This is a genomic window from Nocardiopsis sp. M1B1, assembly GCF_052466615.1.
On record NZ_CP196194.1, the window covers coordinates 6,109,214 to 6,165,462 of the forward strand.

The 56,249-nt window shown below is 72.3% G+C and carries 54 protein-coding genes and 1 CRISPR repeat array (1 of these 55 cut by a window edge); of the genes, 16 read left to right on the plus strand and 38 right to left on the minus strand.

Annotation, left to right across the window (positions count from 1 at the left end; genetic code table 11):
- Positions 1–36 precede the first annotated feature (36 nt).
- The 6 genes from ACSTA4_RS26515 to ACSTA4_RS26540 form a co-directional block, all read right to left on the minus strand.
- Complete coding sequence (locus ACSTA4_RS26515; protein WP_444961458.1) at positions 37–633, minus strand: DUF6153 family protein; 597 nt, start codon at positions 631–633, stop codon at positions 37–39.
- A 222-nt stretch (positions 634–855) separates the two neighbouring features.
- Positions 856–1,329 carry an SRPBCC family protein gene (locus tag ACSTA4_RS26520; RefSeq protein WP_444961459.1) on the minus strand — a complete coding sequence of 158 codons (474 nt, stop codon included), beginning with the start codon at positions 1,327–1,329 and terminating at the stop codon, positions 856–858.
- Positions 1,330–1,333: 4 nt separating this feature from the next.
- On the minus strand, positions 1,334–1,594 hold the full coding sequence (locus ACSTA4_RS26525) for an acyl carrier protein (protein ID WP_274975003.1): 261 nt from the start codon (positions 1,592–1,594) through the stop codon (positions 1,334–1,336).
- 121 nt (positions 1,595–1,715) lie between these two features.
- Positions 1,716–2,927 carry a beta-ketoacyl synthase N-terminal-like domain-containing protein gene (locus ACSTA4_RS26530; protein ID WP_444961460.1) on the minus strand — a complete coding sequence of 404 codons (1,212 nt, stop codon included), beginning with the start codon at positions 2,925–2,927 and terminating at the stop codon, positions 1,716–1,718.
- Positions 2,924–4,192, minus strand: a complete 1,269-nt coding sequence (locus tag ACSTA4_RS26535; protein WP_444961461.1) for a beta-ketoacyl-[acyl-carrier-protein] synthase family protein — start codon at positions 4,190–4,192, stop codon at positions 2,924–2,926. The genes ACSTA4_RS26530 and ACSTA4_RS26535 overlap by 4 nt, the downstream gene beginning before the upstream one ends.
- A gap of 322 nt (positions 4,193–4,514) precedes the next feature.
- A complete protein-coding gene (locus tag ACSTA4_RS26540) occupies positions 4,515–5,174 on the minus strand; it encodes an HNH endonuclease family protein (RefSeq protein ID WP_444961462.1) in 660 nt (219 codons plus the stop codon).
- Positions 5,175–5,850: 676 nt separating this feature from the next.
- Here ACSTA4_RS26540 and ACSTA4_RS26545 point away from each other — a divergent pair.
- Genes ACSTA4_RS26545 through ACSTA4_RS26555 form a run of 3 tightly spaced genes read left to right on the plus strand, consistent with a single transcriptional unit; the run spans position 5,851 to position 8,695 of the window.
- Positions 5,851–6,891, plus strand: coding sequence for a FecCD family ABC transporter permease (locus ACSTA4_RS26545; protein ID WP_444964279.1), 1,041 nt, complete (start codon positions 5,851–5,853; stop codon positions 6,889–6,891).
- The gene (locus tag ACSTA4_RS26550) at positions 6,891–7,679 is read left to right on the plus strand and encodes an ABC transporter ATP-binding protein (RefSeq protein ID WP_444961463.1); all 789 of its coding nucleotides are present in this window, start codon (positions 6,891–6,893) and stop codon (positions 7,677–7,679) included. Before ACSTA4_RS26545 ends, ACSTA4_RS26550 begins: the two co-directional genes overlap by 1 nt.
- Positions 7,676–8,695, plus strand: coding sequence for an ABC transporter substrate-binding protein (locus ACSTA4_RS26555; protein WP_444961464.1), 1,020 nt, complete (start codon positions 7,676–7,678; stop codon positions 8,693–8,695). The genes ACSTA4_RS26550 and ACSTA4_RS26555 overlap by 4 nt, the downstream gene beginning before the upstream one ends.
- Before the next feature lie 59 nt (positions 8,696–8,754).
- On the opposite strand, the gene ACSTA4_RS26560 is transcribed toward ACSTA4_RS26555, so the two are convergent.
- Positions 8,755–10,965 (minus strand): discoidin domain-containing protein, encoded by a 2,211-nt coding sequence (locus ACSTA4_RS26560; protein ID WP_444961465.1) that lies wholly within the window; start codon positions 10,963–10,965, stop codon positions 8,755–8,757.
- A gap of 313 nt (positions 10,966–11,278) precedes the next feature.
- Positions 11,279–13,441, minus strand: a complete 2,163-nt coding sequence (betT, locus tag ACSTA4_RS26565) for a choline BCCT transporter BetT (RefSeq protein ID WP_444961466.1) — start codon at positions 13,439–13,441, stop codon at positions 11,279–11,281.
- Positions 13,442–14,212: 771 nt separating this feature from the next.
- Between betT and ACSTA4_RS26570 the strand changes: the two genes are divergently transcribed.
- Positions 14,213–14,764 (plus strand): lytic polysaccharide monooxygenase auxiliary activity family 9 protein, encoded by a 552-nt coding sequence (locus ACSTA4_RS26570; protein WP_378631815.1) that lies wholly within the window; start codon positions 14,213–14,215, stop codon positions 14,762–14,764.
- A 180-nt stretch (positions 14,765–14,944) separates the two neighbouring features.
- On the opposite strand, the gene ACSTA4_RS26575 is transcribed toward ACSTA4_RS26570, so the two are convergent.
- The 3 genes from ACSTA4_RS26575 to ACSTA4_RS26585 all read right to left on the minus strand — a co-directional run bounded on the left by ACSTA4_RS26575 (position 14,945) and on the right by ACSTA4_RS26585 (position 17,531).
- A complete protein-coding gene (locus ACSTA4_RS26575; RefSeq protein WP_444964280.1) occupies positions 14,945–15,859 on the minus strand; it encodes a MerR family transcriptional regulator in 915 nt (304 codons plus the stop codon).
- Between the two features lie 211 nt (positions 15,860–16,070).
- Positions 16,071–16,613, minus strand: coding sequence for a dihydrofolate reductase family protein (locus ACSTA4_RS26580; protein WP_444961467.1), 543 nt, complete (start codon positions 16,611–16,613; stop codon positions 16,071–16,073).
- A gap of 234 nt (positions 16,614–16,847) precedes the next feature.
- Positions 16,848–17,531 (minus strand): TetR/AcrR family transcriptional regulator C-terminal domain-containing protein, encoded by a 684-nt coding sequence (locus ACSTA4_RS26585; RefSeq protein ID WP_444961468.1) that lies wholly within the window; start codon positions 17,529–17,531, stop codon positions 16,848–16,850.
- 39 nt (positions 17,532–17,570) lie between these two features.
- Between ACSTA4_RS26585 and ACSTA4_RS26590 the strand changes: the two genes are divergently transcribed.
- Positions 17,571–18,464, plus strand: a complete 894-nt coding sequence (locus tag ACSTA4_RS26590) for a CPBP family intramembrane glutamic endopeptidase (RefSeq protein ID WP_444961469.1) — start codon at positions 17,571–17,573, stop codon at positions 18,462–18,464.
- A gap of 110 nt (positions 18,465–18,574) precedes the next feature.
- Positions 18,575–19,465: an aminoglycoside phosphotransferase family protein gene (locus ACSTA4_RS26595; RefSeq protein WP_444961470.1), complete on the plus strand. Its 891-nt coding sequence runs from the start codon at positions 18,575–18,577 to the stop codon at positions 19,463–19,465.
- Positions 19,466–19,727: 262 nt separating this feature from the next.
- Here the strand turns inward: ACSTA4_RS26595 and ACSTA4_RS26600 are convergent, their stop codons facing one another.
- A complete protein-coding gene (locus ACSTA4_RS26600; RefSeq protein ID WP_444961471.1) occupies positions 19,728–20,360 on the minus strand; it encodes an FMN-dependent NADH-azoreductase in 633 nt (210 codons plus the stop codon).
- A 141-nt stretch (positions 20,361–20,501) separates the two neighbouring features.
- On the opposite strand from ACSTA4_RS26600, the gene ACSTA4_RS26605 reads away from it, so the two are divergent.
- Positions 20,502–21,116: a TetR/AcrR family transcriptional regulator gene (locus ACSTA4_RS26605; protein ID WP_444961472.1), complete on the plus strand. Its 615-nt coding sequence runs from the start codon at positions 20,502–20,504 to the stop codon at positions 21,114–21,116.
- Positions 21,117–21,223: 107 nt separating this feature from the next.
- Positions 21,224–21,478 carry a hypothetical protein gene (locus ACSTA4_RS26610; protein ID WP_444961473.1) on the plus strand — a complete coding sequence of 85 codons (255 nt, stop codon included), beginning with the start codon at positions 21,224–21,226 and terminating at the stop codon, positions 21,476–21,478.
- 57 nt (positions 21,479–21,535) lie between these two features.
- On the opposite strand, the gene ACSTA4_RS26615 is transcribed toward ACSTA4_RS26610, so the two are convergent.
- From ACSTA4_RS26615 to ACSTA4_RS26625, 3 genes are all read right to left on the minus strand, one after another.
- Complete coding sequence (locus ACSTA4_RS26615) at positions 21,536–22,594, minus strand: CPBP family glutamic-type intramembrane protease (protein ID WP_444961474.1); 1,059 nt, start codon at positions 22,592–22,594, stop codon at positions 21,536–21,538.
- Positions 22,595–22,796: 202 nt separating this feature from the next.
- Entirely contained in the window at positions 22,797–24,650 is a 1,854-nt protein-coding gene (locus tag ACSTA4_RS26620; RefSeq protein WP_444961475.1) for a hypothetical protein, read from the minus strand.
- 155 nt (positions 24,651–24,805) lie between these two features.
- Positions 24,806–25,909 carry an alkene reductase gene (locus ACSTA4_RS26625; protein WP_444961476.1) on the minus strand — a complete coding sequence of 368 codons (1,104 nt, stop codon included), beginning with the start codon at positions 25,907–25,909 and terminating at the stop codon, positions 24,806–24,808.
- A gap of 61 nt (positions 25,910–25,970) precedes the next feature.
- On the opposite strand from ACSTA4_RS26625, the gene ACSTA4_RS26630 reads away from it, so the two are divergent.
- Positions 25,971–26,363 carry a MerR family transcriptional regulator gene (locus tag ACSTA4_RS26630; RefSeq protein ID WP_444961477.1) on the plus strand — a complete coding sequence of 131 codons (393 nt, stop codon included), beginning with the start codon at positions 25,971–25,973 and terminating at the stop codon, positions 26,361–26,363.
- 179 nt (positions 26,364–26,542) lie between these two features.
- Here ACSTA4_RS26630 and ACSTA4_RS26635 read toward each other — a convergent pair whose 3' ends face one another.
- Positions 26,543–27,430 carry a LysR family transcriptional regulator gene (locus ACSTA4_RS26635; protein WP_444961478.1) on the minus strand — a complete coding sequence of 296 codons (888 nt, stop codon included), beginning with the start codon at positions 27,428–27,430 and terminating at the stop codon, positions 26,543–26,545.
- Between the two features lie 98 nt (positions 27,431–27,528).
- Here ACSTA4_RS26635 and ACSTA4_RS26640 point away from each other — a divergent pair, with 98 nt between their 5' ends.
- Positions 27,529–27,993 carry a PACE efflux transporter gene (locus ACSTA4_RS26640; protein ID WP_444961479.1) on the plus strand — a complete coding sequence of 155 codons (465 nt, stop codon included), beginning with the start codon at positions 27,529–27,531 and terminating at the stop codon, positions 27,991–27,993.
- Positions 27,994–28,209: 216 nt separating this feature from the next.
- On the opposite strand, the gene ACSTA4_RS26645 is transcribed toward ACSTA4_RS26640, so the two are convergent.
- On the minus strand, positions 28,210–28,818 hold the full coding sequence (locus tag ACSTA4_RS26645) for a TetR/AcrR family transcriptional regulator (RefSeq protein ID WP_444961480.1): 609 nt from the start codon (positions 28,816–28,818) through the stop codon (positions 28,210–28,212).
- Positions 28,819–29,062: 244 nt separating this feature from the next.
- Between ACSTA4_RS26645 and ACSTA4_RS26650 the strand changes: the two genes are divergently transcribed.
- Positions 29,063–29,638 carry a hypothetical protein gene (locus tag ACSTA4_RS26650; RefSeq protein WP_444961481.1) on the plus strand — a complete coding sequence of 192 codons (576 nt, stop codon included), beginning with the start codon at positions 29,063–29,065 and terminating at the stop codon, positions 29,636–29,638.
- A gap of 387 nt (positions 29,639–30,025) precedes the next feature.
- Complete coding sequence (locus ACSTA4_RS26655; protein ID WP_444961482.1) at positions 30,026–30,730, plus strand: AAA family ATPase; 705 nt, start codon at positions 30,026–30,028, stop codon at positions 30,728–30,730.
- Positions 30,731–30,836: 106 nt separating this feature from the next.
- Here the strand turns inward: ACSTA4_RS26655 and ACSTA4_RS26660 are convergent, their stop codons facing one another.
- From ACSTA4_RS26660 to ACSTA4_RS26745, 18 genes are all read right to left on the minus strand, one after another.
- Entirely contained in the window at positions 30,837–33,119 is a 2,283-nt protein-coding gene (locus ACSTA4_RS26660; protein ID WP_444961483.1) for a DPP IV N-terminal domain-containing protein, read from the minus strand.
- Positions 33,120–33,469: 350 nt separating this feature from the next.
- Positions 33,470–34,168, minus strand: coding sequence for a hypothetical protein (locus ACSTA4_RS26665; protein WP_444961484.1), 699 nt, complete (start codon positions 34,166–34,168; stop codon positions 33,470–33,472).
- Positions 34,169–34,501: 333 nt separating this feature from the next.
- Positions 34,502–36,400: direct repeats of the CRISPR family, unit length 29 nt; unit sequence CGGTCCATCCCCGCGTGCGCGGGGCTCAC.
- A 142-nt stretch (positions 36,401–36,542) separates the two neighbouring features.
- A complete protein-coding gene (locus tag ACSTA4_RS26670; protein WP_444961485.1) occupies positions 36,543–39,107 on the minus strand; it encodes an OmpA family protein in 2,565 nt (854 codons plus the stop codon).
- A gap of 34 nt (positions 39,108–39,141) precedes the next feature.
- Positions 39,142–39,567, minus strand: a complete 426-nt coding sequence (locus ACSTA4_RS26675; RefSeq protein WP_444961486.1) for a pilus assembly protein TadG-related protein — start codon at positions 39,565–39,567, stop codon at positions 39,142–39,144.
- On the minus strand, positions 39,567–40,055 hold the full coding sequence (locus tag ACSTA4_RS26680; RefSeq protein WP_444961487.1) for a TadE/TadG family type IV pilus assembly protein: 489 nt from the start codon (positions 40,053–40,055) through the stop codon (positions 39,567–39,569). The genes ACSTA4_RS26675 and ACSTA4_RS26680 overlap by 1 nt, the downstream gene beginning before the upstream one ends.
- Positions 40,052–40,393 carry a TadE family protein gene (locus ACSTA4_RS26685; RefSeq protein ID WP_444964281.1) on the minus strand — a complete coding sequence of 114 codons (342 nt, stop codon included), beginning with the start codon at positions 40,391–40,393 and terminating at the stop codon, positions 40,052–40,054. Before ACSTA4_RS26685 ends, ACSTA4_RS26680 begins: the two co-directional genes overlap by 4 nt.
- 149 nt (positions 40,394–40,542) lie before the next feature.
- Positions 40,543–40,746: a hypothetical protein gene (locus ACSTA4_RS26690; RefSeq protein WP_019607794.1), complete on the minus strand. Its 204-nt coding sequence runs from the start codon at positions 40,744–40,746 to the stop codon at positions 40,543–40,545.
- 178 nt (positions 40,747–40,924) lie between these two features.
- The gene (locus ACSTA4_RS26695; protein ID WP_444961488.1) at positions 40,925–41,866 is read right to left on the minus strand and encodes a type II secretion system F family protein; all 942 of its coding nucleotides are present in this window, start codon (positions 41,864–41,866) and stop codon (positions 40,925–40,927) included.
- Positions 41,863–42,708, minus strand: a complete 846-nt coding sequence (locus ACSTA4_RS26700) for a type II secretion system F family protein (RefSeq protein WP_444961489.1) — start codon at positions 42,706–42,708, stop codon at positions 41,863–41,865. Before ACSTA4_RS26700 ends, ACSTA4_RS26695 begins: the two co-directional genes overlap by 4 nt.
- A complete protein-coding gene (locus tag ACSTA4_RS26705) occupies positions 42,705–44,030 on the minus strand; it encodes a CpaF family protein (protein WP_444961490.1) in 1,326 nt (441 codons plus the stop codon). Before ACSTA4_RS26705 ends, ACSTA4_RS26700 begins: the two co-directional genes overlap by 4 nt.
- Positions 44,027–44,857, minus strand: a complete 831-nt coding sequence (locus ACSTA4_RS26710; protein WP_444961491.1) for a hypothetical protein — start codon at positions 44,855–44,857, stop codon at positions 44,027–44,029. The genes ACSTA4_RS26705 and ACSTA4_RS26710 overlap by 4 nt, the downstream gene beginning before the upstream one ends.
- Before the next feature lie 31 nt (positions 44,858–44,888).
- Positions 44,889–45,506 carry an SAF domain-containing protein gene (locus tag ACSTA4_RS26715; RefSeq protein ID WP_444961492.1) on the minus strand — a complete coding sequence of 206 codons (618 nt, stop codon included), beginning with the start codon at positions 45,504–45,506 and terminating at the stop codon, positions 44,889–44,891.
- A 43-nt stretch (positions 45,507–45,549) separates the two neighbouring features.
- Positions 45,550–46,275, minus strand: coding sequence for a hypothetical protein (locus tag ACSTA4_RS26720; RefSeq protein ID WP_444961493.1), 726 nt, complete (start codon positions 46,273–46,275; stop codon positions 45,550–45,552).
- 56 nt (positions 46,276–46,331) lie between these two features.
- Positions 46,332–46,850 (minus strand): hypothetical protein, encoded by a 519-nt coding sequence (locus ACSTA4_RS26725; RefSeq protein WP_444961494.1) that lies wholly within the window; start codon positions 46,848–46,850, stop codon positions 46,332–46,334.
- A gap of 265 nt (positions 46,851–47,115) precedes the next feature.
- Positions 47,116–47,601, minus strand: a complete 486-nt coding sequence (locus ACSTA4_RS26730) for an ATP-binding protein (RefSeq protein WP_444964282.1) — start codon at positions 47,599–47,601, stop codon at positions 47,116–47,118.
- 44 nt (positions 47,602–47,645) lie between these two features.
- Positions 47,646–48,143, minus strand: coding sequence for a hypothetical protein (locus ACSTA4_RS26735; protein ID WP_444961495.1), 498 nt, complete (start codon positions 48,141–48,143; stop codon positions 47,646–47,648).
- Positions 48,144–48,271: 128 nt separating this feature from the next.
- On the minus strand, positions 48,272–48,496 hold the full coding sequence (locus tag ACSTA4_RS26740; RefSeq protein ID WP_444961496.1) for a hypothetical protein: 225 nt from the start codon (positions 48,494–48,496) through the stop codon (positions 48,272–48,274).
- 10 nt (positions 48,497–48,506) lie between these two features.
- The gene (locus tag ACSTA4_RS26745; protein WP_444961497.1) at positions 48,507–48,899 is read right to left on the minus strand and encodes an ATP-binding protein; all 393 of its coding nucleotides are present in this window, start codon (positions 48,897–48,899) and stop codon (positions 48,507–48,509) included.
- A 472-nt stretch (positions 48,900–49,371) separates the two neighbouring features.
- On the opposite strand from ACSTA4_RS26745, the gene ACSTA4_RS26750 reads away from it, so the two are divergent.
- Together ACSTA4_RS26750 and ACSTA4_RS26755 are read left to right on the plus strand one after the other, a co-directional pair.
- Positions 49,372–50,226 carry a helix-turn-helix domain-containing protein gene (locus tag ACSTA4_RS26750; RefSeq protein ID WP_444961498.1) on the plus strand — a complete coding sequence of 285 codons (855 nt, stop codon included), beginning with the start codon at positions 49,372–49,374 and terminating at the stop codon, positions 50,224–50,226.
- A gap of 41 nt (positions 50,227–50,267) precedes the next feature.
- The gene (locus tag ACSTA4_RS26755; protein ID WP_444964283.1) at positions 50,268–50,612 is read left to right on the plus strand and encodes a DUF397 domain-containing protein; all 345 of its coding nucleotides are present in this window, start codon (positions 50,268–50,270) and stop codon (positions 50,610–50,612) included.
- Positions 50,613–50,736: 124 nt separating this feature from the next.
- Here ACSTA4_RS26755 and fxlM read toward each other — a convergent pair whose 3' ends face one another.
- Positions 50,737–51,996: a methyltransferase, FxLD system gene (gene fxlM, locus ACSTA4_RS26760; RefSeq protein ID WP_444961499.1), complete on the minus strand. Its 1,260-nt coding sequence runs from the start codon at positions 51,994–51,996 to the stop codon at positions 50,737–50,739.
- Between the two features lie 346 nt (positions 51,997–52,342).
- Between fxlM and hisS the strand changes: the two genes are divergently transcribed.
- Together hisS and ACSTA4_RS26770 are read left to right on the plus strand one after the other, a co-directional pair.
- The gene (gene hisS, locus ACSTA4_RS26765) at positions 52,343–53,593 is read left to right on the plus strand and encodes a histidine--tRNA ligase (RefSeq protein WP_444961500.1); all 1,251 of its coding nucleotides are present in this window, start codon (positions 52,343–52,345) and stop codon (positions 53,591–53,593) included.
- On the plus strand, positions 53,590–54,525 hold the full coding sequence (locus ACSTA4_RS26770) for a phosphotransferase family protein (protein WP_444961501.1): 936 nt from the start codon (positions 53,590–53,592) through the stop codon (positions 54,523–54,525). Before hisS ends, ACSTA4_RS26770 begins: the two co-directional genes overlap by 4 nt.
- Position 54,526: 1 nt before the next feature.
- Here the strand turns inward: ACSTA4_RS26770 and ACSTA4_RS26775 are convergent, their stop codons facing one another.
- Both ACSTA4_RS26775 and ACSTA4_RS26780 read right to left on the minus strand, forming a co-directional pair.
- Positions 54,527–55,573 (minus strand): polyprenyl synthetase family protein, encoded by a 1,047-nt coding sequence (locus tag ACSTA4_RS26775; protein WP_444961502.1) that lies wholly within the window; start codon positions 55,571–55,573, stop codon positions 54,527–54,529.
- A protein-coding gene (locus tag ACSTA4_RS26780) for an ATP phosphoribosyltransferase regulatory subunit (RefSeq protein WP_444961503.1) crosses the window boundary here: on the minus strand, positions 55,567–56,249 show its 3' portion. It continues 655 nt past the right edge of the window; 683 of the gene's 1,338 nt are visible here — the last part of the coding sequence; its start codon lies beyond the right edge, outside the window; it ends in the stop codon at positions 55,567–55,569. The genes ACSTA4_RS26775 and ACSTA4_RS26780 overlap by 7 nt, the downstream gene beginning before the upstream one ends.

Consider the following 56,249-nt stretch of genomic DNA (forward strand, 5'->3'; position numbering starts at 1 on the left):
GGCGCGTGGGGCCACCGCACCACCCGGGAGGGGCATCTACACCCTCAGCACCTGCAACTTCGCCAGACACGGGGGTTCGGGCGGCGCGACGCGCAACGCCCGCCGGAGCGGCGAGGACGGCGGCCTCGGCAGCGGCCCCGGCCAGGGGAGGAAGACCACGGCGGCCAGCCCGACGAGGGCGGCCACCAGGGCGGCCACCGCCAGGCACATCGTCGTCGGGTCGGTGACGGGGGAGGCGTGCGCGTCCGGGTCGGAGTACCCGCCCGCGGCGTCATGCGTGTTCGGGACGGAGTACCCGCCCGCGACGGCGTGCGCCTCCGGAGCGGGCTCGGCGTGCGCACCGGCCGCGGACGCGGCGTGGGCCGCAGGGGCGGCGTGCGCCTCCGGAGCGGGATCGGCGTGCGCGACGACCGAGGCGGTGGAGACGGGAGAGGCGTGCTCCGCGTCCGTGGACGCGTGCCCCAGGGTGTGCATTCCCGCCACACCGAGCAGCACGGACACCAGGAGCAGCATCCGCACCCAGGCCAGGCCGGGGTGCGCGGAGCGCCCGCGCGCGGCCCTGCCCACGGCTCCCACCGTGGGCGCCGCGCCACGAGGAAGGAGCCGCGGGACAAGAGCGTACGTGCTCGTCACCAGCGTCTCCTCCCCTCTTCCTCCGCCGCGCACGGTGGGTTCCGTCCGGGGTCCGGAATCCCGTCCGGACCGACTCCACCAGGGTAGGGCCGCCCTCCGGAGGTCCCCGGCCGCCCCCGGCTTACCTCCTACCCCTATCGGGTAAAGGCGGCTGCGGCCGCCCCCGCGCGCGGAGCACGGGGACGGCCGCGGTCCCGGCGGGCACCGGTCAGCGGGCGCCGCTCAGGTGGCGACCTCCTCCATCCGGGCCCGCGCCGCCGCCTCGACGTTCTTCTTGATGTGCTCCATCTCGGTCGGGACGTTCTGGTTGTACTTGACGGTCATCTGCTCGTCGTCGAAGGGCGCGTCGGGCCTCATGGCGAACTGGTAGCTCCAGGTCAGCCGCACGCCCTCCGGCACCTGCTCGTAGTTCCAGTGGATCCGCACGTACTCGAAGCCCTCGGTCTGGACGCGGTGGGACCACGCCTCCCCGGCCTCGCGGTCCACGGTGCGCTCGGACACCCAGCTCCACACGCGCCCCTGCTTGTCGGGGTTCTTGGTGACGCGGAAGCGCGTGGTGTCGCCGTCCTGCTCCAAGACCTCCACCGAGGAGTGCCAGGTGAAGATCTGGGGCCAGGAGGCGACGTCGTTGGTCAGTTCCCAGACGAAGTCGTAGGGCGCGTCGATGACGACGCTGTGCTCGATGCTTCCGGGCACGGGATCACATTCCTTTCGCGGGGGCGGCGACGCCCCCGTTGACGAGGGTGGCCAGCGAGTCCGGGGAGGGCGCCGCCTCGGCGTCCGCTCCGAGCTTGCGGCCGACACGGCGCTCGATCTCGGCGACGATGCCCATGACGCCCAGGGAGTCGATCCCCAGTTCGTCGAAGGTGCTCGTGGAGGCGGTGGCGGCGTCGGTCCGGACACCGGCGCAGGCGGACATGAGTTCCACCAGCTCCTCCATCTCGATGTGTCTGTCGGACATGGGTCTCCTCAGGAATCTCGTGTGTCGGTTCGGGTTCCGGCGCGCGTGCCGCGTCGTGTGTCGGTCCGCGTGCCGGGTGCGGGTCTGTTCGTCGGCCTGGGTCGGGTCAGGCCGGGTCGGGTCAGGCCGGATCGGGGCGGGTCAGGACGACGGCGGAGTTGCCGCCGCCCAGGCCGCGCGACAGGACCAGCGCGGTGCGCAGGCGCGCGGCGCGCGGCACCCGAACGACCAGGTCCAGTCCGCTGGGCGCGTCGGGGACGTTGGGTGTGGGCGGCACGACCTGGTGTTCCAGGCTCAGGACCGCGGCGGCCACGTCCAGCGCGCCCGCCCCGGCGTAGGCGCGTCCGAAGCCGGTCTTGGGCGCGGTGACGGCCACCCCGCCGGGGAACAGCTCGCGCAGCACGGCGGCCTCGTCGGCGTCGGCCTTGGGCGTGCCCACCGCGTCGGCGAAGACCACGTCCACGTCCTCGGGGGCGACGGCGGCCCGGCGCATCGCCTCCCGCGCCGCGTGCAGGAGTCCGGCTCCGCCCGGGTCGAATGATCCGACCCCGCCGAAGGTGCTCGCGTGCCCCGCGACCTCGGCCCGGATCCTGGCGCCGCGCGCCCGCGCGGCGGCCCCGTCCTCCACCACGGCGACGGCCGCGCCCTCGGCCGGGACGTGGCCGGCCGCCCCCTCGGTGAAGGGGAGGTAGGCCGTGCGGGGGTCGTCGCCTCGGCTGAGTACCTCGGCGCCCGCGTGGCAGGCCAGCGCGAACGGGGAGCCGATCGGGGCCTCGCTGCCGCCGACCAGCATCGCGGAGGTCCCGCGCCGCAGAGCCCGTTCGCTCTGGCCCAGGGCGTCGAGCATGCCCGGCTCGTCGGTGACCAGCACCCCGCACATGCCCTTGAGGCCGTTGCTGATGGAGATCTGTCCGGTGCTCGCCGCGTAGAACCAGGCGATGGACTGGTAGGGGCCGACGTGGTCGGGCCCCTTGCTCCACAGGGCTTCGATCTCGCGCTGGCCGAACTCGACGCCGCCCGTGCAGCTGCAGATCAGCACGCCGACCGCGTAGGGGTCGGCGGCGGGGTCCAGCCCCGAGTCGCGCAGGGCCTCGTCGGCCGCGACCATCGCGAACCAGCTGAAGGCGTCGGTCTGGACGACGTAGCGGCCGTCGAGGTGGTCGTGCGGGTCGAAGCCGGGGATCTTCCCGCCCACGCGCACGTGGAAGCCGTCGGTGTCGAAGTCGGGGATCGGTGCGAGGAGCGAGCGCCCCTCCCGGACCGCCTCCCAGTACTCCGGGACGCCCACCCCGGCGGGCGAGACCGTGCCGAGTCCGGTGATGACCGTGCTCATACGCGCACCTCGCTGCCCCGGTCCAGGACGACCGCGGACTGGAAGCCGCCGAAGCCGCTGCCCACGGAGAGCACGACGTCGGTGCGCCGCTCGCGGGCGGTCACCGGCACGTAGTCCAGGTCGCACTCGGGGTCGGGCGTGCTCAGGTTGGCCGTCGGCGGCACGACGCCGGTGTCCATGGCCAGCACGCAGGCGGCCAGTTCGATGGAGCCGATCGCGCCCAGCGAGTGCCCCACCATCGACTTGATGGAGGACATGGTCACCCGTCGCGCGTGCTCTCCCAGGGAGCGCTTGACGGCGTCGGTCTCGTGGCGGTCGTTCTGCACGGTGCCCGATCCGTGGGCGTTGACGTAGTCCACGTCGGTGACGGGGCGCCGCGCCTGGTCCAGGGCGGTGGTGATGGCCCGCGCCATCTCCTGCCCCTCGCGGCGCAGGCCGGTCATGTGGAAGGCGTTGCCGTGGTTGGCGAAGCCCGCCACCCGGCAGCGGATGCGAGCGCCCCGGCGGCGGGCGATGGAGGCCTCCTCCAGGATGAGGACGGCCGCGCCCTCGCCCATGACGAAGCCGTTGCGCTCGCGGTCGAAGGGCCGGGAGGCCCGGGCGGGGTCGTCGTTGCTGTCCGAGGTCGCCCTGATGGCGTCGAAGCAGGCCATGGCGATGGGCGAGATCGGCGACTCGGCCGCTCCCGCGACGACCACGTCGGCGAGGTCGTCCTCGATGGCCTGGGCGGCGTAGCCGACGGCGTCCAGGCCGGACGTGCAGCCGGTGGAGACCGTGCGCACCGGTCCGCGCGCGCCGACCAGTTCGGCGATCTCCCCGGACAGGGCGCTGGGCGTCACCGCCCGGTACAGGTGGGGCGAGGCGGCCTCGGGGTCGACGACCCAGTCGGCGCCGCCCCGGCTCATCTCGACGTAGTCCCTCTCCAGGCGGGTGGTGCCGCCGACCGCCGTCCCCATGCTCACGCCCACGCGCCAGGGCGAGACCTCGGACAGGGGCGGGGCGCTGTCGGCCAGCGCCTCGGCGGTGGCGACGGCGGCGAACTGCACGTACCTGTCCATGCGTTCGGCCTGGCGCTCGTCCAGTCCGTGCGCGGTGGGGTCGAAGTCGACCTCGGCGGCGATACGTGAGCGGAAGTCGGACGCGTCGAACAGGGTGACGTGGCGGGTGGCCGTGCGTCCCGCGGTGAGCATCTCCCAGAACGCGGCCGCGCCGATCGCTCCGGGTGCCACCACGCCGATGCCGGTGACGACTGCCTCGCGTCTCACTGCGCCTCCCCGGGGAGGTCGCGGGCCCGGCTCGGGTCCGGGGCGGAGGCCGCTCGCGCGGCCGCCGCGGGGTCGTGACAGGGCAGGGTCATGCGGTGTTTCCTCCACATGGTCTGAGGGATGTAGAGAACGCAGCTTTCCTTTTCACGTTCGGTAGCGTGTGTATCACGCTGAGCCAACCCCCCCGGCGATGAACGCGCTTCCGGGCGCCACCTGGCCAGCCAGCTTCCGTCTCCCGGGCGCGTCCCCGGTACGGGCTTCGCTCCGCCGGACCCCGCGCGGGCCGCCCCCGCCCCGTGTGGAACCGTCCGCCCCGGGCGGGTCAGGCCGCCTCGGTCTCGACCACCGCGTCGGGGCACTCCGCGGCGAGGGCGACGAGCGCCTCGTGCTCGGCCGGGTCCACCGTCAGGGCCCAGCGGACCTTGACCGTGGTCCACTCGGTGACGTAGCGGCAGTGCGCCTCCGCCGAGGCGGGCAGCCACTGCGCGGGGTCCTTGTCGGCCTTGGAGCGGTTCTGCGCCGCGGTGACCGCCACCAGCGCGACCGGTTCGCCCATGTCGTTGGCGTAGTCGCGGCGGCGGTCGGTGGTCCACTCCGAGGCACCCGAGTCCCAGGCCTCGGCCAGGGGCACCATGTGGTCGATGTCCAGGGCGCGGGCCTCGGTGTGCGCGCGCCCGTCGTAGTAGGACTCCCACTGTCCGCCGCTCAGGCGGCACCGCTCACCGACCTCGGGCATGACGACAGCCTCCTCGATCAGGACCTCGGCACGGGTGTTGCAGCCGTCGCGGTCGGTGTCGGCCCAGTGCGGGAACAGGGAGCGGTCATATCCCTGCCGGTTCTCGTCGGTAACGGGCAGACCGGCGACGGCGACGGCGAGCGGGACCGCCTCGGCGGCGTGCGCGGCGGCGGGCGCCAGTGCGGTGACGGGCGCCAGCACGGCGGCGGACAGGACGGCGGCGGTGATGCCCACGGTGGCGCGCACGAGAGCCTCCTTCGGATATGACTACGGAACGTCGCTGATCGTTTCCGAAGGGTGCGCGCAAATAACCCCCGGGCGACCCGTCCCGCCGCGGACCGCGGAGCGCACCGGGGCGTTACGGGAGAGTCCGGCACATCGGAGCACCGGAATCGGCTCTGCCGTCCACGGCCTTCTGGTCAGGCGCTATCGACCGAATCCGTATCGGGGGTCATCACCGCCCGCTCCGACCGGAATCCGGCGGCGGGACGGCCCAGCCCGCCGGAGAGGACCACCGCCCCACAGGAGGCGACCACCGCGCACACCCCATCCACCGGCGCACCAGCGGCGGGACGGCCTCCGCCCACTCCGGGATCCCACGGCTCCACAGAGGAGTCCGCCGCGCGCACCCGTCCCGACGGTCGGTCCCGCGCGCACGCTCAAACTGCTTTCGGACAAAGGGGCCGCGTTGTGCACACATCCGCCTCCGGCCGTTCCGACGGAACGGACTTTGCCCTAATATGAAAACCATTATCGTTTTTGCTGACCCAGCGGGAGGAGAAACCAGGTGCGGCACGTGTCCCTCCCGCCCGGCGGTACGCGCCCGGCGCCCGACGGCGCGGCATCCGACGGCACGGCGTCCGACGGCACGGCGTCCGAGAGCGTTGCGCCGGGGCGGACCGGCCCGGCCGGAGTCAGATGGCTGGCCACACGGGCGGGCACGGCCACCGCCGCGGTCGTCCTCGGCGTCTTCCTTGCGGTCTCCGCGGTGCTGGCCATCGGCCTGGGCTCGGCGGTGGTCCCGCCGGCCGAGACGGTGCGCTACCTGTGGGCGGCCCTGAGCGGAGGCGTGATCCAGGCCGACGAGGTGGTCCGCTACCAGATCATCTGGCAGATCCGCACCCCCCGGGTCCTGCTCGCCGCCGTCGTCGGCGCCGGTCTGGGGGTCGTGGGCGTGGCCGTCCAGGCCATGGTCCGCAACGCCCTCGCCGACCCCTACATCCTGGGCGTCTCCTCCGGCGCCTCCGTCGGCGCGGTGCTGGTCAGCGTGCTGGGTGCGCTGTCCGCGCTCGGCATCCACGCGGTCTCCGCCGGGGCCTTCCTGGGCGCGCTGGGCGCGACGCTGCTCGTCCACCTCGTCGCCCGCTCCCCCACGGGGGTCACCCCCCTGCGCCTGGTGCTCACCGGGGTGGCGCTCTCCTTCGGCTTCCAGGCCGTGATGAGCGTGATCGTCTACCTGGCGCCGAGCAGCGAGGCCACCGCCACCGTGCTCTTCTGGACCATGGGGAGCTTCGGCGCGGCCACCTGGAGCTCCCTGCCCGTGGTGGCCGTCGTGGTGGTGCTGGGCATCCTCGTGCTGCGCGGTCTCGCGCGCCCGCTCGACGTGCTGGCCCTGGGCGACGAGACCTCGGCGAGCCTGGGCGTGGACGCGGCGCGGCAGCGCAAGGTCCTGTTCGCGGTGACCGCGGTCATGACCGGGGCCATGGTCGCCGTCAGCGGCGCGATCGGCTTCGTCGGCCTGGTCATCCCGCACATCGTGCGGATCGCGGTGGGCGCCGACCACCGGCGCGTGCTCACCGTCGCCCCGCTGCTGGGCGCGGTCCTCATGGTCTGGGTGGACCTCTTCTCCCGCGTGGTGGTGGCTCCGCGCGAACTCCCCCTGGGCGTCATCACCGCCCTGATCGGCGTACCGGTCTTCCTCGGCCTCATGCGCCGCCGCGGCTACCTGTTCGGAGGACGATGATGGACCTGCGCCTGGACGGGCTGTCCGTCGAACTCGGCGGCACCAAAATCGTGCAGGACCTCTCCCTGGACGTGCCCGAAGGTCAGGTCGTGGGGCTGGTGGGCCCCAACGGCTCGGGCAAGTCCACGGCCCTGCGCTGCGTCTACCGGGCGCTGCGCCCCAGCGGCGGAACGGTGTGGGTCGGGGACGAGGACCTGTCCTCCCTGAGCCTGCGCCAGAACGCGCAGCGGGTGGCCGCCCTGACCCAGGAGAGCGGCAGCGACCTCGACTTCACAGTGGAGGAGGTCGTCGCCCTGGGGCGCGCCCCGCACCTGCGCGGCAACCAGCCGCTCGACGCGCGCGAGCGCGAGCTGTGCCGCCGGGCCATGGAGCGCCTGGAGGTGGCCCACCTGGCCCACCGGGGCGTCATGGAGCTGTCCGGGGGCGAGCGCCAGCGGGTGCTGGTGGCCCGCGCCCTGGTCCAGGAGCCCAGCGTGCTGGTCCTGGACGAGCCCACCAACCACCTGGACATCCGCCACCAGATCGCGCTGCTGTCCCTGCTGCGGGACTCGGGGCTGACCGTCCTGGTGGTCCTGCACGACCTCAACCTGGCCGCGGCGGCCTGCGACCGGATCGGCGTGCTCCAGGAGGGCCGTCTGGTGGCCGCGGGCGCTCCCGACCAGGTCCTGACCCCCGCCCTGCTCCTGGAGGTCTTCGGTATCGAGGCCTCCGTCGTCCCCCATCCCCTGACCGGGGACCCCCAGCTGCTGTACCGGCTGCTCCCCGCCGTCGAGAAAGGCCTCCAGTGACACACCGGACACCCCTCGGGACCCGCGCGTCCCACCGCTCGCTGCTCCCCCTGACCGCCGTGGCGGTCCTGGTCGCCGGGTGCGGAGCCCAGGTCGAGGAAGGGCAGGAGGCCTCGGCCGCGGGCACTGTCACCGTGCAGCGCTGCGGCGAGGAGGTGGAGTACACCACCCCGCAGCGGGCCGTCGCCTACGAGGCCGGGAGCGCCGACAAGCTGTTCGCCCTCGGGCTCACCGACCACGTGCACGGGTATGTGATGCCCCCCGCCAACCCGCCGGTGGAGGAGTCGCCCTGGGCCGAGGAGTACGCCCAGGTGGAGTTCCTCAGCGACGACCTGCTCAACCGGGAGCTCGTCGTGGACGCCGGGGCCGACCTCGTCGTCGCCGGGTGGAACTCCGGGTTCAGCGAGGAGCGGGGCATCACCCCCGAGATCCTGGACGGGCTCGGCATCCAGAGCTTCATGCACACCGAGTCCTGCTTCAACTACCCGGGGCACCCCGAGGAGGCCACCCCCTTCGAGGGCCTGTACACCGACCTGGAGCGGCTGGGCCGGATCTTCGGGGTCGAGGACCGCGCCGAGGAGCTCGTCACCGACTACCGGGCGCGGGTGGCCGCCGTGGAGGAGCAGGCCCCCGCCGGCGACCCGGTCCCCGTGTTCCTCTACGACTCGGGCACCGACCAGCCCTTCACCGCGGGCAGCCAGGTCCCGCCCAACGACATCATCAGCCACGCGGGCGGGGAGAACATCTTCGCCGACCTCGACGAGCGCTGGACCCAGGTCGGCTGGGAGGCGGTGGTGGAGGCCGAGCCGGAGGTCATCATCATCCTCGACTACGGCGACCAGCCCGCGCAGGAGAAGATCGACTTCCTCAGCTCCTTCCCCGCGATGTCGGAGGTCCCGGCGGTGGTCGAGGAGAACTTCTTCGTCCTGGACTACAACGAGGGCATCTCCGGTCCGCGCAACATCGACGGCCTGGAGAAGTTCGCCGAGTACCTGCGCGAGCTGGAACAGGGCTGATCCGTGCCCGCCCGCGCCGCTCCCCCTGTCCCGGGACGGCGCGGGCGGGCACGGGTCGGTCAGCGCGCGTCGCTGCGGGCCGGGGCCCGGCCGGAGCCCCCGGACGCGGCGGGTCCGTCCGCGCTCTGGGTCCGGGGCGCGGCCTCCCCGGCGGCGGCCGGGAGGCCGCGCGGGGTGAACGCCGCCTCCCGGGCGCGGGCCGGGGTGACCACCCCGCGGAGCGCGGGGTCGGTGAGCAGGACCACCGGGGCGATCCGGTTCGGCTCCAGGGGGTACCACCCGGGCAGGGCCCCCTCGATGGCGGCCCAGGCCTCGTCGGTGGCGCCTCTGGCGGCCAACTCGCGGGCCGTGTCGAGGGCGCGCTCGAAGGCGGGCGGCTCCGGCAGCCGGCGGGAGGCCAGCCACTCCCGCCGTTCGGCCTCGCCGGAGGGAAGGTCGAGGCCGGGCACGGCCCCGGCCAGGGCGCGTTCGGCGTAGGCCGCGCCGCCGGGGGTGTCCAGGTCGGCGCTGCGCAGGTAGAGCGGCACCGCCTCGGCCTCGATGCGCCCGGTGCCGACCTCGGCGACCACGTGGGGGCGGTGCAGCAGGCCGCGCAGCCTGTGGTGCGTCCCCCGCATGTCGAGGAAGGCCGCGAGGACGACTTCGAGGTAGGCGGCGGCGCCCGACCCCTTCTCCTTGGCCCGGCGCAGGGCGTTCAGCGCCTCCTCCACCCGGCCCTCCAGCGCGGCGCGGCGGCCCCGGGCCAGGAGTTCGAGCGCTCCCTCCGGATGTACCGGGCGCCCCTCCGCACCGAGCAGCTCCTCGAACGAGGCGCGTTCGGCGGCCACGAGGTCGGCGAAGGAGCGGTGGCGATCCCCCGGGCCGGGGTACCAGCTCGACCAGGTGTAGGCGGCCCACTCACCGTCGGGGGAGACATCGCCCGCGTCCAGCACCCAGTCCTGGGCGTCCCCTTCGGCCGAGACCAGCAGCAGCGGTCCGACGGGCCCGTCCTCCCCCGTCGTGAGGGACTCGTCCGCACCGCACTCGTCCTCCAGGTCGGCCGCCCAGCCGACGGTGGCGGTGGAGCGCAGGCCGTACACGAACGTGCTCGCGGGCCCCCAGCCGTCGGAGGCCTCCAGGAAGGCGCGGTATCCGGGCGGCAGCCGCCTGCCGAGCCGCTCCTCCAGCTCCGCGATCCGCTCCTCGGATGCGCCGTCGCAGCCCAGCCAGGAGGCGGCGCGCTGCCGCGCGGTGGTCCCGGGGAGTTCGTCCTCGGTCAGGACCCGCAGCATGTCCGCGCTGTACCCGGACAGGTAGTCCCGCCACTGCTCGGCGGTGGCCGGGACGCGGGCCGACAGGTCGCGCACGATCCCCCCGTACGGGGAGGGCGTGCCGCCCGCCGTGTAGCGGTGTCCGTCGAACGCCTCGTAGGTGCGCCCCTCGGAGAAGAAGCGCACCCGGTTGAGCTGGATCTCGGAGCCGCCGCAGTTGCCGGTGATCTCCAGCCGCAGGTGCCGGTAGGGGGTGTCCGCCGCCGGGTCGGTGACGTGGAAGTCGCGGGCGTGGTGGCGGCCGGGGAAGAACTCGTCGGAGCGGGTGTCGAGCACGACCCAGGTCCGGCCGTCCGCCGAACCCTTGAGCGTCCAGTTCCGGGGGTCGCGGTCGGCGAAGTCGTTGGCCGAGACCAGGACGTAGTGCCGGACGCTGACGGGCTCGGCCATGGTGAACTCCAGCCAGTCGGCGTCGCGCCAGCTCAGCCACTTGGAGGAGGTGTCGTCGAGGAGGTTGGCGGCGACCTCGCCCGCACGCGCGTGCTCGTTGCCCGCCCGCACCTCGCGCACCCCGCCGGTGGCCTCCTGCCCGCTCCCGGCCTCCGCCAGGTCGATGGTGCGCAGGGCGACCGCACCGCCGCCGCCCTCGCGGTCGGCCCAGGTGATCCGTGCGGCCGGGGAGCCGCCGTCCTCGATGAGCAGCCGCAGCTCCTCCTCCCCGTCCGCGCCCTCGACGGCGAACCTGTGGACGGGGCGGTCGGTGAGCCGCTCCACCAGCCGTCCCCGCCAGGCGTGGGACGCGCCGTCCGCGGTGGTCCGCGTGCCGGTGAACGTGGTCATGCCGGGGTCGAACCCGGCTACCGCCTCCGCTCCGTCGAGGTCGCGCCAGCCGAGCTGGGCCAGCGGTACGGCCCCGCCGGGTTCGAAACCGACCACCAGCCGGTGGTCGGACGACCACTCCCCCGTCTCGGCCCGCTGCCTCTCGGTACGGAAGACGCGGACGGTCGGGTGCTCGTGCATGGAAGCTCCTACGGTGAGGGGGTTCGGGGAGGGCGGCCGGGGGCGCCGCCCGCGGATCCGCGAAGAGGCTACGCGCGCGGCCCGACATTTCGGATGTCCCTCGGACGCCTCCCGGACACCGCTCCCAGCCGTGCGGCCCGCCCCGTCCGTCGCGGTCCCGCGCCTGTGGCGGGGTCCGACCGCCCGGGCTCGCTACAGGCACAGGATCACCGCAGGTCGAAACCCTCGCGTCACACCGGCTGTGTCACACCAGCTGTGTCACACCGGCGACGCTTCCGGCCGGACCGGATCCGGTGCCCGCTGGTGAACGCTCTCAGCGCTCCTCGGTGTCCTGGACGTCGGCGGTGCCCGGCCCGTGGTCGGGAAGCGCGGAGCCCGAGGTCGCCTCCCGGTGCAGCCGCAGGAACTCCAGGTGCCGCTCGTACTCGTCGAGGATGTTGCCGATGAGCTGCTCCTTGGTGTAGCCCATCACGTCGTAGCCCTGGCTGCCCTCGGTGAGGTAGACCTCGAAGCGCACGTAGGTGTCGTGCTCGGCGAGCGAGCGCATGGCGAACGCGGGGGTGGGCACCTCCATCGGCCACACCCGGTAGCTGAACTCCTCCTCCTCGCCCATCGGCGCCCGCAGCTCCAGGTAGGCGATGCCGACGGCCTCGTCCGCCCCCTCGCTCACCGACGCCTGCGCGCCCTGTTCGCGCAGCTCCTCGGCGACCTCCCGGAACGCCGGGCGGCACACGTCGCGGACGAACCGGTCGGCCGCCCGCCTGCCGGGGAAGCTCACCGCCCGCCTGACCCGCTGCCGCCAGTTGCGTTCGGGCCCCCGCCGGTCGGCCGCGGTCCGGTCCGACAGCGACGAGGACAGGGTGGTCCGGAAGGCGTCCTTGCGGAACTTCTCGACCCGCAGCGCCTTGAACAGGCCCCACATGATCACGAACATCACGAACGAGAACGGCAGGCCCATGATGATGGTCGCGCTGGTCAGCGTGTCCACCCCGCCGACCAGGAGCATGGCGAGGGTGAGCAGGCCGGTCGCCGCCGCCCAGAAGACGCGCAGCCACGGGGAGGCGTCGGTGAGCGGCGTCGGCAGGTGGGAGCTGAGGTTGCCCATCACCAGTGCGCCGGAGTCGGCGGAGGTGACGTAGAAGAGCAGTCCGACGACTGTGGCCAGCCCTGCGCTGAACAGGACGCCCGGGTACTGCGCGAGCAGCGTGTAGAAGCCCTGTTCGGGCTGGTTCATGGCGGCCTCGCCGAACGCGGCTCCGCCCCCGCGCACGACGCTGAGCGCGCTGTTGCCGAAGAAGGACAGGAAGGTCAGCGTAAACAGGAGCGGGACCACCAGCGTCGCCGCAACGAACTGCCGGATGGTGCGGCCGCGCGAGATGCGGGCCAGGAACATCCCCACGAACGGGGCCCAGGCGATCCACCAGGCCCAGAAGAACAGCGTCCAGGCGTTGAGCCAGTCGGTCGGCGGGTCGTAGGCGAAGGTGTTCAGCGTCATGGAGGGGAAGCGGCTGAGGTAGTCGCCGATGTTGAGGACGAGGGCGTTGAGCAGGTAGAGGGGGTCCTCGAAGACCAGCACGTACAGCATCAGGACGACGGCGAGCACGACGTTGATCTCGGACAGCCGCCGGATGCCCCGGTCCACGCCCGCCACCGCAGACATCGTGGCCACGAGCACGGCGATGATGATCAGGCCGAGCTGGGCCGCGACGCCCTCGGGGATACCGAAGAGGAAGTTGAGCCCGTAGTTGAGCTGCACGACGCCGATGCCGAGCGACACGGAGATGCCGAAGATCGTGCCGATGACGGCCGCCAGGTCGACCGCGTCGCCGACCGGGCCGTGGATGCGCCTGCCGATCAGCGGGTACAGGGCCGAGCGGATGGCCAGGGGCAGGTGGTAGCGGAAGGAGAAGTAGCCCAGGGCCATGCCCATCAGCGCGTACATCGCCCACCCGGTCACGCCGTAGTGGAAGAGCGTCCACACCACGGCCTGGCGGGCCGCCTCGATGGTCTGCGCGTCGCCCTCGGGCGGCGCCAGGTAGTGGCTGACCGGCCCGGAGACGGAGAAGAACAGCAGGTCGATGCCGATGCCCGCCGCGAACAGCATGGCCGCCCACGCGAACACCCCGTAGTCCGGCTTGGAGTGCTGGGGACCGAGCTTGACCCTGCCGTAGCGGGAGAGCGCGATGACCACCACGAACCCGAGGTAGAGGGTGGTGGCGAGGAAGTAGTACCAGCCGAACACCTCGGAGATCCACGTCACGACGGCGCCGATGGTGTTCCCGGCGTGCGCGGGCGCGGCGATCGCCCAGACCGAGAGCGCGACGATCAGCACGGACGAGCCGTAGAACACGACCGGTTTGAGGCGGCTCGGGCCGTGCTCCGCCTCCTCGGGGGTCTCCTGTGAGGTCCCCGGCTCCGGCTCGCTTCCCGGTTCCGGTTCGCGGTCCGGACGGTGCTGCCCTCCGTCGGTGGCCACCGTTTCACCTCTCGCTCGTGCGGTACCGGAAGCGGCTCCCGGGGGACGGCGCCGGCGGGAGGCGGATCACCGGGTTACCGGTTTCGGATAATCCACCGCGCCATCTTCACGGATCGCCCGCCTGGGGTCGGGCACCCCATGAACGGCGGCGTGGCGCGGCGGTGTGCGCGGGCGCGGCGGCGGGCGGACGGCTGACCGGGGGCGTCGGCGGCGGTCGGGGCGCAGGCCGGAGGCGGTGGGCGGGCCCGGGGCCCGGGCCGAACGCGGTTCCGAAAACCGTGGGAGGACTCGGTTCCGGGAAGGGAAAAGGAAGAAGAGGGAAGGAAACAGTGGCCTCCGGGTGAGGTCTAATACCGCCTCCCCTCCGCGCCGGGATTGGTCCACCTCCGGCCGGTGCGGACCACACTCGCGGCGGGGCCGGATCCTTCCAGCTCCCGTCCGCACGTGTCCGGTGACCCCTCCCGTACCGCCCGGCGAGCGGCCCCGACCGGTCCTGCGGCCGGTCCGGTCGGCCCCCGCACCCGGCCACGGCCGGGAGACCCGACTCCTCGTCACGGCCCGCTTACCGGCCTCCCCGAGCGGGAAACCCCTGTTCCAGAGGGAATCCGGGCGCCGCGTCCCCAGGGACACGACGCCCGCGGCCCTCCCTCCGCAGTCGCGAGCGCTCGCCTTCGCCCCGGGCAGGTACCGGCCCGGGCCTCCCCCGACGGATTCCCGCTACCGTCCCGGCACTGCGCGCCGGGGCGCGATCCATGACCGAAGGACCCGCACATGCTGAACCGCAAGTCCGACACCCCCCGCCCCCGCAACCGGCACCGTTTCCGCACCGCGGCGGTGCTGGCCGCCGCCACCACCCTCTTCCTCGGCCTCATGCCCGCTGGCACGGCCAACGCCCACGGCTACATCTCCAACCCGATGAGCCGCCAGGCCCAATGCGCCGCGGGCATCGTCCAGTGCGGCGGCATCCAGTGGGAGCCGCAGAGCGTCGAGGGCCCCAAGGGGCTCATGCAGTGCAACGGCGGCGTCGGCCGCTTCGCCGAGCTGAACGACAACAGCCGGGGCTGGCGGGTGACCGACGTCGGCCGCGTCCAGACGTTCGAGTGGACCATCACGGCCGCGCACTCGACCTCCACCTGGGAGTACTTCATCGGCAACCACCGGGTGGCCGTGTTCAACGACCACGGCGCCCGTCCGCCGTGGTCGTTCAGTCACACCGTGGACCTGTCGGGGTACAGCGGACGGCACACGCTGCTGGCCAGGTGGAACGTCGCCGACACCGGTAACGCCTTCTACGCCTGCGTGGACGTCAACATCCGCGCCTAGCGGCCCGACGGCCGGTGGGCCCGCCCGGCCCGGCGGATCGCACGGCGTCCGCGACGCCGCCGCCGGGCCGGGCGGGCCGCGTTCCCCCGATCCCGGCGGGCGGTCCAGAACCGGTAATGGGGTCCCATCCCGGGCCCGGGCGCGGGCCCTCCCCGCCCCGGACGGCGTCCGGGCCGTGTCTCAGGTGGCGGGTGAGTCCCGGACGGACAGTTCCTCGGCCAGTTCCATACAGCGCTGCCGGGCCGGGGAGAAGTCGTAGGGCATCTTGCCGAAGGCTTCGAACGCGCTCATGGAGCCTGGTTCCCGCTTGCCGGAGCCGGGACCGGCCTCGTCATCGGCGGGAACAGGGTGCAGAGCGTCCCAGGCGTCGAAAAGGGCGTCGTCCTCCTCCCCCAGGCCCGACTCCTCGATGACGGCGTGCAGGGTGCTTTCGAAGGCGTGCCGTTCGGCGGCCACCCGAGCCACCCGTGGATCATCGACGGCGACGCTGTCGTCGAGTGCCTCCTCGGCGTCATTGAGGCGGTCGGACTCCTCCCGCAGAGCGGGATGCGTGGCCAGGGCGATGAAACGGCCGGCCCGGACGGCCGCGCCGAGCGGGCCGAAGACCCGCTCGGTGACCAGCAGATCATCCAGGTCCGCCTGGTGCAGGGAGCCCTCGGGCAGGCTCTTGAGGCGTTCGGTGACGAAGTCGGAGAGCAGGCCCATCCGGCTGCCTTCGGTGCGCATCCGCCGCACGGCGGTCCGCTGCCGCCGCAGTTCCGCCTCCTGATCGGCCAGGCTCTCCTCCAGCCGCTCCAGGATGCCCGCGATACCGTCTGCGCCGACGGCGTCGGCGTCGGCGTCGGCGGTAGCCGTACCGGTGGTGAAGGAGTCGCGGATGTCGTCCAGGGCGATCCCGGCGTCGGCCATCCTGCGGATCCACAGCAGGCGGATCATGTCCTCGTACCCGTAGCGGCGGCGGCCGTCGACGCCCCGCTCGGGCTCGGGGAGCAGGCCGATCTCGTGGTAGTGGCGGATCGCCCGTGGCGTGCTGCCGACGAAGGCCGCCGCGTCACCGATCTTGACCTGGCGGGGCGGTGTGAAGGACAGGTGCATGAGCAGGGTGGCTTTCCTCAGGGGAGCGGGACGTGGGTCCACCAGACCACATGCCGCTACGGAAGATGCAACCCCGCACGCACCGCCCCGCGCCACTGCCGGGAAACGCACCCCTCCTCAGTGACGAGCGCGGGGCCGTTCGGTCACCACCGTGCGGGGCGCGCACGGGAACCCGAACCCGGAACCGGGCCCGGCTGGAGGAGGGCAGCGCCTACTTCCGCACGCGGAAGCGCAGCGTCGTGACGGCGCCCGACTGGGTGTTACCGAAGGGCTCCAGGTCGATCCTGCCGAGGCCCGGGGGCGAGAAGCGGACGCCGTCGCCGAGCAGCACCGGCAGGACGTACACCAGGATCTCGTCGACGAGCCCGAGCCGCAGGCACTGGGCGGCCACGTCGGCGCCGAGGATCTCCAGGTTCCTGTCACCCGCGGCGCCGCGTGCCGTGGCGACGGCTTCTTCGAGTCCGCAGGTGAGGAAGGTGACAGCGGGGTCCGGCTCTTCGGGAGGTTCGTGGGTGAGGACGAACTGCGCTCCCCCGTCGTAGGCGGTACCCTGGTCGGCCATGCGTTTGGCGACCTCGTAGGTTCCCCGGCCGACGAGCATGGCGCCCGTGGCCGCCATGACCTCCGGGACCGCGTCCGCGGTCAGGTACTCGGAGACCCAGTCCATCGCGTGGCCGGGCCCGGCGATGAAGCCGTCCAGTGACATCGCCCTGTTCACGACCACTCTGCCGGTGCCGATGCCCACGTCACTCATGTGTCTTCTCCAAGGGTTCCGGCGGCCCGGAGCCGAATCATAGCCCGTGCGGCGGGAGGGGCAGGGGCGGAAGCCGCACGCGTGTCCGCGGCGGCCCGACACGAACGACCGGTGTCCGGACGCCCCGGCCGCGCGGCGTCGGGGACGCGCCCGGGTACGGAGCGGACGGCACGTGGGAGACGTTCCCGGTCCCGGGCCGCGTGACCGGCCCGGCGACCGTTCGCGGCCACCGCGCTAGGATCCGCGCCGCGCCCTGATGCCCGCCAGGATCAGGTCCAGCGTCTGGTCGAAGTAGGTGTTCTCCACGGCCAGGGCGTCCGCCTCCGACACCGCGGCGGCGACGGCCTCCTCGTGCTCCTGTTCACGGTCGGACTTCATCGCGCTCATGGCGACGGCGGAGGTGGCCGCGCCGAGGATCTGGTTCGACACCGCCCGGATGGCGACCGCCTGCGCCTCCCCGTCCCCGCCGTACTCCCCCAGCGCCTCGATGATGCGCCTCGACAGGGCGACGGCGTTCGGGCCGATCAGCGGCCGGGAGCCCGCGAACTCAGCGGCCCAGGTGTGCGCGGTCAGGGCCGCGTAGAACCGCAGGGCGGTCTCCTTGAGCGCCTCATCCCAGGGGGCGTTCGGGGACGGCGGCACGGAGGCGGCCCCGGCCAGGATCTCGTCCACGGCCAGGTCCACCAGGTCCTCCCGGCGTTCCACGTACCAGTACAGGCTGGTGGCGTGCACCCCGAGTTCGGCGGCGACCTTGCGCATGGTCAGCGCGGACGCCCCCTCGCGGTCGAGCAGGTCGATGGTCGCGGCGACGATGCGTTCGCGGCTGAGGGCGGGCTGGGACCGGCGTCGGCGCTGCGGGCGGTGGAAGACGCTGTCGAACTGCTGGTCGGATCCTGAAGTTGCCATGTCCAACAGCATACTGGGAACCCTACGTTGTAGGTTTCTATCCAACAGTGTATGTTTCTCGGCATGGCTACCGACAGCTCCCTCACGAGCCCCCAGACCTCCGCCCCCTCCGAGTTCCACGCCGAGGCCCCCGACCAGTCCCGCACGACGGTCACCGACCCCCGCGGCCTCACCGCCTTCCTCGTGATCGCCTTCGCCTTCTCCTGGACCGCCTGGTGGCTCGGCACCCGCCTGCTCGGCGGCGCCGACCCCATGCCCGCCGTGATCGTCGGCAGCTTCGGGCCGATGGTGGCCGCGGCCGTCGTCACCGCGGCCACGCAGGGCCGCAAAGGCGTGGGCGCGCTCTTCCGACGGCACTCGCTCCGGCGCAGGGGCGGCGTCATGCCCTACGTCATCACCGTGCTGATGGTCCTGGCCCTCGCGGGCTCCGCGGCGCTCCAGGTGTACCTGGGCCAGTCGACCCTGGACGAGGCCCAGCTGTTGGCGGCGCTGCCGACCCTGCCCGTCCAGTTCCTGGTCATCGCGCTGGTCGGCGGCGGCAACGAGGAACTGGGGTGGAGGGGCTTCGCGCTGCCCCGCCTCCAGGGCGTGCTCTCCCCGCTGGCGGCGAACGTCCTGCTCGGCGCGGTCTGGGCGATGTGGCACGCTCCCCTGTTCGCCATGCCCGGCACGCTCCAGTCGCAGATGTACTTCCCGGCCTACGCCCTGCTCTGCGTCGGGTTCACGGTGGTCCTCGGCCACGTCTTCAACTCCGCCCGCGGCGGCGTGGTCGCCGCGATCGTCACCCACGCCGCGATCAACGTCGTCTCGGGCGTCAAGGCCGTGGCCGTGGGCGACCCGGCGAGCGCGCCCGAGGTCGCCATGGTCGCCCTGCTCGCGGTGCTCCTCGCGGTCTGCACCCGCGGCCGCCTGGGACTGCGCCGCTCCGACAGCGCCCGGGGTTAGCTCCGGGGGCGGTTGCCCGGGCTCAGCGCCGGGGGTTCTCCCCCGGCGGGGGGAGCGCACCGTCCGGAAAATCCCTGGGCGCCTCCGCGCTCCTCTGCGAACATGACCGGATGAACCGAACCAGGATGCACGCCGACGAGGTCTGGACGAGTCCGGACCTCGTGCGGCGTCTCCTGCGTTCCCGCTTTCCCCAGTGGGCGGACCTGCCGCTGACGCTGGTCCCCTCCTACGGCACCGACCACGACGTCTACCGGCTCGGCGAACGGCTGTGCGTCCGGATGCCGCGGATCGGCTGGGCCTCCGGGCAGGCCGAGCGCGAGGCGGCCTGGCTGCCCCGGCTGGCGCCCCACCTGCCGCTGGCCCTGCCCGTGCAGGTGGGGCTGGGTCAGCCCGCCGAGGGTTACCCCTTCGTGTGGTCCGTCTACGAGTGGCTGCCCGGCGACAACGCCAACGGCACTATCGACGATCACGAGCGGGCCGCCGCCGACCTCGCGGGCTTCGTCGCCGCGATGCGCCGCGTCGACACCGCGGACGCGCCGCCCCGGGCCAGGGGCGCGCGGGGTTGCGCGCTGGCGGAGAACGACGAGCAGGTCCGCCGCGCGATCCACGGGCTCGACGACCGGGTGGACGGCGCCGCCCTCACCCGTTCCTGGGAGGAGTCGCTCGCGGCGCCGACGTGGGACCGCGACGCGTGGGTGCACGGCGACCTGCTCCCCGGCAACCTCCTGGTCGACGCGGGACGGCTGTCCGCGGTCATCGACTGGGGCGGGCTCAACGTCGGCGACCCGGCCTGCGACCTGCAACCGGCGTGGAACGTCTTCACCGGCCGCAGCCGCGCGCTGTTCCTGTCCGCGCTCGGTACAGACGAGGGCGCCTACCTGCGCGGGCGGGGCTGGACGCTCTGCCAGGCGGTCGCCGCCCTGGACTACTACCGGGAGACCAACCCGGGGATGGTCAGGCAGGTCTCCCACGCGCTCGCGCAGGTCCTGGCCGAGAGCTGACACCGACCGGCGCCGGACGGGAGTCCCCGCGCCTCGGGGACCCGGACAAGCACCGGGGAAGTCCCCCTGGCCCCAGGAACCCGGACGAACGCCGGGTAGGAGAGCCCTCGCCCGAGGAGCCCGGACGGGCGCCGGGCGGGAGTCCCCGGGCCCCAGAAACTCGTACGAGCGCCGCCCGGGGCCGCCGAGAACACGGATCACGTGGTCAGCGGCCCCGGGCGGGCTCGGTGTTCGGGCCGTCGGCGGCGGCCGGGCGGGGCCGTCAGCGCGCGGCGAGCGCCCGGCCGGCCTCGTCGGCGCTGGCCAGGGCCCGGTCGTGCTCCTGCTGGGCGAGGTCCTTGAGGGACTCCATGCCCGGCGTGGTCGCGGCCAGGGTGAGTTCGCGCTTGATGACGGTCAGGTCGGCCTGCCAGATGTCGCCGACGACGCGCTCCAGGTAGGGGGTGGAGTGGTCCCAGCCCTCGCGGGGGGTGCCGGGGCCGTAGCCGCCGCCCAGGGTGGTGGCCAGCACGGTGGGGGTGTCCTTCAGCAGCGGGTTGGTGGCGCCCGCGCCCGCGATGACCAGGTCGGCCCAGGCCTTGAAGTGCTGGGAGACGCCGAAGTTGTACAGCGGCACGGCCAGGACCACCGCGTCGGCCTCCTGGAGTTCGGCGGCCAGTTCGGCCGCCAGGGCCAGGGCACGGACCTGCTCGGGGGTGCGGTCGGCCTCGTCCGTGCCGGAGCCGATGGTGGCCAGGGCCCAGGCGTCGGCGGGCAGCGGGTCGGTGCCCAGGTGGCGGCGGTTGACGGTGCCCTGCGGGTGGGCGGCGGTCCATTCGGCCTCGACCCGGTCGGCGATCTCGGCGCTGCAGGAGACGGTGGGCAGGATGCTGGCGTCCAGACGGAACAGGTTCATCGGGCTCTTCCCCCAAGGGTGTTCGGGTTCGCGGTATGCGGAGCACGGCCACACGGCCGGACGGTCCAGCTGTCCGGGTGACCCTCGCACAACTATAAACGGACTTTACCCCGCTTAGTGTTCCCGGGGTAGATTGTCCGTGTGACTTCGCCCCTGGTGCCCTTCGGGAAGGAGCGCGGCGAACGCGCGGACGCCGCGCGCAACCGCGAACGCCTGCTGGAAACAGCCCGCGCGATGATCGCCGAACACGGAACACGGCAGGTGACCATGGACGGCCTCGCCGAGCGCGCGGGGCTGGGCAAGGGCACCGTCTTCCGCCGCTTCGGCAGTCGCGCGGGCATCTTCGTGGCCCTGCTCGAAGACGCCGAGCGCCGCTTCCAGGAACAGGTGCTGTCCGGACCGCCGCCGCTGGGACCGGGCGCCGACCCCGCCGAGCGCCTGGTCGCCTACGGGTGCGCCCGCATCCCCTTCCTGCTGGAGCACCACGCGATCGCCCGTGCCGCCGTGGACCGTTCCCTGCCGGTACCGGCGGGCGCGGTCGGTATGACCCAGCCCCACATCCGCATGCTCTTGGGCCTGGCCGGTCTGCCCGCGGACCGGCTGTACGGCCTCTCCGTGCAGCTGACCGCCGCGCTGGAGGGCCCCCTGGTCCTGTACATGTCGACGGACGAGGTCGCCGCCCCTCCGGAGCCGGACGCGCCCAACCCCCTGATCGACGGCTGGCGGTTCCTCGTCGAACGCCTCCTCGGGGACTGACCGGCCACTCCTCACCTCACGGTTGGGACCCACCCGGACCGCGCGTCCGGCTGGACCCGGGCGGACGATTCCATGCGATAACGGATACCGGTCGGACGATGGTCCCCATGAACGATGACCAGCGGCGACACACGACCCCGGCCTCCTCCGGCTCCGGCCGTACCGGCGGCTCCCTGGAGGCGATCCGCGCGGCCCTGACCTACTCCGGCCCGGCCGGTGCCGCGCACTGGCTGGGCACGCGGACGAAGCCGTGGCCGCAACCGGGCGATGCCCCGGACCCGGTCGGCGCGGAGCCCGTTCCGGAGGGGGCGGCCCAGCGGTGGCCCCTGCCGAGGCGACGGCCCGGGAGCACCGGCCGGTAGACGCGGGGAACGCGGGCCGCTGGGTCCGGGCGCCGACCCCGCGCGGCGCCCAGTCGCCTACGGCTGCGCCCGGGCGGGCTCGGGGGTCAGCGCCGGTCCCGTCCGGCGCGTGCGCAGGCACACCACGAGCGCGATCACGGCGACGGTGACGGTGGGCACGAGCAGGACGGGCGACCCCGCGCCCGCCGACCGGTCCGCGATGGACGCGCCGATGTCGGTGTGCAGGGCGATGGCGAAGAGGAAGGTGAGCGTGTTGAGCAACGCGTGGATGACGACCGCGATCTCGATCCCGCCGGTGCGCCAGGTGATGACGGCCAGGCTGACGGCGAGCGTGAAGTACCAGAGGTTGATCCACGCATCCCCCGCACCGTGAATGGTCGTGAACACCAGGCTGGAGACGAGGACGCCGACGACCAGCCCGGCCCGCGGCCCCCTGCTCCAGCTCCCGGCGATCCGGAAGACCAGCCCGCGCAGGCCGTACTCCTCGCCCGCCGTCTGGAGGGGGACCAGCAGGAGGGTGAGGACGAGCATGACCACCAGCTCGGTGACCGGCCAGTGGGCCCACTCGGCGGGTGCCGAGACGTTCAGGGCGGTGACGGCGAGCAGCCAGAAGGGTCCGATGAACAGCAGCGCCCGGCCGAGCACGTCGAACCGGAAGCGCGAGAGAACCGAGTGCAACGAGGCCCCCTCGACTCCGTAGAGCCACCGTTGGAGGAGCATGCTCCACGGGATGAGCAGGGCGAGCGAGAACATGGTCGCGCCGTGGTAGAGCGGCGTGTAGTCGGTACCGCCCGCCGCCGGGTTGGTACGGCCCATCCGCGCGTCGAGGAGGGCGGCGGCCTGGGAGAAGACGATGCTGAAGGCGAACATCCCGACCACCAGCAGCACGATCGCGAGGACGCCGCGTCCGATGCGGCGTTTGTCCCCGGCGAGCGCGCGGTGGTACTCCACCCTCTGCGGAACGGACCGCGGGCCCCGGCGGCGCGGGCGGGGCCCGGTCGGACCGGCCGGTGCGTGCGCGGGCGTGTGCGCCGCCCCCGAGTCCGGAGCCGTGGGGAAGGAGTCGGCTGACGGCGGGGCCGACCAGGCGGGGTGACGGTCGTCCTTGGGGTTCATGCTCCGAACCTAGGCCGGAGCGGAGCTGTGACTTAGTGTCACCGGTCACGGGTTTTCCGCGCACTCCGCACGGGACCGGCATGACGGATGTCATGCACCGACGGAGCCCGTGACCCGACCATGCGGCGAGGGAAGGCACCGCCGGTTGGACCCGTTCCCGGCCATGCAGCCGGGTCCGCCCGCGCACGGAAAGCGTGGGAGGTCAGGGCACCAGACCGTGCAGGGGCGCGGGGTCGAACCCGGGCTCGTTCGGGTCGGCCAGGTAGGACACCACCGCGCCGGGGACGGCCAGGAGGCGGTGTTCGACCTCGCTCTGCCAGGACTCGGTGGGTTCCGGCACGCGCTCACCGTCGAAGCCGACGCGCGTCCACGCGTCCTCGGGTGTCTCCCCGACCTCCAGAGGCCGGACGGACAGAGCTCTGACCTGGTGTCCGGCGTCGTCGTCATCGATGTGGGGCACGGCCAGCGCCGCACCCAGCACCTGCGCCCGTCCCATGTCCCACCACAGGTCCAGGTCCCGGTCGACCCGTGTGCGCTCGACGACCTCGCCGTCGGCGTCGGTACGCAGGAGCAGAGCGGGTGCGTCGTCCTCCAGGTCGCGCACCACCACGGCGCCCTCGGTGTCGATCGCCAGCAGGCGGTCGTCGGCCCCTTCCGGGGTTCGGGGGCGGGCTTGGACGGGGGCACCGCCCGCCAGGGCGAACACTCCGCTGCGGGTCACGGCCACGGGTTCTCCCGCGCTCCCCTCCCGGGGCCCGCTCACGCCGGGCGGACCGGCGATGAGCAGGTCCTGCGGGGCCCAGTCGTGGCGCCACACCTGCTCTCCAGTGGCGGTGTCGAGTGCGATCACGCTCTCCACCGCGTCCTCGGGCACGTCCATGTCCGCGAGGGTGGCGCTGAGGTACTCCTCCACCACGTCCGGCCGGTCCAGGCACAGACGGGCCACCAACACCCGGTCACCGTATCCGCGGATCCCGCCGTTGCCGACCCATTGGCACATGCGCCCCTCGGGTTCGTCCCGCAGCGGGAACTCCCAGAGGCGTTCGGTGGAGTCCGTGGCGTGGGCGACCACCACGGGACCGCCCTGCCCGGGAACGAGGGCGACACGCACGTCAGGGGTGAGGTGGAGGACGTTCAGCGAGTCCTCCTCACCCTCCCGGACCAACTCGGGCATGGGCGCGTCGCGGACCACCTCGCCTGTTCCGGCGTCCAGCACGACCATCGTCCGGGTCTCGGGCTCGGGCTGGGCCTCGGCCACGTGCAGCAGGTAGGCGTACCGCTCCTGCCCCGCGAACACCCCGGTCCGCACCTGCCGCGCGTAGGGCAGCCGGTAGGTCCACAGCTCCTCGCCGGTGACCCCGTCCAGGGCCGTGAAACCGTCGGCGTAGCGCACGACCGGTCCGCGCGGCCCGCGTTCCACGCCCAGCACGGGATGCTCGGGCTGCCAACTCCACCCCACCCGGCTCACCGTGTCCGGCACTGGTGCGGGTTCACCGGCCGCCTCGGCCACGGTGTGGTCGGCCGTGAGGACCCGGGTCAGAGCGGGGGTCAGCGCCCAGACCAAGACCACCGCCAGGGCACCCGCTATAAGGCCGGTGAGCAGGCGCTTCCAGCTGCGCAACGGCAGGACGGAGCCTGAGAACGCCAGGAGCAGCACCAGGCCCAGGACGACGAGGCAGACTCCGATCCACAGCGCAGTCACCTCGTCGGGGAACATCCGGTAGCCGTCGTTGCGGACGGCCGGAACCAGGTGCCGGGTGGGGAAGGCCGCCCATACCAGGACCAGTCCGGCGAGGACGACCGCGGCGCGTGTCAGCACGGCCGTGACACCCGGCTTTTCGGGAGGGTCGGCGGAGGCGTACACGGAGGAGGCGAGCGAGAGCGCGCCCACCCCGAAAGCGAGGACCAGAGCCGCCCACACCGGGAGCGACAGACCCTGCCCGTCGGCCACCTCCTGCCCGGAGAAACCCACGGTCCTGGGCACGGTGAGGACCAGGGCACCGGCGAGCACCGCGATGCCGCTCCAGCCGAGTACGTCCCTGAGTCGCCCGCCCACCGATCCTCCACCCCGTCCGCGTCCCGCCCACATCCGGCCAGGGCAGTCTAGGAACCCTGTTCCGGCGTGCTCACGGTGGGTGGGACACCGCAGGAGCCGTGCGGTCGGGCGACTGGGCACGGGGCCGGCCGGGCGCAGGGACGGCCGGAACGGGATCAGCCGCCCAGTGCCGGGTAGTCGGTGTAGCCGGTGGCCCCGCCCACGTACATCAGGTACCTGTCGCGCACCGGGTTGACCGGCGCCCCGGTGCGGATGCGCTCGACCAGGTCGGGGTTGGCCAGGAAGGGCCTGCCCAGGGCGACCAGGTCGGCCCCGGCCCGGAGCATGCGCTCGGCGGCGTCCCGACCGCCGTCGGCGGGGATCGCCCCCTCGGGCAGCACCGGGTTGCCGATCAGGGTGCGCGACCAGCCTGAGCGGATCCGTTTCCACACGGAACTGTCGGGGTCGGCGAAGGCCACGTGCAGGTACACGGGCCCCAACGCGTCCAGGCGGGTGGTCAGTTCCGGGTAGAGGGCGGCGATGTCCTCGTCGGTCTCGGCGATGCCGTTGGCGGTGTTGCCCGGGGAGACGCGCACGCCGACGCGGTCGGGCCCGATCTCGGCGACGACGGCTTGGACCACCTCCAGGACGAAGCGCATCCGGTTCTCGGGGGTGCCGCCGTAGGCGTCCCGGCGCCGGTTGGTGCCGGGGGTCAGGAACTGGTGGAGGAGGTAGCCGTTGGCGGCGTGCACCTCCACGCCCAGGAACCCGGCCTCCACGGCCCGGCGGGCGGCGGAGGCGAAGTCGGCGACGGTGGCGGCGATGTCGTCCCGGTCCATCTGCCGGGGTGTCACGGCGGGCTGGCGCCCGCCGGGGGTGTGGATGGTCCCGGGCAGGGCGATCGGTGAGGGCGCCAGCAGGGTCAGGCCGCTGGTGTCGGGGTGGCCGACGCGGCCGCCGTGCTGGATCTGGGCGAACATGCGCCCGCCCGCCTCGGCCACGCGGCGGTTGACCCGCCGCCAGCCCTCGGTGTGCTCGGGGCGGTACAGGGCGGCGATGTCGGGGTAGGTGCGCCCGACCCTGCTGGGCGTGGAGGCCTCGGCGATGATCAGACCGGCCGAGGCCCGCTGGGCGTAGTACTCAGCCATGAGCTCGCTCGGGGTGCCCGAGGGCTCGGCCCGGTTGCGGGTCATGGGGGCGATCACGAGCCGGTTGGGCAGGTCGGTGTCGGCGAGGCGCGCGGGGCTGAGAAGCGGAGACTCTGTTTCCTTGGCGTTCATGCGGATACCGTAGGAGTTGACACCAATGTCAGATTCAAGCGCGAGGAACGTGAGGTGCGTCATGCGCATCGGTGAGCTGGCCCGGCGCAGCGGGGTGAGCCCGCGTTCGCTGCGCTACTACGAGCAGCAGGGCCTGCTGGCCTCCGAGCGCACCCCGGGCGGGCACCGCGAGTACGCCGAGGCCGCGGTGGACCGGGTGGTGCGCATCCAGGAGCTGTACGCGGCGGGGCTGTGCAGCGCCAAGATCGTGACACTGCTGCCGTGCATGCGCGACGCCGACGGCGGACCCGCCGCCACGGCCGACGCCCACCTGGTCCGCGAGCTGAGGACCGAGCGCGAGCGCATCGACCGGATGATCGCCGACCTGCGGCGTTCCCGGGAGCTGCTCGACGACGTCATCGCCTCCGCCGAGGGCGACGGGACCGAGGAGGGTTCCCTCACCGGCCGCCGCTGACGGGGCCTCCCGCCCGCGGATGCCGGAAGCTCGGCGGGGATCGGCGGGGAAGCCCGGTTCGTCGCGGTCACGGCCCGTCGGCGTCGGAACCACCCTCGCCTCCCGGGCGCTCGGCGAAGCGCCCCGACCACGCGTTGGAGGCGGTCCCCGTTCCCGGTACCGGACCCCGCTCCTACCGGTCAGCGGTGGTCGCGGCTCATCAGCGCGACGACCTCCCCCGCGGCCCGGCGCAGCGGCCTCCTGCGCAGCCACATCAGGTGTACCGGCATCGCCAGCCCGTTCTTGAGGTTGACGAACTCCAACACCCTCACCCTCCCGGCCGCGACCGCCTCCCGCACCTCCCCCAGGGGCAGGTTGGCCCATCCCGCGCCGCGTTCCACAAGCCCCAGCGCGGCCTCCACCGAGTCCACGTGCCACCGAGCGTCGGAGACCAGGAGCCGACGATCGGCGACCGCGTCGTCGGGACCGGCGACCACGATCTGGCGGCTGGCGCCGAGGTCCTCCAGGCGCCGCAGGTCGGCGGGCAGGCCGGGGGTGTCCGCGGTGGCCGAGACCACCGCCACGAAGACCTCGTCGGTCACGTTGGTGAAGACCTCCTCCCGGTCCACGTCCGGGGCCGCGGCCAGCAGCGCCAGGTCGGCCCGCTCCCGGTGCAGCATCTCCCGGACCGCGTCCTGGGGCGCCCGGAGCAGGTTCACCCGTAGCAGGGGGTAGCGACCGCCGACCCGGGCCAGGGCGTCCAACAGGTCCCGGTCCGGAACACCGGCGGCCACGGCGACGGTGAGCGTGCTCTCCAGGTCCCGCGACAGCTCCACGGCGTGGACCTGCAACAGCCGCAGCCTGCTGGCGACGGCCCGTGCGTGGGGCACCAGGGCCAGGGCCCGCGGCGTGGGCACCGCCTCGCGGCGCGACCGGTCGAACAGGGGGTAGCCGAGTTCGGCCTCGATGTTGGCGATGCCCATGCTCACGGCGGAGGGCACCCGGCGCAGCGCGCGGGCCGCGCCGGAGAAGGAGCCGTGGTCGACCACGGCCAGGAACAGCTCGATGCCGTCACTGGAGAGAGCCATGCAACTGTCAGCTTTTCTGAAGGGACCTGAATTTTCTGTTCAGTAGCCCTGAATATAACGTCTTCCCCCGTTGACCGACGGAACGGGGAGTGTGTGCTGTGCAAGGTGTGAAGCGCAAGCTGGTCTACGTGGGCGGATACGAGGTCCTGGGGCTCGCGGTGGGCACCGCGGTGATGTCCCTGCTGACGGGCGAGTCACCGGCCACCACCGGGCCCCTGGCGCTCATGATCACCTGCGTGGCGACGGTGTGGAACCTGGTCTTCAACTACCTGTTCGAGGCGTGGGAGCGGCGCCAGCGCGACCGCACGCGCACCGTGCGCCGGCGCGTCCTGCACGCGGTGGGGTTCCAGCTGACCCTGGTGTGCTTCCTGATCCCGCTCATCGCGTGGTGGCTGGAGATCACGCTGTTGCAGGCGTTCGTGCTGGACCTGGTGTTCATCGTCTACATCCCGTTCTACACCTTCGCCTACAACTGGGCCTTCGACAGGATCTTCGGCGTTCCCAGCTCGGCGGTGAACGAGGTCGGGCAGGAGGAGCCGGTCGGTTCCGGGCGTTCTGACTGAGGCACGCGCCGTCGAACGCGCGCCCGCGGAACCCGTACCGGTGGCCTCCGCCCGGCGGGCCGCCCGGGACGGTGGGCCCCCGAGCGCGCGGCGCCGTCCGGCGTTTGAGCGACCGGACCGGAGCGGGCGGCTCCTCGGCAGGGCGGGCGGCCACGCGCACGCTCGACGGCTCCGCCCGCTGCCGTTCGACGTCACTGCCTGCCCGCGGACCGCGGCCTAGCCGACCGGCCCCGCGGAACCGGACCTGCCGTCGGACGCGCCGCCGGGTGCGGCGACACCGGTGACCGCACGGCCGCTGCGCAGGAAGGAGTCGGCCACGGCCGCCGGTTCGTCGAGGTATCCGGCGACCATCGCGCCGTCGCGGAGCAGCATCAGGTCGTCGGCGACGTCGCCCGCCCCCCTGTGGCCCAGCGGCGCGGCGAGCCGCTCGAAGGCCCCCCTGCACCAGCGGCGGTGCGCGTCGACCGTCCGCCGCACGGGGCTGTCCGGGTCGGGGTACTCGGCGGCGGCGTTGATGAACGGGCAGCCGCGGAACCCGGGCGCGCAGGCCATGATCCCGACCTGTTCCGCGATGAGCCCCAACGTCGCGTCCACGTCGCCTTCGCCGCGTGCGATGGCCGCGTCGATCCCCTCGCGTTCGAGCGCGGCGCGGCGTTCGAGGTAGGCGACGATGAGGTCGTCCTTGCTCTTGAAGTGGCGGTAGAACGTCACCTTCGTCGTGGCGGCGCCCTCGATGACCTTGTCGACGCTCACCGCACGCAGGCCGTGCGCGTAGAACAGCTCGGTCGCCGCCTCCAACAGGCGTTCACGCATCGGGTTGGCCATGGGCGGAATCATATGAGCTCCTCCGCGGGCTTGTGGACCGGCGCCCCTGCGCCTACACTCGCCACCAAGTAGAGTTACTAGTCATTCTACCTAGGGAGCCGTTCCCGTATCCGACCGCGCGCCCGCCCGAGACCAGCCGCTCCATGGCCGGACTCCGCGACCGCGCACGGTGGGGACACGAGCGACGCACCCGGACCGGACACCGGCCCCGGACCACCGGGCCCACTCAGCGAAAGAGCACCCCATGACCACCGCGACCAGCACCAACACCGACAGCACCGACAGGATCGGCATCGCCCGCGGACTGCGGAACCTGTACTACGTCCGCTTCGGATTCGCCGTCGTCTGGGCGGCCCTGCTCGCCCTGACCGCCTCCTCGCTCACGCCCGTCAGCATCGCCCTGCTGGTGCTCTACCCGCTGTTCGACCTCGCCGCCGCCGTGGTCGACTTCCGCAGGTCCGCGGCGGCGCGGCCGACCGCGGGGCTGTACGCCAACATGGCGCTGAGCCTGCTCACCGCCGTCGGCCTGGGCGTCGCCGCCGCCTCCGGCTCCTCGGCCGTGCTGGCCGTGTGGGGCGTGTGGGCGATCACCGCCGGGGCCGTGCAGCTCATCGTCGCCCTCATCCGCTACAGGCTCGGCGGCCAGTGGGCGATGATCCTCAGCGGCGGCATCTCCACGTTCGCCGGTGCGGGGTTCCTCATGCAGAGCGGCGCCCCGGACGCGCCGCTGACCAGCCTCGCCGGTTACGCCACCCTGGGCGGGATCTTCTTCCTGATCTCCGCGATCCGCCTGCACCGCGTCGCCGAGAAGGCCGTCTGACATGACGGCCGCCGCCTCCGGAGCCGCCGCCACCGGCGCGGGGCCGGACCAGGACGTGCACGGCCGCGGCCACAGGATGCTCGGACGCGTCCGGGGGCGCGCGAACCGCTCCGACACGGGGTACACCTACGTGTACGACGCCGTGGACGACCACACCCGACCGGTCTGCGGCAAGACCCCGACCGAGAGGGGGACGGGAGGCGTTCCGAGGTGGCCGCACCACCACGATCACCGCCGGTTCCACACCGTGATCGGCGCTCCTCCCGCATTCCACGGCGCCCACCTCCCATGTCGGTACACACCCGGTGGCGGCATAACGTTGGTGGCACGGCCACCGTAGAACCGGGCCCCACCGGCGCGATGGTCGGCTTTGAGGAGCTGCCGAAGATGTCCCAGGGTCTGGTGCGGTACGCACCCTCGGTGAACGACGCGAGGGTGCGCGGGGCGGTCTACCCCCGGCGGTCCCTGGTGGTGGTCACCGGGGTGCCCGGCGCCGGCAAGAGCACGCTGCTGCGGCGGCTGTTCGGTCTGCGCGGGGACGAGGACCGGACCGTGGTCGCCGCGGACGGTGTGCGGGTGATCGACTCGCTCCAGTCGCGCTACCGGCTCCGGACGCTGCTCGGCCGCGTCCCCTACCCGCTGTGGCGCTGGGTGGTGCACGTACTGCACCTGGCCCGGGTGGCCGCGGCGCTGAGCGGCGGCCCGGTGGTGGTGCACGAGTGCGGGACCCGGCGCTCGGTCCGCGTGCTGCTCGCCCTGCTCTGCCGGCTGCGCCGGTACGAGGTCCACGTTCTGATGATCGACGCCACCCCGCAGGAGGCCCGGAGCGGGCAGGCCGCCCGAGGGCGGCGGGTGACCGCGCGCAGCCACCGGACGCACTCGCGGCGCTGGCGGCGGCTGCGAACGGCCACCCGGCGCGGGCCGAAGGCGTTCGCGCCGGGCGCGCGCAGCCTGCTCGCACTCGACCGGCGCCGGGCGCGGGAGCTGGCCTGGATCCGCTTCGGTTCCGGCCCGGACGCCCTCGGCGCCCCGCGCACCGCGGAGGAACCACCACCCGCCTGGATCGAACGCGTGATGTCCGGTACCCCGTGACCCCGGCCGGTCGGCATCACCGACCGGTCCGCCCCCGGACGACAGTTTGTTGCTCGGAGGCGGTCCTGAACCCGCTGCGACTCGGGGGGACCCTACCGCCGCGTCCTCAGGACGGGACGACGGCCCACTCCGGCATCGGCGGGAGCGGAGCGATGCGGTAGCGCGGGGGCTCGGTGCCGTGCAGGTGGCGCACCAGATAGTCCCAGGTCCGCCGCGTGATGTAGTGGTAGCGGCCGAGGAGGCTGTGGTCGACACCGGGCACGAGGAGCATGTCGACGTCGGCGTCGGCGTCGATGAGCGCGTCGACGAGGCGCAGGCTCTGGTAGTGCAGCACGTTGTCGTCGAGTTCGCCGTCGATCAGCAGGAGCTTGCCGCGCAGGTTGTCGGCCAGGTGCGTGTTGACCATGGCCCGGCGGTTCTCCGCGCTGGGCTCGCCGCAGAACTGTTCGGTCCAGAAGGGCAGGTAGACCGAGAAGTCGTGGGCGCCGGTCCGCGCGACGCCCACGGTGTAGAACTCCGGATGGGTGAGCAGGGCACGGGCCGTGGCGAAACCGCCCCCCGAATCGCCGGTCATGGCCACTCGGCCGGTGTCCAACCAGGGGTGGCGGCGCCCCAGTTCGCGGATGGCGGCGACGTGGTCGGCCAGCGCCGCCGACATGCCCAGGTCCCCCGTGTAGGAGTGGTCCAGGAACGCCTTGCTGCGCAGCGGGGTGCCCCGGCCGTCGATCGCGACCACGGCGAACCCGAGCGCGGCCAGCGCCTCGGGCTCCCCGGTGAACAGGTTCCCGAACGCCGGCGACGCCCGGTGCGTGTTGGGTCCGGGGTAGCAGTGGTCGACGACGGGGTAGCGCCTGGCCGGGTCGAAGCCGTGGGGGCGCCACAGCACGCCGTGGATCGGGGTACGCCCGTCGGCGGCGAAGGTGCGGAACCGCTCGGGCGGGCTCCAGCCCGCAGCTCGGAGCGGAGCGGTGTCCGGGGCTTCGAGTTCGACCAGGGGCAGCCCGTCGCCGTCGAGCACCCGTGCCCGCGGCGGCGTGGCCACGTCCGAGGCCCGGTCCAGGAGGTAGCCGCCCTGTGGAGGGCTGACCGCGTCGTGGTCGAGGTCGTCGTCGGTGAGCCGCTCGAACCCGCTGCCGTCGAGGCCCACGCGGCAGATCTGTCGCACGTAGGGGTCGTCGGCGTGGAGTCCGCAGGCGACGAACCACACCTGGCGGCGGTCCTCGTCGACCCACAGCACCCGGTGGACCAGCCATGGCCCCTCGGTGACCCGCTCGACCCGGCCGCCGTCGGCGGAGTAGAGGTAGAGGTGGCCCCAACCGTCGCGCTGGGACCACCACAGGATCTCCCCGGAGTCCAGCACACGCGTCACCGGAGGGAGGTGGAGGTAGGGCGAGGGGTCGACACGGGTGCGGTCGGTCTCGGTGACCAGCGTCGTCCGCGCCCCGGTGAGCGGGTCGAGACGGCGCAGTTCCAGGGTGCGTCCGTCCCTCGACTGGTGCAGGACGTGGATCGCGCTGCCCCGCTGCCCCGTCCACCACCGTCGCGTCAGGTTGTGGACCGAGAGGACCTCCGGGTCGCCCTGTTCGCCGACGACCTGCCGGGTACCGACGTCGAGCACGCACCACGACACCGTCGCCTGGGCCTCGTCGTCGGGCATGGGGTAGCGGATGCGGTGTGCCACCGGCCGCCCGCCCCCGGGCGGGGACGACTCCACCAGCACCTGTTCGGGCAGTCCCCGCTGGTCGATCCGGTGGGTGAGCAGCCGGGTGGAGTCCGGCGACCACTCGGCCACGAGCGGCGCGTCCAGGCCCTGCAGGGGCAGCGACACCTTCGTGGCGGCGTCGGGCAGGCCGCCGTAGTCCCAGTCCGGTTCCGCGTCCTCGGTGAGCGCGAACTCCTGCCCGCCGTCGCGGCTGCGCACCCACACGTCGCCCCCACGGCGGAACGCCACCCACGCCCCGTCCGGTGAGGCGACCTCGCCCGGCCCCGCGGGGTGGTCGTCGTCGATCCGGGTGCAGGAGGAGGCGCGGTCCGACCACTCCCACCGGGTACCGAACGCCGAGAAGCGGATCGCGTCGGCGCCGCCGCCCGGGGGCTCGAAGTCGAGGGACGCCAGCGGCAGGGCGTCGGCCTCGACCGCGTGTCCGGAGCCCTGTGACAGCGCCGCCGCCAGACGTTCGTGGTCGAACGCGTCGCGTCTGGTGCCCGCCGCCGGATCGACCACGATGTGCCGTGTCCCCGAGCGGTACCAGAACCGGGTGCCGTCGCTCGACCACTGCGGTGCGACGGCGGCCTGCGGTATGAGGCGGGCTCTGTGCGGTGCGAGCATCTGCTCGGCGCGGGCGTAGTCGGCGGCGTCGAGGCGTGTTCGTTCAGCCGGTTCGTTCACGGGGAGGCCTTCCGCTCGTGGTGCTTGGCGCCGCCCACTCAACAGGGTGACGTCGCGTCGGACTCAAGGGATAGGTGACCGACACCCCGTCGAGACCCGCTTCGCCCGGGGCCATGGGGAGGGGGCGGAGCAACCCGTGAGTAGCTTCGGGGGGCGGTCCGAGGCCACGGACCAGGTGCACCCCCGAGACACGACTAACGGCCCCGGAACATGCCGGGGCCGTTCTGGGGCCGGGCCAGCTCACGCCCGCCGCCTGGGACCCCCGATGGGGCCACCGCGGTCAGCCTGCCCTTCCTCACACGCTCGCGGATGGACACCACGCGGCACCCGGCCCGGACGCCCGCGGTCCCCTACGCACCGCGGAAGAACCACCACCCGCCCAGATCGAACGCGTGATGTCCCGTACCCCATGACCCCGGCCGGTCGGCTTCGCCTCCGCGCGCGCGGAGCACGAAGAGGGCCGGATGGCGGTCAGCAGGTGTCCGGTGGGGAACCGGCGCACGGCCTCGGCGTACGACTCCGCCACCGGTTCCGCGCATCCTGTGGACGATTCCCCGGACACGACGAACGGCCCCGGAACGCGCCAGGGCCGACCTGAGACCGAGCCAGCTCACGCCCCGCCCGGAACCTCCCAACGGGACCACCGCGGCCAGCTCGCCCTTCCGCACACGCTCGGGGATGGACACCACGCGGTATCCGGCCTGCCCGAACCACTTGCCGCACGCGAAGTGCTCCCCCTCCCACCGCGACCGCGTCCCGAGCGCCTCGGCCAGGCGCAAGACCTGGTCCTGCTGGTGGCCGTCGCACCCCTCGGGGAAGTAGGTGATCTCCACGCGGGTCATCTCCCCCACCGGCAGCTGCGGGTGGGCTTCCAGGTAGGCCACCAGCGCCCGCAGGTCGGTCAGCAACATCTGACGCTCCCGCTGGCCCGCCACCGGCACCACGGGCTCCTTCACCCGACGGCACCGGCCCTGGCCGTGACCCGCCTTCACGGAGCACCAGCGCTCCCCGCCCCGGCACCAGCCGTTGTCCTCGTCCCACGCCCACATGGGTACGCCCCTTCCTCGGATGAAGTCCCCTTCACCCTCCAAAGAAGCCACCCGCACCCACCGGGTTGGACACCCGAGCGGTGAGAACCTCTCGCCCCCAGCCCTCCCCCGTCCCGGTGAATGAGTAGCAAGACGCTATAAGTCGGGGCGTCAGAACGAACACCCTGCACCCACTCTGACCTGCCCTGTCAGCGCCATCCACCCTGTTCGCACGCTTAGACGAACACCCTGGCGAACAGGCTCGACCAAGAAAGCAGGCGAATTCCGTACCGCCATTTGACCTCCGCATGGCGGGGCTCACAACACCTGAAGGTCGCTCCGGCGACTGGACAGAGGTCCATCCCCGCGTGCGCGGGACTCACCCGGCCTGGGAGGCCAGCCACCGCCGCAGGTCCGGTCCATCCCCGCGTGCGCGGGGCTCACTCCGCACGGATCGGTCCATCCCCGCGTGCGCGGGGCTCACTTGTCCTTGGCCACGGCCCCAGGCCGGGGCGCGGTCCATCCCCGCGTGCGCGGGGCTCACGGAGGCGACGGCCAGGCCCTCCAGGGTGTGGCCGGTCCATCCCCGCGTGCGCGGGGCTCACGCCCGGCGGCCCCGCTGGACGGCCTCAGCCGTCGGTCCATCCCCGCGTGCGCGGGGCTCACTAGCGGGTCATCAGGCCGCGGGGAGCGAGGTTCGGTCCATCCCCGCGTGTGCGGGGCTCACCGACGCCAAAGGCTCGCCTCACTGGGGCGGGCCGGTCCATCCCCGCGTGCGCGGGGCTCACCGCGCCCGCCAGGCGGAGCGCGAGGGTAGCCTCGGTCCATCCCCGCGTGCGCGGGGCTCACGGGCCGGGAGCTGTGGGTCCTGCTCCAGCGCACGGTCCATCCCCGCGTGCGCAGGGCTCACGCCCGGCCGTCGCTGTCGCCGGTGGCGAACAGCGGTCCATCCCCGCGTGCGCGGGGCTCACGCATGACCGGAATCGGTCACCAAGAAAGTTCCGCGGTCCATCCCCGCGTGCGCGGGGCTCACGTCTGGGCGATGTCGGAGCGAAGCGCGAGGATCGGTCCATCCCCGCGTGCGCGGGGCTCACCGACGGCGTCCACCCCTGCGCCGCGAAGTGCCCGGTCCATCCCCGCGTGCGCGGGGCTCACAAGGGTGGGCGCACAGAGCGCCACACGAGTTCCGGTCCATCCCCGCGTGCGCGGGGCTCACGGGAACGCGTCCCCTGCCCGTGAGCGGCGGCGCGGTCCATCCCCGCGTGCGCGGGGCTCACGCTGTCGCCCTGGCCGTGGTCGAGGTCGAGGGCGGTCCATCCCCGCGTGCGCGGGGCTCACCGGGCGTACCTGGTGGTCCCCTCTGGCAGCTACGGTCCATCCCCGCGTGCGCGGGGCTCACGGGGTCATGCCGCCCTGTACGCCGTGCTGGTGCGGTCCATCCCCGCGTGCGCGGGGCTCACTGCCCCACCACGGGTTTCAGTGCTTCGCGCCCCGGTCCATCCCCGCGTGCGCGGGGCTCACCTGGGCGCCGGGCTGTGGGAGCTGACCGCGTTCGGTCCATCCCCGCGTGCGCGGGGCTCACGCACACTGACGCAGGATGCGGGCGATTTCGGTCGGTCCATCCCCGCGTGCGCGGGGCTCACCGGCTGGCCCGCGCCTACGTCGGCAGCCGGGCCGGTCCATCCCCGCGTGCGCGGGGCTCACGCGTGTTCGGGGCGCACGTAGCCGATGCCGCGCGGTCCATCCCCGCGTGCGCGGGGCTCACGAGTAGGTCGGTGATGGCGGCGACGGCGTCCGCGGTCCATCCCCGCGTGCGCGGGGCTCACTACGAACAACTCGCCGCCACGGTCGGCGACCACGGTCCATCCCCGCGTGCGCGGGGCTCACCGCGTGCCGCAGCCCAAGAGGCGGACCTAGAGCGGTCCATCCCCGCGTGCGCGGGGCTCACGCGGCAGCTTCGGTCAAAGTCATGCCCGAGGCCGGTCCATCCCCGCGTGCGCGGGGCTCACCCGGGAGATGTCAGCTCCCGGCCCTCTAAAGGCGGTCCATCCCCGCGTGCGCGGGGCTCACGTTGGCGGTGGTGGTCAGGCGGCGCGGCGCGGCGGTCCATCCCCGCGTGCGCGGGGCTCACGTGTACTTGCGGACGAACAGGGTGCGGCCAAGCGGTCCATCCCCGCGTGCGCGGGGCTCACCCGCCCTCAGCGAGGAACCGCCACGGGTCAGGCGGTCCATCCCCGCGTGCGCGGGGCTCACGCTTAACGACCTGCGAAAACGCGGGCCGTTATCTCCTCGCGATCTATGCGGAGAGCTTGCTTAAAACCTCTCCGACGCCCGTTCCGCGTCCATACTCACACAGCCAGCTCCCAGCTCCACCAGCATCCCAGCCAATGCAACCTCAACGACCGAGAAGCTCCTGGAAGAGCTTGCTCGTGGTGACACTGGGACGAGCGCGCATGGCCTTGAGCCGCTCGCTGAGCTCGTGGTAGGCACGCTCGACCGCGTCCAACCGCCCCAAAGCCGCCTGGGTCCGCATGATCTCCTGGTAGACGGCCTCGTTCAGGTCGTCGGACTCCCTCGCCCGCTCCAACCAGGCCAGCCCCTGCTCCGGCCCCTCACTGGCCTTGGCGAGGCTGACGAAGCAGTCGGCAGCAGCTCGACGGTAGGCCTGGCGCTTCTCCTCGATCCACGGCAACTCCACCTCGGACAGCAACTCGTGCGTGTACTCCGCCGCCGCAATCCGCAGGTGCGCCAGACGCTGCTCCGCGTCCCGGGCCGCGCTCGCGGCCTTGAGCGCGGCGTCGAAGCACCACACGTCCACGTCAACGGCTTCGCGGAGAATCCGGTACCGGCCCGAGGTGACCTCCAGGATCTCGGCCTCGCCGTCCCCCAACGCCTCGCGGATCACGCGGCGCGCGTCGCTGGACGCGGTGTTGCGAAGGCCTCGGGCCTTGCTCTCAGCGGAGTGGGAGAACAGGGCGTCGGTGAGCGCCTCGGTGCCCATCCCGTTCGGATGAAGCGCCAGGAGGGCGAGCATACGGCGTGTGGCACCACGCATGCGTGCCCCGACATCGGCGTCGTCCAGCAAGATCCTGGGTTGAGGTCCGAACAGGCACAGCCGCAGCCGCGGCTTCACCGGCTCCTCCCCTTCCTCCCTCTCCTCGGAAAGTTCGGGTTCCTCCACGGCCGGGGAGCAGGAAGCGTCCTCCTCTTCTTCCTCAGTCTCCTCAGCTACCGGCAGCCCCTCTGTGTCAGTGCCGAGACACACCGAGAAAGCAGCCGCGTCCACGTGCAACAGGCGAAGGCCGTCGTACACGGTGGTCCCGGCCCCGTCCGCGTCGGTGACCTCCACCGTGTCGAGGGCGTCGCAGCGGACCGTGGGCGAAGACCATCCCTCCCCCAGAACCAGGACAACGGTGCCGCTGTCGGTCGAACCCCTGGTCACCATGTCCAGCCGGTCACTGACCCACCCCGCCTCGGGAGGCTCCACCACGAGCATCGTCCACGAGGGAGCGTCAGCGACTTCCTCCTCGTCCTCCAGGCGCACGGCGCTGATGTAGGCCAGCTCGGTCTCGGTGATCGCCGACGCGGTGTCCGGGCACACCACCAGGCCGGGGACATCCGCGTCTTCCGGCGCTCCCGCCCGCGCCAGAACGTCCTGGGTGGTGATGACCGTGGTGTGCTCGTCCGCCAGGGCGCGGCCGATGACGGAGGCGCACACTTCCGCCCCGTGGGTTCCGGTCACACTGAGCCCGTCGCGTGCGCTGACAGCCAGGTCGTCGGCGACCCTCAGATATCCCCCTGCCGAGACCAGTTCCGCTCCGGCGCCCCGGAGGACCTCGACGCCGGAAACCTCCTCGGACTCAGGCTCGGGTGCGGCCGACTCCCCGCCCGCCAGCGGATCGGCCTCACCCCGACGGACCCCACGGCGTCGAGGTGCGGTGAGCCGTCCGCCGACCGCTCCGGCGACCGCACCCACCGCGGCTCCGACGAGCATGCTCGTACCGGAGAACCCTGCGTCCTCCCCTTCACCGAATGTGAGCGCGCTGTCAGCCAGGTCGTCCACCGCTTCGCTCTCTCGCCCCCTGCTCTCGGAGTCCCTACTCTCGCGCTCCCTGGCCCCGCGGCCCCTTTCCTGTTCCTGTTCCGGGAGCGGACTCGGCTCCCGTTCGCCCGGCTCCGTTGAGCTGTTAGCAGCCGCGCGGGGCTGGGTGGTCAGCGTGTACGCGATCTCCGCGCGCCGGTCCGCGGCCTGACCCAGATCGGGATGGTTGCGCGGCTGCCCGGAACCCGCGCCTTCGGTCGTGATGGTCCACCCCTCCCCCAGCTGTTCGGTCAGGAAGGCGGCGACGGACTCGGCCCGGCGTTCGGACAGCGCGCGGTTGTACGCGTCGGGGCCGTTCGTGTCGGTGTGCCCGGTGACGGTGACCGGTTTCCCCGGGTCTCCGAAGAGCTGGAGGAGTTCGACGGTGGGCAGTAGTTCCTCCGTCATGGTGGGTGTGAGCTGCGCGGAGTCGGTCCCGAAGCCCGCCAGTATCCGGGTGCGTCCTAGCGTGTGCGCCGGTTCCTCGCCGCGCGCGTCCTGTTCGACGGTTGTCAGCGCGCTGTCAGCCGGTGTCACCGAGGCGACGGCGGGCGCGGACACGGCGACGGAGGTTCCCGCGACCCCGGTCACCGCCAGGCGCAGGAGCCCGATCCTGGGCACCTGCCCGCGCAGGAGAGCCGCCGTGTCCAGGAGCACCAGCCCGGCGAAGGTGCCCCACAGGGCCCAGAGCAGCACGAGTGTCAGTGCCTGGAGGACCACGGTGGGAGGCGTCGCGCTGATCAGTGTCAGCCACAGGTGGTCCCAGGACATCCCGTCGAGCTGCGCGGGCCACTGCCAGCGCTGGAGCAGGACGGGCGGTGCGATCAGCAGGGCGAGTGTGATCGCGCAGGCCAGAGCCTTGCGAACCGGGTGGTGCATGTCGTCCCCTCTTCCAGCGTTGTCCCTCGGCGTCTCAGGGGGTCGCGGTGTGCGCGGTCGCGGTGGCGCGGGAGGCGATCTCGACCTCTCCGAGCACCGCGAGCACGGTCGGGCGGTAGGTGGTCGTGACGGTGACCGTGACCTCGTCAGCGCTGACAACCACGTCCACGGCCGCGGCCGCGTTCGTGCCCGCCTGCGTGTTCGCCCCCGCACCCGCGCTCGCGAGCCGGGCGTGGTCCCGAGCCGCGCTGCGCGCCTCGTCACGGTCGAGGGCGAGGGTGCCGGTGCGCAGCAGGTCAGCGTCCAGGTGCTGGGCTCCGGCCCGGGCGGCCTCGTGGGCGAGGGTGGTGGTCCGGGTCTTGGCGCGGAGCATCTGGGCGCCGTCGTGGATCAGGCCGAGGCAGGCCAGAAGGGTCGCGGCGATGGCGACGACGAACGCGCTCGGGCTGCCTCCGCCCATCAGGACTCCCGCTCCCGGTGGACGTCCAGGACGGAGACGGCCGACCCGGTGACGGTGCGCCGCTCGCTGACCTCCAGAACCCGCAGGTCGTCGCGGTGCACGGTGCATTCGACCTCGGCTCGCATCGCGCGCAGGTTCCCTTCGGTGGTCGGCCGCAACCGCACGGCGGGTTCCCGGCAGGCGCGTCCCCAGCCGCCCACGCTCGCGGCGACGGCCTGCTCAGCGGCGTTTCGGGCCTCGTTCCGGTCGGTGTGCAGGGAGGCGGAGCGGGCGGCGGCGTGGGCGAGGGCGTCGGCTGCCAGTGCCGCGGTGTAGTTGCGGCCGGTCAGGGCCAGTAGGAGGAGGAAGGCCAGTACGACGGGGACGATGAGGACCAGTTCGACCGACGCGCTCCCCCGGTCCCGGTCCCGCTCCCGCTTCAGGTCTCGATCCCGGCCCGGCTCCCGCCCCGAGTCCCGGTCCCGAATCCGCTCACGAGGCGCTGTCACCGGGCCGCTCCGTCGACGTGCTCCGTGGGTCCGGACAGGGTCGTGCTGACGGACGGGTTCCAGCCGGGGACCAGGCTGATCGCGGTGCCGTCCACGCTGGTGCTGGTGGTGGCGTCGCCCCGCTCCACCCGGACTTGGACGTCCCGCAGGATGGTGCCGCCCAGGTCCTCGGCCATGGCGTGTCCCCGCGCTCGTCCCTCTCCGGCGCTGCTACCGAAGACCCGTGCCGCGGCGAGCGCCTCGGTGGCCACGGCCTGGGCCCGATGGTGGGCGTGCGTCCAGAGGCCGTACTGCAGGATGCCCAGCAGCATCAGGAACATCAGCGGGATGACGAACAGGGTGTCCGCGCCGCCTCTGTCGTCCCGGCCTCCCCTTGCGCCGCTGCGGTTCCTGAACTCCCGATGGTCCCGGCCGCTCCGAACGCCCCAGGGCTTCCAGGCGTCCGAGCAGTCCCGTCCGCCACTGCCGTCCCGCCTCGGCCGGTTCCTCACGGTGTGACGCCCAGGTCGACGGACTGGGCGCTCTCGATGATCCTCGGGGTGAGGATGCCGCCGACCGCCGTGGCGATGCCGATGGCGACGACGAGCATGAGCACGTACTCGGTGGTGGTCGATCCCCGGTCCGCTGCGCGACCGTGGCGGCGCGTGCCGAGGACGAGTGCGGTGAGGGCGCGGCGCAGGGCCTGGCGCATGTGGTTGCCCCTTTTCTCGGTGGCCGGTGCCTGCGGGCCGGTGTCTGTGTGCCGGTGGTGGCCGCTGGCAGGTGGCTGGCGTTCGGTGGTCGGTGACTGGACGCCCGCTGAAAGCGGACGGCGGACGGCGGGCGGTGGACAGCGAACGGCTGACGCGTCTGGGATGTCGGATCTCGGCTCAGAACCCGCTGGTCACGTGCGTGACGGCGGGGTAGCCCATGAGCAGCAGGAAGCCGAGCACCAGCAGCATGACCGGCAGGGTCATCCGCTCGGTGGCCTCGTGTGCCTGCGCTTCCAGGGCGGCGAGGCGGTGGGTGCGCAGGGCGGCGGCCTTGGCGCGGACCGAGGCGCGCACCCGGGCGCCGTCGGTTCCGGCGATGCGGATGGAGGAGGCGAGTTCGTCCAGTTCGCGTACGCCGGTCCGCTCCGCGAGGTCGGACAGGGCGTCCCAGGGTGGTCGGGTGCGCAGGTTGGCCTCGTGCAGGCAGCGCCGGATCAGGTCGAAGGCCGGTCCGTTCCCGCGCCGGGTGGCGGATGCGAGCGCTCCGGTAACCCCTGATCCCCCGGCCAGGGCGACTCCGACGAGGTCGGCGATGACCGAGGTGACCGCGCCCAGCCGGGCGCGGCTCCGGGCCGCCCTGTGGCGGAGCACGAGCGCGGGCGCGACCAGGCACAGCCCCAGGCAGGACGTGCCGAGCCCCAGTGCGGCGGTGAGCGGCATCGGTGAGGCGGGCGGCACGGCGGTGGCCAGCAGGGACAGGAACAGGGTGGCTCCGGCGAACGCGGACACGGTCATCTCGGCGCGGTGGCGGTCGGTGTCGATGCCGCACACAGCCAGGTCGCGCCGGGTTCGGGGTCCGGGCCAGCCGAACCGGGCCAGCACTTCCCCTCCTGCCCGCGCCGCGTTCGCGGCGGCGCCCACGATCCCGGTGGCCCCTGTTCCCTTCCTCTGCCCCGCCCGCCCCCACGTGTGTTCCCGTTCCCGCCGCTGAGCCCCTTCCTGTTCCAGGTCCGGCGGCGGGAGGAGGTCGGCGAGGTCGGGGCGGCTCAGCACCCGCGCCGTCCACCACAGTCCGGCTCCCACCGCGGCCCCGCCCAGGGCCGCCGCGAACACGCTCATACGCGTTCCTCCTGATCGTGGGCGGACAGCACGCGTTCGGTGCGCGGCGGGGCGGACAGGCGGGTCAGCCACCACAGCGCTGCCGCCCACACGGTTCCGACCAGTGCGAGCACGAGTTGGCCGGTGGTCGAGCCGAGCGGGGCGAAGTAGGGGCCGTTGAGGGCGGCCATGCCGATGACCATGGTGAGGGAGGCGGCGGTGATGATGCGGACGGAGGTGCGGGTGCGTGCTCGGGAGGTGGAGGTGCGCACGAGCATGGACGCGCGGTCGCGCGCTGCCTCGGCCAGGCTGCCCAGGAGGGTGCCCAGGTCGGCGGCGTGGCGGTGGGCGGCCATGGACAGCGCGGCGGCCACCAGGTCGGCGGTCTCGTTGTCGACGCGGTGGGCGAAGGCGGTGAGGGCGTCCTCCAGGTCGTTGCCCGCGGTCAGGTCCGCGGCCAGGCCCTGCACGTCGCCGCGCACGGCCTCGGGTGCGATGGCGCAGGAGGTCCAGATGGCCTGGCGGAGGCCGGAGGATGCGGTGATGAGGTCGCGCAGCTGTTCGGTCCAGCCCGCGACGGCCTCGATGCGCGCGATCTCGGCGGCGGTGGCCCGGTCGGGTCCCAGGACGGCGGGCAGCCACCAGGCGGCAGCGGCGGCCAGGGCGGCGGCGACGGGCCAGCCGGTGACGCCCCAGGCGAGCATGCCCGCGCTGAGTGCGGCGGCCGCCCGGAACACGGTGTCGCGGCGCACGCTGACCCGCGAGCGCAGGAACTTGGGGGCGGCGGTGAGCGCGGGCCAGAGCAGCACCAGGCCCAGGCCGACCGCGGCGCCGCCCAGGCTTGCGGCCAGGACGGTGGTCACCGCGCGTCCTCGAACAGGCTGGCCGGGTCGAAGCCCACGCGGGCGAGCTTGCGGGTGTACTGCGGGCTCAGCGGGGTGGTGAACCCGCCGTGTTCGCGGGCGTAGACCTCGTTGGTGACCACCCGGGGCCCGTCGACGCCGACGATCTCGCGGATGCTGCCGACGCGGCCGCCGCCGTGCTCGTCGGTGTCGATGTGCACGGCCAGGTGGACGGCGGAGGAGATGAGGACGCCGCTCTCCTCCAGGGTCAGGCGTTCGCTGGCCTGGTTGGCGTAGGTGGCGAGCTTGGTGAGGATCTGCGCCGAGGAGGAGGCGTGCACGGTGGCCATGGAACCGTCGGTGCCCATGGTCATGGCGTGCAGGAGCGCGACGGTCTCCTGTCCGCGGGTCTCGCCGACGATGACCCGGTCCGGGGACATGCGCAGCGCGTGGCGGACCAGGTCGGCCAGGGTGATCTCCCCGGCGCCCTCGGTGTTGGGCGGCCTGCCCTGGAGGGCGAGGCAGTTGAGGTCCTGGTCGGCGTCCAGCCTGAGTTCGAAGGCGTCCTCGACGGTGATGACGCGTTCGGCTGGCGGGATGTGGCGGGCCAGGGCGCGCAGCAGTGTGGTCTTGCCCGAGCCGGTGGCGCCGCCGATGACGAGGTTGAGCCGGGCGCGCACGGCCGCGGTGAGCAGGGAGCGGACGGGGCGGGTGAGCATGCCCGATGCGGTGAGGTCGGACAGGGTGAGTTCGCGTTCGGGGTGGCGGCGGATGGTGACGGCCGGGCGCCGGGAGACGCCCATGACGGCGGACAGGCGTGCGCCGCCGGTGAGTTCCATGCTCAGCAGGGGCGCGGAGGCGTCGAAGCGCCGTTCTCCGCCGGGGGCCTGTCCGGCCAGGCGCCGGACGAGGGCGACGAGTTCCTCGTCGGTGGAGGTGACGGGCGCGCGTTCCTCGCGGCGGCCGTCGCCGAGGTCGACCCAGACGCGGGTGCCGTTGATGTGGATGTCGCGCACGCCGGGTTCGCTGAGCAGGAGTTCGAGGGGGCCGAGCCCGCAGACCTGGGCCAGGGCGCGGGCGCGGACCCATTCCTCCTCGGGGCCGGTCAGGGCGCGGGCGGCTCCGGTAAGGGCGCGGCAGGCGTACTCCTCCAGCAGGGCCGCGAGCAGCGCGTCCGCGCGTTCGCGCCGGGCGCGGTGGCCGTTGCGCGCCGGGGTGTCGGTTTCCTGGCGGACCAGGGTGTCGGTGACGCGGTCGGCCAGCCGTGCGGCGGTCTCGGCCAGGTGCGGTGCGACGCGGTGGCCGCTCGGGGCGGCCACGCGGGAGGTGTCGGAGGCGCTCACGCGGCGAACGCCTCCTCGAAGCGGCGCAGGGTCGCGGCGGCGTCCACCAGGTCGTCGACCCGGTCGGCCAGGCCGCGGGCGGCGGCCAGCAGCGGCATCCACTCGACGCCGTCAGGGTTGTGGCGGGTGTGCGACCAGGCGGCCACGCGTTCGCGCAGACTCCGCGGGCGGGAGTCCTCTCCGCGCAGGAACGCCGCGCCGGTCGGGTCGTGCGGCAGCTGGGCCCACACCCGGCAGCCGGTCTGGGCGGTGATCTCACTGGTGGAGAAACGGGAGCCGTGCACCGCCAGGCCGACCGCGGCGCCTTTGCCGGCCAGGGACTCCAGGACGTCGCGGCAGCGCGAGACGCGGTGGATCTGCGCGGCGTCGTCGCCCGCGACGGTCAGCACCACGGCGTCGGACAGGGTGAGCAGGTGCGCGCCCGCGCTGCCCGGGGCCACCCGGCCCAAGTCCAGGACGGTCAGCCCGCCCCGCAGGACGCGGGCGCGGTGGGCGAGCGCGGTCACCACGGCGGAGGCCTCGTGCGCCGTGGTCGGCGCGGCCAGGGCCCGCAGCCCTCCGGGGAGTTCGGCGGCGTGCGCCAGCAGGGCGCGCCGTGCCCCCTGCTCCCCGTCCGGATTCGGGTCGGAGGCCCGGACCGACGCCGCGAGCGAGACCAGCCCGGGTCGGCCGACGAGCCGGTGCCACACGGCCAGGTCGCCGCCGCTGGCGTCGGCCTCCACCAGTACCGGAACGGTGAGCGGGCCCGTGGGCCACACCGCCGCCAGCGCGGTCGCCAGGGTCGTGACCCCCGGAGCTCCCGAGAACGAACACACCGCGATGATCATGCTCTCCCCCTTGCGTCCTTGCTCTGTCGTCCTACGGCTCGGCCATGAGCACCAGGCGCGTGCCCGGCTCGTCCACGGCCCGGGCCACCCCGGCCGCGTCCTCGTCCACCACCAGCAGCTCCACGACCCGCGCGTCCGCGGGTGCCTCCTCGTCCCCCGACGAGTGCAGGCGGGCGTGGAAGGGATCGCCCTCCTCGGCGATCACCAGCAGCAGCGCGCCCTTGCCCGCGGAATCCGGCAGCATCCCCGGCGTGGTCTGCACCGCGACCACCGCCTGTCCCGGCGCGGGCCAGGAGGAGGTGTCGGCGATCATCGGGCCGGTGAGCACGGTTCCGGCCGGAATCGGTGCCGCCGCCCGACCGCGCAGGGCCTCGGGGACCGTGACCAGGTCCAGCTCCTCCACACCGAACGCGGACACGACCCGCAGGTCGGCGATGTCGAGGCCGTCACCGGCCTCCACGTCGTTGACGGCGACCAGGACCGTCGCGGGCTCCTCCTCGCGGGTGGCGGCCCAGGCGGCGACGACGCCGCCCAGGACCATGGCGGCGATCCCGGCGAAGGGCCGCTTCCAGCCGCGGCGGCGGACGGCGGACAGCCGGGATTTCCCGGTCTTCCGGTCGCCTGAGTGGGGTTTGGTCAACGTCGTCACGCCCTGTGCTCCCGTCCCTGGTGCGTCGAGGTCCCTGCCGTGTTCAGCCGTCGGTGACCAGCGCGTGGACCTCGCGCACGCGGACGCTGTCGGATGCGCTGGTCGTCAACGGGTCGAGGGTGCCTCCGCCGCCCGCGCTGGTGGTCCACTCCACCGTCCAGGACACCGTGGCGGCGACCGGGAAGCGGTCGTCGGGCTGGTTGTGGGACGTGCGGGTGTAGGCGTGGCCGCAGTCGGGCGAGGGCGTCTGGGCGTCGTGGCGCGCGGGGTCGAACACGGTCCCGGGGCCGTCGCAGTAGAGCACCGTTCCGTCACCCATGTCCCAGCGGAGCTGCTGCGGCACGGCGGTCACGGTGACCGAGCCCGCGGAGACGGAGGCGGTCGCACTGACCGGTTCCCAGTCAGCGCCGTCCACCCACAGCCATACCGGGAAGTGAACGACCGTGTCCTCGGCGGGCGAGGATGCCAGGGCGGGCGCGGGCAGGCTCATGGACGCCCGTGCCTGCTCAGCGGCCTGGCGCGGGCTGACGGTTTCCCCGCCGCCCGGGCCGGACCTGGTCGAGGCGACGCAGGTCCAGCCCGGTTCCGCCTGGTCCATCTCCACGCACGGGTCCTCGGCGGAGAGCACGGCGGTTGCGCCGCTGTCGGGCCGGGGCGCGCCGCCTGAGGAGCCACCGCTGTGCTGCCCGGATCCGGCGAAGGCGGAGCAGCCGGACGCTTCGCAGGAGGCGTTGCCCTTGAAGTCAATCTCGCTCGGCGAAGGAAGCATCGGGGACACGGCGGTCACGGCAGGAAGAACCGCAGCGGCGAGGATCGTCGTCGACATCAGCACGAGTCGTCTCCCCACACCTGTAGCTGGACCACCCGCCAGGAGAAAACGTCGCGGTTCACCCTGGCGTCCACGCGTACGTTGTCGGACCTCGGCTCGGCCTCTCCGACGACCTTCCAGTCACCGGCTCCCTGGCAGTCCCTGATCACGATCGATCTCGGTTCGTCTGTGGGTTCAGCAGAGACCACCTCAGGAGCGGGAACCGGGTCGCCCTCCATGCCGTAACCGGCTTCGGCCACTCCCCGGACCCCCTGCTGCGCCAGTTCGAGCGCCTGGTCGACGGCGTACTTCTCCAGGTCTGGGTGGTCCGGGTCCATTTCCGCAGAAGCGAGAACGATCGCGTCCCAGAACCGCAGGTAGGTGTCGACGGCCTCTTCTTCCGGCGTCTTCTCCGGAGCTTCCGTTTCGGACGGAATGGTTGAGGATTGAACGACTGGTTCGACTGCCTCGTCCGCTTGAGCGGTACACCCCGTCAGGAGCAACGCACCTGACAGGGACAGCAGGAATCCACGCACCACAGAGGGCTCCCTGGAGTGATTTTCTTGTCACTCTCCGTGACAGAGATGAAGGTAGCCCCTCGTCTGGCCTGCGCACAAGTGGTTACGGACGACCCTTCGGAGAAAAACTGTCGGTAAGCTCACGCCTCTTCGATGTCCAACTCGCCTACCTGCGGAAACACTCTCTGGTCGGCCAGCATCACCAGTAAAACGGCTTCCAGACATGACGGTGGGCGGCGCCCGTGACAGGCGCCGCCCACGGCGATCCAGGTTCAGAGCCTGGTCAGCTGTTCATCACGAACCTCGGAAGCCCGGAGGAGCGTTCGTCGGGTGACACCGGGAAGGTCGCCCAGACTCCGAGGCCCAGACGGGCGCTGCCAGGTCCCACCGGATAGTGGCCCCAAGTCTGGGCGAGGGAGTCGACGAGCATCAGGCCGCGCTGCCCCTCAGCCCACGACCACTCGTCGTCCGACCGGTCGTCCGGGATTCGGGGAAGGCCGGTGCCGCCTCCTTCGTCCACCACGGCCAGCCACAGCGTGCGTTCGTCCAGGAGGGCGAGGGCCCGCAGGAACTCCCGGCCCTCGGGTGCGTACTTGACGGCATTGGCGGCCAGCTCGGCCGCGCACAGCAGCACGGTGTCCACCAGGTCGGGATCGAACCCCGCCAGATCGGCGCGCAGGTCGGCGCGGACCTGACGGGCCTGGGCCAGGTCCGAGCGGTAGGCGCGGTGCTCCCACCAGGTCGACGCCCGCCGGGGCGGGGACGGCATCGGTTCCGGAGCCGGGGCAGGAGTGAGGGTCATCGTCATGGTGCTCACCCGACCCTGTCGAGGTAGACGCGGATGACGGCGGCCAGGTCCGCGAAGTCGTCGGGCTCTTCCTTCACGGGTTCGGCCAGCAGGTCACCGACCGGGACTCGTGGCAGCGGCGGCATGTAGGGCCGGACCAGCGTGCCAGCGGAATCGAGCGTGGAGGGGGCAGCCTCGTTTCCGGAACGAGGGCGGGGTGCCTGTGTGTGGCGGTCGCTCTGCCCATGCGGGAAGGCCTGGGTCGTCCTCGTGCGCCGCACCTGGTCGCTGGGGAAGCCTGTCAGCTCATGGACAGGGCGTCGGTTGGCGGGTACGAGCGCGGGCGGCAGTTCTCGACGGCGGGGCGACGGCGTGATCGCGGTCCGCTCTGGCCTGGGGCGTCGGTGGTGTTGGGGAACGAACACGTAGGCCAGGGCGATGGCCAACACGGCGGCGGTCAGCGACCACACACGCCCGGCCAGACTCTGGCGGGGCCTGCGGTGCCTGCCGATAGGGTGTTCCACGGTCTTCCTCCTGCTGTGTTCAGGTGGTTGATCGCGCCCCGGTCCGGTGTTGGAGCACCGGTCGGGGCACCTTGTTTTCTGTTGTGTGCGCGGGTGTCATTGGCCCCGGGTAGGGCTGCGCTTCCCGCTCACGGTCGAAGGGATCGAAGTTCGCGCTCGGTGGCGCGGATGACCGCGTCCAGCAGCTGCGGTGTGGCCGCGCTCAGCGGCGGAACACGATGCGGGCCGAGGTGGAAGGCGAAGAAGCGGCGCGAAGCCGGCCCCCACAGCACCCACCACCAGCGTTGGTGGAGTTGTTCCAGCAGGCGGGCGGCCTCGTACTGGGTGGCGTCCTGGCTGCGGTCCCACGCCATTCCGGGCTGCTCAGGCCGCGACGGCGTCGTCGGGGTCAGGGACGGGCGCGTAGGGATCGATGTGTGCCCACACCGTCAGGGGCATACCGGGCTCACCGTTCCAGCCCCACTCCACGGACAGACGGTCCACGAGGCGAAGGCCCCGTCCGCACGCCGCCAGAGCGTCGACCTCCGATGACAAGCGCGGAAGGCAGACGATCTGTCCCGGGCGCGGTCCGTCATCGGTGACAGAGATACGGACGAGTCGGCCGGGCAGCGACTCCATCTCCACCCGAATGTGCCCGCACAGCTGGCCTGACGCCGAGTGGGTCAGCGCGTTGGTCGCCAGCTCGCTGGCCACCAACTCGACGCGCAGAGCGCGAAGCGGGTCCACGGATACGCCGTTACGACACCAAGCGCGCATCTGCCGCACCTGCGAGGGCAACGGGCCGAAGATCGCCACCCTCACGCCTCGATTGCCGCTGAACACCCGTCGGGGCAGGTCGCTTCCTCCCACAGCTGGGCTGCTGTCCTCGTCTTGCGTCCTCCGCTGCCGCGGTATGTCAAAGCTGCTCATCGTGACCTTCCAAGAGAAGGGATGGACTGGCACCCGGCGCGGAAGGTACTGATCTCGCCCCGGCGTGAACATGCAGGCCGGGCGGTGTCTTACACACCTGGTTTCCCCAGGCGACGTCCCTCACCGGCGGCGAGCTTTCGCCCGACACCCGTCACTGAGGGCGATGAACCGAACGCTCACTGATCTCATAATGCATTCCAGGAACTTTCCTGGCAAGTGCCCGGAAGGATCTGGGCATATCTGAGGGGGTCCAAGACTTATGGTGAGTGGGCGTGCCCACCGGTCGTCGGAGCCGCGAGAACGGGATGAGAGGAACGACGTGGAAGCTCAGCGCAGCCCGGCTGCAGCGCGCCGCAAGCTCGGCGCCCACCTGCGCAAACTGCGTTCGGACGGGAAGCTGACCGGCGCTCGCGTCGCCTCGGACATCGGATGCGCGCCTTCTACGATCAGCAAGTTCGAGGGCGGAAGCCTCGTCCCTGACGCCGAGCAGCTCGACAAGCTCCTGGACCTGTTCAGGGTGGAAGAGAGCGGTGAGAGGGAGTCACTACACCGACTCTTGGACGACGCTTCCGAAGCCGGTTGGTGGGAGGCCTACGACGAGGTCCTACCTCCCCGATTCGACACCTATATCGGTCTTGAGCTCGACGCTGTGTCCGTGCACGCCTACGAGACCACGCTCGTCCATGGCCTGCTGGAGACCCGGGCGTACGCCAGCGCGGTTCTTCATGGAGCTACCTTCGGCAAGCCTCCGGAGGACATCGACCTCCTGGTCGACGTCCGGATGCGCCGCAAGGAGCTCTTCGACCGCGAACCGCCTCTACGCCTGTCGGTAGTGATGGAGGAAGCGGCCCTCATGAGGCCGATCAGTGGCACCGAGGTGATGCGCGAGCAGATCCAGCACCTGATCGAGGAACAGGCGAAGCCCCACATCAGCATCCAGGTGCTCCCCTTCTCGCTGGGGGCACACGTCGGCTTGAACGGGAACGTCGCCCTCCTGGAGTTCCAGGACCAGCCCCCGGTCGCCCACGCGGAGGGCAGCACGGGCAACAGCTTCCTGCTCAAACCACGCGAAGTACGCCGCTGTAAGCTCCTGCTGAAGCGACTGGAAGAGATCGCGCTGAGTCCCGAGGACACCACGGACTACCTCGCCAAAACCCTCAAGGAGCTGAAGTGAGTCGCCCCTCCCAGGAAGACCAGGTTCTGCCTACGGCATGGGTGAAGTCGAGTCTCAGCACCAACCCTCAAGGGTGTGTCCAGGTCAGGGTCCCGTATGTGGGCGTGATCGAGATCGGTGACACCAAGAACCCCGCCGGGCCCACGCTCACCGTTCCTCACGCTGACTGGGACTACTTCCTCGGCCAGGTCGTGAGTGGCAGAACCGTCTTCAGACGCCTGCACACCACTTTCTTCCCTGACGGCGGCTTTACCCTCACCGACACCGCCATCCCCAATTCCCCCACCCTGACCTACACCAAGGCCGAATGGGACGCCTTCCACGCGGGCGCCCTGGTTGGCGAACTGAGGGGCGAACACCCACGCGGCGTCCTCGTCTCCGCGTAGACAGTCCCAGCCCCCGCGACCAAGGCGAACCCAGACTCATCTCCGCGTGCGCGGAGCTCGGCGCGAGTCCCTTCCCTATCCGGGAAACCGTGTGGGTGGGCGCGTGCGCCCACCCACACGAAGCTCACCTGCCGGGGTCAGCAGGCCAGTCCAGACCGTGGCCCTCCTCGACCTGGTCCCACAGAGCCAGCAGACGGGTGTGGCGGGTGCGAATCATCCCGTCCGCAGATGGGAAGCCGGGGTGGGCCAGAAACCGGGGGCCGGGCCCGCCGCGGTGGTCGCGGTCCCAGCGACGGACGTGGTCGGCCATGGTGGCGGCCATGTAGGCGGTGTCGGGACCGTGACCGCAGGCCACGAACTCGTATGTGGCGGAGGCATCGGGTACCGCGGGGAGCAGCAGGTAGGCCAGTGAGGACCCGTCCCACATCGCCGGGATCAGGGCCCGGTTCATGGGCCGGTAGCGGAAATCGTCGGCGGTACCGGTCAGGGTGGCGAAGTTCGGCAGTCCGGTGGCCATCCACATCTGCAGGGTGCCGAAGGGTTCCATGCCAGCGATACGGACCCCGGTGAACTGTTCGTGCACGGGGAGGGCGAACACCTCGGGCAGGGCTTCGAGTGCAGGCACAGGGTCGGCGTCGGTGGTCAGCTCGACCGTGTCGGTGACCGGCACGGTGGTGAGAACGGGAACGCCCAGACCCTGCATGGGCACGAACCCCGCGTGGTTGCCGGTCTCGCCCAGCAGCAGCGCGCCGTGGCGGGTGAAGGCGTAGACGCGCTGGAAGCCCCGCACCCCCAGGGGGAGCACGAGGCGTCCGCCGTCGACGAGCTGCTCGGTCCAGGCCGGGGGCAGGTCGGTGGCGGCGGCCGTGACGATGATCCGATCGTAGGGAGCGCCGTCGGGGTGGCCGTGTTCGGCGTCCCCGACGACCAACTCCACCCGGTCTGCGTATCCGGCCTGGGTCAGGTGGGTGCGGGCGCGGTCGATGACCGCGGGGTCGATGTCGATGGACGTCACCGATCCGGCGGGTCCGACGACCTCAGCGACCAGTGCGGCGTTGTAGCCGCCCGACCCGACCTCCAGCACCCGCATGCCGGGGCGGAGTCGGGCGCGTTCCAGCATCAGGGTCTGCACCCAGGTCGCTGAGACCGAGCTGGTGGCGGTGCCGTCAGCGGCGAAGCGGGTGCGCAGCACCGTCTCCGGGTCGTAGATCTCATCCAGAGGGAACTCCGGAGCGAAGGCGTGGCGGGGCGCGGTGCGCACCGCTCTGGTGACTGGTTCGGAATGCAGGGCGTTGATGGCTCGCAGGCGAATGATCATGCGTTCGCGCAGCTCATCAACGCGGTCGGTGTCCGAAGCGGAGGCAGAGGTGTCGGAGGTCGTCACGCTGGCAGGCTAACCAGCAGTGCTCCCGCGCGCAGGGTTTTCCGATGAACCTGCGTGTGCGGCGTCCACCGGCTCTCTCACCGGCCTGTCTCCCAGCTGTGGCCGAATTGATCCGCAACCGCAGGACACACCAGATGGTCACCGCCACGGAGAGCAGTGGTCACCGGCTCCAGGCCCAGGCAAGACACCCAGTCACTCCCTCTGCACGGAACAATCCAACCGCGTGGCCATCAGCATGAAGTTTCCGCCCGACCAGGTCCCCGGGTTCTCCCCAAACGTTCGGGAGTCCGGTTAGGTTGGGCTTCGGCAGTCGCCGTAGACCACACCATTTCTGAGGAGAGCGATCGTGGCCCAACGCCCGTCCCCCGTGCGGGGTATGCGCGATGTCCTGCCCGATGCCGCAGAGCGGCGTCAACGGCTGGAGGCCACCATCCATCATGAGTTCTCCCGGTTCGGGTACCGACCCATCGAGACCCCCGCGCTGGAGGACCTGCGTTTCCTGGAGTCCGGGCAGGGCGGCGACAACGAGAAGCTGATCTTCAAGACCCTGCGCCGGAACATCTCTCTGAACGAAGCCACCGACGTGGCGTCCCTGGCGGACGCTGGCCTGCGGTTCGACCTGACAGTGCCGCTGGCGCGCTTCTACGCCACCAACGCCCCCGACCTGCCCTCGCCGTTCCGCGCGGTGCAGATCGGACCGGTATGGCGCGCTGAGCGCCCTCAACGGGGCAGGTACCGACAGTTCACCCAGTGCGACATCGACATCCTCGGTGAGGCCTCGCTCCTGGCGGAGATCGAACTGCTCAGCGCGGGTAGCCGCGCTCTGGCCGCGGTGGGGCTGCAGGAGTTCACGATCCGGCTCAACCACCGCCGTCTGCTCACCGGGCTGTTGACCGCGTGCGGGTTCGCGGACGAGACTCACGCGCACACGCTGATCGTGGTGGACAAGCTCGACAAGATCGGCGTGGAGGGGATCGAGCGCGAACTCGCCGAAGCGGGACACTCCCAGTCCGCGATCACCGCCCTGTCGAAGGTTCTCGCCCAGGCCGAGGCAGCGACCACACCCGACCAGCTCGCCCAGGTGCTGCCCTCGGGGATGGACGGGGAACCGTTGGAGGAGCTACGTACGATCGCCTCCGCTGTGGTTCTGCCTGAGACAGCGCCCAAGGCGCGGCTGGTGATGGATCTTTCCCTGGTCCGTGGGATGGGCTACTACACCGGGCCGATCTTCGAGGTGGCCGCGCCCGGTCTGGGCTCCTCCATCGCCGGTGGCGGCCGATACGACGAAATGATCGGGCGGATCGGCGGCCAGCCGACCACCGCTTGCGGGTTCAGTATCGGCTTCGAGCGCCTGGCCGAGGTCCTTACCCCTGCCTCCGAGCAGAGGGAGCAACGTGTGGCGCTGCTCTGGCGCTCTGACCAGGGCCTGGCACAGATCGCCGAACACGCGGACCGGCTACGGGCTCAGGGATATGTGGTGGAGACCGTGCACGTCGCTGGCAAGGGCAAGGGCGTGTACAAACGGCTGGTCACCGCCGGATTCGATCTGGTGGCCCAAGCCCTGGACGAGGCCGCGCCCCGTCCGCTGTCCCCGTGAGCCCATCCCGGCCCCGGTGGGGCGACCTTCCCGCAGCCGCACGCGAGAAGGTCGCCCGAGCCCTCAGCGAGGAGGTTGTCAGCGAGCGCTCCCAGAGCGGGGGATACACCCCGGCCGTGGCGTCTCTGCTGACGACCGCCAGCGGCCGTTCCCTGTTCTGCAAGGCGATGCCGGAGGACCACCCTCTGTGCGCGACCCTGGCTGCGGAGGCTGCCGTGGCCGCGTCGGCTCCTGCGGACTCGGCCCTTCCCCGCCTCGTCTGGGAGGGAAGGGAGAACGGGTGGCGGTTGGTGGTGTTCACCGCCGTGCACGGCCGCCACGTGGACCTCTCGCCCGGTTCCGGCGACGTGGCGGCGGTGATCTCGGCTCTTGACGCTCTGGCAGATGACCTCACCCCGTGCCCGCTCATCGCGGCACCTACGGCAGGCGAGGTACTGGCACCAGTCCTCCACGGGTGGTCGTCCATGAAGGAACAGCCTCCCCAGGCACTCACCCCTTGGACGTTGGCCAACCTCGAACGCCTCTCCTCGTTGGAGAAGGGGTGGACCGACCACGCGGGCGGGGACACACTCACACACGGTGACGTGCGCGCGGACCAGTTGCTCATCGACGCCCGAGAGCGGGTGTGGTTGGTCGACTGGGCGCACCCGTGCCGTGGTGCGGCGTGGATCGACGCGGTGGAGCTGGTGCCGCACCTGATCATGGCCGGACACACGCCTGAGGCGGCTGAGAAGAAAGCAGCGGGTTCGACGCGGTTCGCCTCGGCCCCGGCTTCCGCCGTGGACTCCTTCGCCGTCGCAGCGGCCGGGTACTGGACGCGGACCTGCCGTCAGGCTCCGCCGCCGAGCCCGGGTGGGGCGAGACTGCGCGCGTTCCAGGCCAGGGCTGCGGATGCCGCCCTGGCCTGGGTGCGTTACCGCTTCGGGGAATGAATCAGGCGAGCACGGGACGCAGGCCGTGGAGCACTCGCTGGTGCGCCAGGTCAGTGACGTAGGCGTGAGCCGCGCCGCCGATCTGGGCACGGCTCAGGTCGCGGAGCGCCTGTTCTACCAGTTCAGCAGCGGTGCGGGCAGCCGCTTGGGCAGCGCCGGTCGTGACGAACGCCAGACGGATCTCCTCGGTCTGTTCGTCCGTGGCGTGGTCCCCTTCGATGACCGGGCGCAGCCGGTGATCGTCGGGGATGCGCCGGTGGAGTTCGACCAGGAGCAGGGTTCGGCGCAGATGGCGGATCTCGGCGGCATCGCCCTTGCCCGCGTTCATCAGATCCGGGCACCCGGTGGCCAGGTCGTCCACGATCTGCGAGGCGGCGCCGACGGTCTCCAGGACCCGGGCGACGGCCTCGCGTTGGTCGGGATCCGCGCCGGTGGCGATGTGACCGATGCGCCAGGGAAGGCCGTAGCAGTAGTCCCCCGCCTTGTCGCGGTACATGCGCACAACCGCGTCCGTGGTGATGGATTCCAGTTCCCGCTGCCACAACAGTTCCTGGAGTTGGCCGTGCTGGGTCCGGCGGACGCACTCCACGACCACGTCCCACAGGGCTGCTCGGTGCTTCGGGTCGGCGTCGTCCAGCAGGTCCCTGGTCAGGGAGAGGAGCATGTCTCCCCAGAACAGAGCCGCGCCGTTACCCGCTGAGCCGATGCGGCGCCGGAAAGCCTCGGGCAGGGTGGGGTGGCCGAACTTCTCGGTGTCGCCGTCGACGATGTCGTCGTGGATGGCGAACAGGTCCCTGACCACCTGCGGAACCAGGGCGACGGTGCCGAGCCGTTCGGTCAGGTCGTCGGTGAATTCCGCCTGGTCGTGGCCCGCGCCGACCAGGGCCAACACGGGACGGGGCAGGAGGGAGTCGACCTGGGCATAGGCCAGATAGTCCTGCCCCAGTCCGGACAGGTGCGGTGGCAGGTCCTGTGTCCAGCGGGTGAGAGTCCGCGTCCACAGGGAGTTCACGGGCGGGGAGAAGCGGTGCAGTGTGGTGGTCAGCACGAGGCGGTCTCCGGGATCTGTCGGGCCTGGGCGTAGCGGTGGATGGCATCGGTGTCCGTTGCCTCTCCCACCCACAGGTCCACGCGCTGGCCGTTGGAGTTCCCTGTGGTGGAGGCGTGGGCGCGTAGGTAGTCGCCGACCGGGTCGCCGGTCGGTTCCGGAATGAGGAGCCGGTCAGCGGTGCTGGGGCCGAAGTGGTGCGCTCGCTGATGGGTGGGCGCGTCGGCGAAGGTCCCGCAGGCGTCCATGACAGCCAGGAGGCGTTCGATTCCGAAGGCGAAGCCGCTCGCCGGAACCCTTCCGGGGCCATCGGAGGCGAAGTGGCCGATGAGGTGGTCGTAGCGACCGCCGCCGGCGATCTCCACGAAGCTGGCGTCCGGCAGGACGACGTCCACCTCGAAGGCCAGACCGGTGTAGTACTCGTGGCTGCGCACTACGCCCAGGTCCACCACCGCGTTCAGGCCTGCCTTCCTGAGGGCATGGGCCATCGACGCGAGTCGTCCCAGATGTCCCGGCGCCACGTCGTCCAGCGTGGCCAGGAGGTGGGAGTCGACGTCGCCGGAGTCGTGGTGGGCCATCGCCTGCCAGCGTTCCACCGTCTCGGCGGGGCAGTTCGCGAGCAACGCGTCCAGGCGGGCGCTGAGGTCGGTGGCCCGGTCGGAGTCCTTGCCCGCCC

Excerpts from the sequence above, each read along its gene's own strand:
- ACSTA4_RS26525 (WP_274975003.1), bottom strand. The coding sequence starts at position 1,594 with ATGTCCGACAGACACATCGAGATGGAGGAGCTGGTGGAACTCATGTCC.
- ACSTA4_RS26530 (WP_444961460.1), bottom strand. The coding sequence starts at position 2,927 with ATGAGCACGGTCATCACCGGACTCGGCACGGTCTCGCCCGCCGGGGTG.
- ACSTA4_RS26550 (WP_444961463.1), top strand. The coding sequence starts at position 6,891 with ATGGACCTGCGCCTGGACGGGCTGTCCGTCGAACTCGGCGGCACCAAA.
- ACSTA4_RS26560 (WP_444961465.1), bottom strand. The coding sequence starts at position 10,965 with ATGCACGAGCACCCGACCGTCCGCGTCTTCCGTACCGAGAGGCAGCGG.
- ACSTA4_RS26570 (WP_378631815.1), top strand. The coding sequence starts at position 14,213 with ATGCTGAACCGCAAGTCCGACACCCCCCGCCCCCGCAACCGGCACCGT.
- ACSTA4_RS26575 (WP_444964280.1), bottom strand. The coding sequence starts at position 15,859 with ATGCACCTGTCCTTCACACCGCCCCGCCAGGTCAAGATCGGTGACGCG.
- ACSTA4_RS26580 (WP_444961467.1), bottom strand. The coding sequence starts at position 16,613 with ATGAGTGACGTGGGCATCGGCACCGGCAGAGTGGTCGTGAACAGGGCG.
- ACSTA4_RS26585 (WP_444961468.1), bottom strand. The coding sequence starts at position 17,531 with ATGCTGTTGGACATGGCAACTTCAGGATCCGACCAGCAGTTCGACAGC.
- ACSTA4_RS26590 (WP_444961469.1), top strand. The coding sequence starts at position 17,571 with ATGTTTCTCGGCATGGCTACCGACAGCTCCCTCACGAGCCCCCAGACC.
- ACSTA4_RS26595 (WP_444961470.1), top strand. The coding sequence starts at position 18,575 with ATGAACCGAACCAGGATGCACGCCGACGAGGTCTGGACGAGTCCGGAC.
- ACSTA4_RS26600 (WP_444961471.1), bottom strand. The coding sequence starts at position 20,360 with ATGAACCTGTTCCGTCTGGACGCCAGCATCCTGCCCACCGTCTCCTGC.
- ACSTA4_RS26610 (WP_444961473.1), top strand. The coding sequence starts at position 21,224 with ATGAACGATGACCAGCGGCGACACACGACCCCGGCCTCCTCCGGCTCC.
- ACSTA4_RS26615 (WP_444961474.1), bottom strand. The coding sequence starts at position 22,594 with ATGAACCCCAAGGACGACCGTCACCCCGCCTGGTCGGCCCCGCCGTCA.
- ACSTA4_RS26625 (WP_444961476.1), bottom strand. The coding sequence starts at position 25,909 with ATGAACGCCAAGGAAACAGAGTCTCCGCTTCTCAGCCCCGCGCGCCTC.
- ACSTA4_RS26630 (WP_444961477.1), top strand. The coding sequence starts at position 25,971 with ATGCGCATCGGTGAGCTGGCCCGGCGCAGCGGGGTGAGCCCGCGTTCG.
- ACSTA4_RS26635 (WP_444961478.1), bottom strand. The coding sequence starts at position 27,430 with ATGGCTCTCTCCAGTGACGGCATCGAGCTGTTCCTGGCCGTGGTCGAC.
- ACSTA4_RS26645 (WP_444961480.1), bottom strand. The coding sequence starts at position 28,818 with ATGGCCAACCCGATGCGTGAACGCCTGTTGGAGGCGGCGACCGAGCTG.
- ACSTA4_RS26650 (WP_444961481.1), top strand. The coding sequence starts at position 29,063 with ATGACCACCGCGACCAGCACCAACACCGACAGCACCGACAGGATCGGC.
- ACSTA4_RS26655 (WP_444961482.1), top strand. The coding sequence starts at position 30,026 with ATGTCCCAGGGTCTGGTGCGGTACGCACCCTCGGTGAACGACGCGAGG.
- ACSTA4_RS26665 (WP_444961484.1), bottom strand. The coding sequence starts at position 34,168 with ATGTGGGCGTGGGACGAGGACAACGGCTGGTGCCGGGGCGGGGAGCGC.
- ACSTA4_RS26670 (WP_444961485.1), bottom strand. The coding sequence starts at position 39,107 with ATGCACCACCCGGTTCGCAAGGCTCTGGCCTGCGCGATCACACTCGCC.
- ACSTA4_RS26675 (WP_444961486.1), bottom strand. The coding sequence starts at position 39,567 with ATGGGCGGAGGCAGCCCGAGCGCGTTCGTCGTCGCCATCGCCGCGACC.
- ACSTA4_RS26690 (WP_019607794.1), bottom strand. The coding sequence starts at position 40,746 with ATGCGCCAGGCCCTGCGCCGCGCCCTCACCGCACTCGTCCTCGGCACG.
- ACSTA4_RS26695 (WP_444961488.1), bottom strand. The coding sequence starts at position 41,866 with ATGAGCGTGTTCGCGGCGGCCCTGGGCGGGGCCGCGGTGGGAGCCGGA.
- ACSTA4_RS26710 (WP_444961491.1), bottom strand. The coding sequence starts at position 44,857 with ATGATCATCGCGGTGTGTTCGTTCTCGGGAGCTCCGGGGGTCACGACC.
- ACSTA4_RS26720 (WP_444961493.1), bottom strand. The coding sequence starts at position 46,275 with ATGCTTCCTTCGCCGAGCGAGATTGACTTCAAGGGCAACGCCTCCTGC.
- ACSTA4_RS26730 (WP_444964282.1), bottom strand. The coding sequence starts at position 47,601 with ATGCCGTCCCCGCCCCGGCGGGCGTCGACCTGGTGGGAGCACCGCGCC.
- ACSTA4_RS26740 (WP_444961496.1), bottom strand. The coding sequence starts at position 48,496 with ATGGCGTGGGACCGCAGCCAGGACGCCACCCAGTACGAGGCCGCCCGC.
- ACSTA4_RS26745 (WP_444961497.1), bottom strand. The coding sequence starts at position 48,899 with ATGCGCGCTTGGTGTCGTAACGGCGTATCCGTGGACCCGCTTCGCGCT.